General features: G+C 46.1%; 54 protein-coding genes. 16 read left to right on the plus strand and 38 right to left on the minus strand.

Features of this window, described 5'->3' with window-relative positions; all coding sequences use genetic code 11:
• Positions 1-56: 56 nt before the first annotated feature.
• The 3 genes from JHD44_RS12740 to tcdA form a co-directional block, all read right to left on the minus strand.
• Positions 57-647: a LysE family translocator gene (locus JHD44_RS12740; RefSeq protein ID WP_199463162.1), complete on the minus strand. Its 591-nt coding sequence runs from the start codon at positions 645-647 to the stop codon at positions 57-59.
• 51 nt (positions 648-698) lie between these two features.
• Positions 699-1,523: an AraC family transcriptional regulator gene (locus JHD44_RS12745; RefSeq protein WP_199463163.1), complete on the minus strand. Its 825-nt coding sequence runs from the start codon at positions 1,521-1,523 to the stop codon at positions 699-701.
• 72 nt (positions 1,524-1,595) lie between these two features.
• Complete coding sequence (gene tcdA, locus JHD44_RS12750; RefSeq protein WP_199463164.1) at positions 1,596-2,381, minus strand: tRNA cyclic N6-threonylcarbamoyladenosine(37) synthase TcdA; 786 nt, start codon at positions 2,379-2,381, stop codon at positions 1,596-1,598.
• A gap of 220 nt (positions 2,382-2,601) precedes the next feature.
• On the opposite strand from tcdA, the gene JHD44_RS12755 reads away from it, so the two are divergent.
• Positions 2,602-3,342, plus strand: a complete 741-nt coding sequence (locus JHD44_RS12755) for a TrmB family transcriptional regulator (protein WP_199463165.1) — start codon at positions 2,602-2,604, stop codon at positions 3,340-3,342.
• Between the two features lie 90 nt (positions 3,343-3,432).
• Here the strand turns inward: JHD44_RS12755 and JHD44_RS12760 are convergent, their stop codons facing one another.
• From JHD44_RS12760 to mnmG, 15 genes are all read right to left on the minus strand, one after another.
• Positions 3,433-5,370 carry a propionyl-CoA synthetase gene (locus JHD44_RS12760; RefSeq protein WP_267905839.1) on the minus strand — a complete coding sequence of 646 codons (1,938 nt, stop codon included), beginning with the start codon at positions 5,368-5,370 and terminating at the stop codon, positions 3,433-3,435.
• A 76-nt stretch (positions 5,371-5,446) separates the two neighbouring features.
• Positions 5,447-5,902: a F0F1 ATP synthase subunit epsilon gene (locus JHD44_RS12765; RefSeq protein ID WP_199463167.1), complete on the minus strand. Its 456-nt coding sequence runs from the start codon at positions 5,900-5,902 to the stop codon at positions 5,447-5,449.
• Between the two features lie 174 nt (positions 5,903-6,076).
• Complete coding sequence (locus JHD44_RS12770) at positions 6,077-6,496, minus strand: F0F1 ATP synthase subunit epsilon (protein WP_133561581.1); 420 nt, start codon at positions 6,494-6,496, stop codon at positions 6,077-6,079.
• A 60-nt stretch (positions 6,497-6,556) separates the two neighbouring features.
• Positions 6,557-7,933, minus strand: coding sequence for a F0F1 ATP synthase subunit beta (gene atpD / locus JHD44_RS12775; RefSeq protein WP_199463168.1), 1,377 nt, complete (start codon positions 7,931-7,933; stop codon positions 6,557-6,559).
• A gap of 28 nt (positions 7,934-7,961) precedes the next feature.
• The gene (atpG, locus tag JHD44_RS12780; RefSeq protein ID WP_199463169.1) at positions 7,962-8,822 is read right to left on the minus strand and encodes a F0F1 ATP synthase subunit gamma; all 861 of its coding nucleotides are present in this window, start codon (positions 8,820-8,822) and stop codon (positions 7,962-7,964) included.
• Positions 8,823-8,900: 78 nt separating this feature from the next.
• Positions 8,901-10,445, minus strand: coding sequence for a F0F1 ATP synthase subunit alpha (gene atpA, locus JHD44_RS12785; protein WP_199463170.1), 1,545 nt, complete (start codon positions 10,443-10,445; stop codon positions 8,901-8,903).
• A 36-nt stretch (positions 10,446-10,481) separates the two neighbouring features.
• Positions 10,482-11,018, minus strand: a complete 537-nt coding sequence (locus tag JHD44_RS12790) for a F0F1 ATP synthase subunit delta (RefSeq protein WP_199463171.1) — start codon at positions 11,016-11,018, stop codon at positions 10,482-10,484.
• Between the two features lie 11 nt (positions 11,019-11,029).
• Positions 11,030-11,500 (minus strand): F0F1 ATP synthase subunit B, encoded by a 471-nt coding sequence (locus JHD44_RS12795; RefSeq protein ID WP_199463172.1) that lies wholly within the window; start codon positions 11,498-11,500, stop codon positions 11,030-11,032.
• A 60-nt stretch (positions 11,501-11,560) separates the two neighbouring features.
• Positions 11,561-11,818 (minus strand): F0F1 ATP synthase subunit C, encoded by a 258-nt coding sequence (gene atpE / locus JHD44_RS12800; protein WP_055462623.1) that lies wholly within the window; start codon positions 11,816-11,818, stop codon positions 11,561-11,563.
• 67 nt (positions 11,819-11,885) lie between these two features.
• Positions 11,886-12,707: a F0F1 ATP synthase subunit A gene (gene atpB / locus JHD44_RS12805; protein WP_199463173.1), complete on the minus strand. Its 822-nt coding sequence runs from the start codon at positions 12,705-12,707 to the stop codon at positions 11,886-11,888.
• Between the two features lie 49 nt (positions 12,708-12,756).
• Positions 12,757-13,161: an ATP synthase subunit I gene (locus tag JHD44_RS12810; protein WP_199463174.1), complete on the minus strand. Its 405-nt coding sequence runs from the start codon at positions 13,159-13,161 to the stop codon at positions 12,757-12,759.
• 182 nt (positions 13,162-13,343) lie between these two features.
• Complete coding sequence (locus JHD44_RS12815) at positions 13,344-14,225, minus strand: ParB/RepB/Spo0J family partition protein (RefSeq protein ID WP_199463175.1); 882 nt, start codon at positions 14,223-14,225, stop codon at positions 13,344-13,346.
• Between the two features lie 28 nt (positions 14,226-14,253).
• Positions 14,254-15,027, minus strand: a complete 774-nt coding sequence (locus JHD44_RS12820; RefSeq protein WP_199463176.1) for a ParA family protein — start codon at positions 15,025-15,027, stop codon at positions 14,254-14,256.
• Positions 15,028-15,033: 6 nt separating this feature from the next.
• Complete coding sequence (gene rsmG / locus JHD44_RS12825; protein ID WP_199463177.1) at positions 15,034-15,660, minus strand: 16S rRNA (guanine(527)-N(7))-methyltransferase RsmG; 627 nt, start codon at positions 15,658-15,660, stop codon at positions 15,034-15,036.
• A gap of 37 nt (positions 15,661-15,697) precedes the next feature.
• Positions 15,698-17,587 carry a tRNA uridine-5-carboxymethylaminomethyl(34) synthesis enzyme MnmG gene (gene mnmG, locus JHD44_RS12830; protein WP_199463178.1) on the minus strand — a complete coding sequence of 630 codons (1,890 nt, stop codon included), beginning with the start codon at positions 17,585-17,587 and terminating at the stop codon, positions 15,698-15,700.
• Between the two features lie 697 nt (positions 17,588-18,284).
• On the opposite strand from mnmG, the gene JHD44_RS12835 reads away from it, so the two are divergent.
• Both JHD44_RS12835 and JHD44_RS12840 read left to right on the plus strand, forming a co-directional pair.
• Positions 18,285-18,911, plus strand: coding sequence for a TetR family transcriptional regulator C-terminal domain-containing protein (locus JHD44_RS12835; protein WP_199463179.1), 627 nt, complete (start codon positions 18,285-18,287; stop codon positions 18,909-18,911).
• Positions 18,912-18,956: 45 nt separating this feature from the next.
• Positions 18,957-19,934 (plus strand): MDR family oxidoreductase, encoded by a 978-nt coding sequence (locus JHD44_RS12840; protein ID WP_199463180.1) that lies wholly within the window; start codon positions 18,957-18,959, stop codon positions 19,932-19,934.
• Positions 19,935-20,012: 78 nt separating this feature from the next.
• Here the strand turns inward: JHD44_RS12840 and mnmE are convergent, their stop codons facing one another.
• The 4 genes from mnmE to rpmH form a co-directional block, all read right to left on the minus strand.
• The gene (gene mnmE, locus JHD44_RS12845) at positions 20,013-21,392 is read right to left on the minus strand and encodes a tRNA uridine-5-carboxymethylaminomethyl(34) synthesis GTPase MnmE (RefSeq protein ID WP_199463181.1); all 1,380 of its coding nucleotides are present in this window, start codon (positions 21,390-21,392) and stop codon (positions 20,013-20,015) included.
• A 101-nt stretch (positions 21,393-21,493) separates the two neighbouring features.
• On the minus strand, positions 21,494-23,149 hold the full coding sequence (gene yidC, locus JHD44_RS12850) for a membrane protein insertase YidC (RefSeq protein WP_199463182.1): 1,656 nt from the start codon (positions 23,147-23,149) through the stop codon (positions 21,494-21,496).
• 95 nt (positions 23,150-23,244) lie between these two features.
• A complete protein-coding gene (gene rnpA / locus JHD44_RS12855; RefSeq protein ID WP_325097100.1) occupies positions 23,245-23,628 on the minus strand; it encodes a ribonuclease P protein component in 384 nt (127 codons plus the stop codon).
• Positions 23,629-23,646: 18 nt separating this feature from the next.
• On the minus strand, positions 23,647-23,781 hold the full coding sequence (gene rpmH, locus JHD44_RS12860) for a 50S ribosomal protein L34 (protein ID WP_133561550.1): 135 nt from the start codon (positions 23,779-23,781) through the stop codon (positions 23,647-23,649).
• 529 nt (positions 23,782-24,310) lie between these two features.
• On the opposite strand from rpmH, the gene dnaA reads away from it, so the two are divergent.
• The 4 genes from dnaA to gyrB are packed head-to-tail and all read left to right on the plus strand — an operon-like array spanning position 24,311 to position 30,562.
• Entirely contained in the window at positions 24,311-25,861 is a 1,551-nt protein-coding gene (dnaA, locus tag JHD44_RS12865; RefSeq protein ID WP_199463184.1) for a chromosomal replication initiator protein DnaA, read from the plus strand.
• A gap of 33 nt (positions 25,862-25,894) precedes the next feature.
• Positions 25,895-26,992, plus strand: a complete 1,098-nt coding sequence (gene dnaN / locus JHD44_RS12870) for a DNA polymerase III subunit beta (RefSeq protein ID WP_199463185.1) — start codon at positions 25,895-25,897, stop codon at positions 26,990-26,992.
• 51 nt (positions 26,993-27,043) lie between these two features.
• Positions 27,044-28,138, plus strand: a complete 1,095-nt coding sequence (gene recF, locus JHD44_RS12875; RefSeq protein WP_199463186.1) for a DNA replication/repair protein RecF — start codon at positions 27,044-27,046, stop codon at positions 28,136-28,138.
• Complete coding sequence (gyrB, locus tag JHD44_RS12880) at positions 28,139-30,562, plus strand: DNA topoisomerase (ATP-hydrolyzing) subunit B (protein ID WP_199463187.1); 2,424 nt, start codon at positions 28,139-28,141, stop codon at positions 30,560-30,562.
• A 211-nt stretch (positions 30,563-30,773) separates the two neighbouring features.
• On the opposite strand, the gene JHD44_RS12885 is transcribed toward gyrB, so the two are convergent.
• Positions 30,774-31,628 (minus strand): SDR family oxidoreductase, encoded by an 855-nt coding sequence (locus tag JHD44_RS12885; protein WP_199463188.1) that lies wholly within the window; start codon positions 31,626-31,628, stop codon positions 30,774-30,776.
• A gap of 86 nt (positions 31,629-31,714) precedes the next feature.
• Here JHD44_RS12885 and JHD44_RS12890 point away from each other — a divergent pair, with 86 nt between their 5' ends.
• Positions 31,715-32,122 (plus strand): winged helix-turn-helix transcriptional regulator, encoded by a 408-nt coding sequence (locus JHD44_RS12890; protein ID WP_199463189.1) that lies wholly within the window; start codon positions 31,715-31,717, stop codon positions 32,120-32,122.
• A 48-nt stretch (positions 32,123-32,170) separates the two neighbouring features.
• On the opposite strand, the gene gmhB is transcribed toward JHD44_RS12890, so the two are convergent.
• On the minus strand, positions 32,171-32,728 hold the full coding sequence (gmhB, locus tag JHD44_RS12895) for a D-glycero-beta-D-manno-heptose 1,7-bisphosphate 7-phosphatase (RefSeq protein WP_199463190.1): 558 nt from the start codon (positions 32,726-32,728) through the stop codon (positions 32,171-32,173).
• Between the two features lie 152 nt (positions 32,729-32,880).
• Here gmhB and JHD44_RS12900 point away from each other — a divergent pair, with 152 nt between their 5' ends.
• The gene (locus JHD44_RS12900) at positions 32,881-33,783 is read left to right on the plus strand and encodes a lysophospholipid acyltransferase family protein (RefSeq protein WP_199463191.1); all 903 of its coding nucleotides are present in this window, start codon (positions 32,881-32,883) and stop codon (positions 33,781-33,783) included.
• A gap of 92 nt (positions 33,784-33,875) precedes the next feature.
• On the opposite strand, the gene ybaK is transcribed toward JHD44_RS12900, so the two are convergent.
• The 6 genes from ybaK to def form a co-directional block, all read right to left on the minus strand.
• Positions 33,876-34,346, minus strand: a complete 471-nt coding sequence (ybaK, locus tag JHD44_RS12905; RefSeq protein ID WP_199463192.1) for a Cys-tRNA(Pro) deacylase — start codon at positions 34,344-34,346, stop codon at positions 33,876-33,878.
• Positions 34,347-34,360: 14 nt separating this feature from the next.
• Complete coding sequence (locus JHD44_RS12910; RefSeq protein ID WP_199463193.1) at positions 34,361-35,809, minus strand: TrkH family potassium uptake protein; 1,449 nt, start codon at positions 35,807-35,809, stop codon at positions 34,361-34,363.
• Between the two features lie 70 nt (positions 35,810-35,879).
• Entirely contained in the window at positions 35,880-37,253 is a 1,374-nt protein-coding gene (gene trkA / locus JHD44_RS12915) for a Trk system potassium transporter TrkA (RefSeq protein ID WP_199463194.1), read from the minus strand.
• Positions 37,254-37,433: 180 nt separating this feature from the next.
• Positions 37,434-38,753 carry a 16S rRNA (cytosine(967)-C(5))-methyltransferase RsmB gene (gene rsmB, locus JHD44_RS12920; RefSeq protein WP_199463195.1) on the minus strand — a complete coding sequence of 440 codons (1,320 nt, stop codon included), beginning with the start codon at positions 38,751-38,753 and terminating at the stop codon, positions 37,434-37,436.
• The gene (gene fmt, locus JHD44_RS12925) at positions 38,750-39,736 is read right to left on the minus strand and encodes a methionyl-tRNA formyltransferase (protein WP_199463196.1); all 987 of its coding nucleotides are present in this window, start codon (positions 39,734-39,736) and stop codon (positions 38,750-38,752) included. Before fmt ends, rsmB begins: the two co-directional genes overlap by 4 nt.
• Before the next feature lie 140 nt (positions 39,737-39,876).
• Entirely contained in the window at positions 39,877-40,383 is a 507-nt protein-coding gene (gene def / locus JHD44_RS12930; protein ID WP_133561515.1) for a peptide deformylase, read from the minus strand.
• Positions 40,384-40,603: 220 nt separating this feature from the next.
• Here def and dprA point away from each other — a divergent pair, with 220 nt between their 5' ends.
• Complete coding sequence (dprA, locus tag JHD44_RS12935; protein WP_199463197.1) at positions 40,604-41,872, plus strand: DNA-processing protein DprA; 1,269 nt, start codon at positions 40,604-40,606, stop codon at positions 41,870-41,872.
• Between the two features lie 19 nt (positions 41,873-41,891).
• On the opposite strand, the gene JHD44_RS12940 is transcribed toward dprA, so the two are convergent.
• Complete coding sequence (locus JHD44_RS12940) at positions 41,892-42,308, minus strand: RNA-binding S4 domain-containing protein (RefSeq protein ID WP_199463198.1); 417 nt, start codon at positions 42,306-42,308, stop codon at positions 41,892-41,894.
• Between the two features lie 45 nt (positions 42,309-42,353).
• Here JHD44_RS12940 and cysQ point away from each other — a divergent pair, with 45 nt between their 5' ends.
• The gene (gene cysQ, locus JHD44_RS12945) at positions 42,354-43,199 is read left to right on the plus strand and encodes a 3'(2'),5'-bisphosphate nucleotidase CysQ (RefSeq protein WP_199463199.1); all 846 of its coding nucleotides are present in this window, start codon (positions 42,354-42,356) and stop codon (positions 43,197-43,199) included.
• Here cysQ and JHD44_RS12950 read toward each other — a convergent pair.
• A complete protein-coding gene (locus JHD44_RS12950; RefSeq protein ID WP_199463200.1) occupies positions 43,196-43,804 on the minus strand; it encodes a TetR/AcrR family transcriptional regulator in 609 nt (202 codons plus the stop codon). The genes cysQ and JHD44_RS12950 overlap by 4 nt on opposite strands.
• 91 nt (positions 43,805-43,895) lie before the next feature.
• Here JHD44_RS12950 and fabF point away from each other — a divergent pair, with 91 nt between their 5' ends.
• Entirely contained in the window at positions 43,896-45,170 is a 1,275-nt protein-coding gene (fabF, locus tag JHD44_RS12955; RefSeq protein ID WP_199463201.1) for a beta-ketoacyl-ACP synthase II, read from the plus strand.
• 32 nt (positions 45,171-45,202) lie between these two features.
• Here fabF and JHD44_RS12960 read toward each other — a convergent pair whose 3' ends face one another.
• Positions 45,203-46,000, minus strand: coding sequence for an AraC family transcriptional regulator (locus tag JHD44_RS12960; RefSeq protein WP_199463202.1), 798 nt, complete (start codon positions 45,998-46,000; stop codon positions 45,203-45,205).
• 145 nt (positions 46,001-46,145) lie between these two features.
• Here JHD44_RS12960 and JHD44_RS12965 point away from each other — a divergent pair, with 145 nt between their 5' ends.
• Genes JHD44_RS12965 through JHD44_RS12975 form a run of 3 tightly spaced genes read left to right on the plus strand, consistent with a single transcriptional unit; the run spans position 46,146 to position 49,572 of the window.
• Positions 46,146-46,910 carry a tRNA-dependent cyclodipeptide synthase gene (locus tag JHD44_RS12965; protein ID WP_233402114.1) on the plus strand — a complete coding sequence of 255 codons (765 nt, stop codon included), beginning with the start codon at positions 46,146-46,148 and terminating at the stop codon, positions 46,908-46,910.
• A gap of 14 nt (positions 46,911-46,924) precedes the next feature.
• A complete protein-coding gene (locus tag JHD44_RS12970) occupies positions 46,925-48,184 on the plus strand; it encodes a cytochrome P450, cyclodipeptide synthase-associated (RefSeq protein WP_199463204.1) in 1,260 nt (419 codons plus the stop codon).
• On the plus strand, positions 48,181-49,572 hold the full coding sequence (locus JHD44_RS12975; protein ID WP_199463205.1) for a DHA2 family efflux MFS transporter permease subunit: 1,392 nt from the start codon (positions 48,181-48,183) through the stop codon (positions 49,570-49,572). The genes JHD44_RS12970 and JHD44_RS12975 overlap by 4 nt, the downstream gene beginning before the upstream one ends.
• A gap of 66 nt (positions 49,573-49,638) precedes the next feature.
• Here the strand turns inward: JHD44_RS12975 and JHD44_RS12980 are convergent, their stop codons facing one another.
• The 4 genes from JHD44_RS12980 to JHD44_RS19150 form a co-directional block, all read right to left on the minus strand.
• Entirely contained in the window at positions 49,639-50,958 is a 1,320-nt protein-coding gene (locus JHD44_RS12980) for a TRAP transporter large permease (protein ID WP_199463206.1), read from the minus strand.
• A complete protein-coding gene (locus tag JHD44_RS12985; RefSeq protein ID WP_133561503.1) occupies positions 50,958-51,509 on the minus strand; it encodes a TRAP transporter small permease subunit in 552 nt (183 codons plus the stop codon). The genes JHD44_RS12980 and JHD44_RS12985 overlap by 1 nt, the downstream gene beginning before the upstream one ends.
• A gap of 68 nt (positions 51,510-51,577) precedes the next feature.
• Positions 51,578-52,603 (minus strand): TRAP transporter substrate-binding protein, encoded by a 1,026-nt coding sequence (locus tag JHD44_RS12990; protein WP_199463207.1) that lies wholly within the window; start codon positions 52,601-52,603, stop codon positions 51,578-51,580.
• 427 nt (positions 52,604-53,030) lie between these two features.
• Positions 53,031-54,917: a methyl-accepting chemotaxis protein gene (locus JHD44_RS19150; protein ID WP_199463208.1), complete on the minus strand. Its 1,887-nt coding sequence runs from the start codon at positions 54,915-54,917 to the stop codon at positions 53,031-53,033.
• A 377-nt stretch (positions 54,918-55,294) separates the two neighbouring features.
• On the opposite strand from JHD44_RS19150, the gene JHD44_RS13000 reads away from it, so the two are divergent.
• A complete protein-coding gene (locus tag JHD44_RS13000) occupies positions 55,295-56,245 on the plus strand; it encodes a LysR family transcriptional regulator (protein ID WP_199463209.1) in 951 nt (316 codons plus the stop codon).
• Positions 56,246-56,388: 143 nt separating this feature from the next.
• Here JHD44_RS13000 and gabT read toward each other — a convergent pair whose 3' ends face one another.
• The gene (gene gabT / locus JHD44_RS13005) at positions 56,389-57,666 is read right to left on the minus strand and encodes a 4-aminobutyrate--2-oxoglutarate transaminase (protein WP_199463210.1); all 1,278 of its coding nucleotides are present in this window, start codon (positions 57,664-57,666) and stop codon (positions 56,389-56,391) included.
• Positions 57,667-57,671: the final 5 nt, after the last annotated feature.

The following is a 57,671-nucleotide window of genomic DNA, read 5'->3' on the forward strand; positions in this document are numbered from 1 at the left end:
ATACTTTAATCGTTAATTTTATTACTTCTCTTTTTTATATTTAAATTTCTATTATTTTATTTCTGAAGCAGAAAACCACTGATTCCAAGTCCGATAAATAACAATCCGGTAATGCGGTTAATCAGTACGATATGGTGTTTCAATAGATGAGACACCTTATCAATCGCCAATGATATCAATACATGAATAATCAAGGTTATCGCTACCAGCTCGATGGTGAGCATAACCGCATATGCCGCGAAATGCTCATTTGAGGGAATAAACATTGGAAAGAGAGCCCCGAAGAATACTAAGGTTTTCGGGTTCAATAATGAAATCAGTACGCCATTTTTAAAGCTGTAACCCTGTGCGGCAATGGTTATTTCACTTTTGGCGTAATACAGCGCCTTACATCCTAAATAAGCAATATAACCACTGCATAACCATGTCATGATTTGAAAGGCCCACTCACTCGAGTGAATCACCGCCAGTAACCAAGTATTCGCCAATACCGAAGCCAATATTAACCCTGTCGCAATACCAAAGATCACAGGCAGGGTACGACGCAAATTATGATTAATGCTGTTGCTCACCACCGCCAAACCACCTGGACCAGGGGAGGCAGCAGACGCCAAACAAACGGCTAAAAAGGCTAACTGACTTTCCATAACGCTCTCATTGATCGATTAAGATCATTAGGTTAAGCCGATTGCACACTCTTATCTTGTAAAAAATTGCTGTTGGTAAGCACTTGGCGAAATGCCCATGGCACTGACAAAGGCTTTGCTGAAGTGACTTTGATCGTGAAAGCCGCAATTCAGCGCCACATCAACCGCACTGATACCACGTTTAAGTTGTGCTCTGGCATGGTTTAAGCGTTGTTGGATTTGGTATTGATGAGGCGTTAGCTGATAGCAGCGTTTGAACTCTTTGATTAGATGAAACTTACTGATACCAGCCTGCTCTGCAACAGCCTCTAGAGAAAGCTTTTGCTGGTAGCAATCTGCTAAAAGGTCTCGCACGGACTCGATATTCGATTGTGCTTTGCTGAATGTCGGCATACTGCTGTGTTGGCTTTCTTGTAATAACAAGTTCACCAGTAGCAACTCCCATTGCTCTTCGATCTCTAATGCGCTCGCATTATGACGGATCTTATCTAGCAAGCCCTGCATTTGCAGACTTAAACGCCCATCGTTGATGACACTTTGACGAAAGTGCGGCGCTTTATAAACACCGAACAAGGATTGGTTTAGCGAACTCACACGCTCTTCAGAAGGATACAACGCACGATAGCGCCAGCCTTCACCTTTGCCCTTAGAGCCGGTATGCAATTCGTCTGGGGCAACGATTGAAAGCTGCCCCGGCAAGGCATTATGGCTCGCGCCACGATGACTAAAATGCATCACGCCTGCATCCACCACAGAAATAACAAAGCCTGCGTGGGCATGTTTACCGAAGACCGTCTCGGTAAACTGCGCTTCAATCATTTCCAATCCGCCTAAAGTTTGGCTAGTAGAAACATTGCAGTATTCGTTGGTGTGCATCCAGCCTCCAAGATAGCGTGGTGTTAGTACCACACTACCAGCTTAGTAGAGAACACTCTTGTAAAAAATTGCTTAGGCTTGGTTAGCCTTTAGCGCCAGCTTCTCAAGCACTCGCCCTACTGCCACAAAACCAAAGGTAGCCGTGACCACGGTGCTGGAGCCGAAGCCAGTTTCGCAGTTCATCTTGGTTTCTGTATCCCCTTTCTCACGAGTTTCGCACACTGTACCATCTGTCTGTGGGTATTTCAGTTGCTCCAATGAGTACACACATTCAATTTCGAAGCGTTTTTTGGTATCGCGAGGGAAGTTATAGTTTCGACGCAAGAAGTTACGCAGCTTAGCCGCCAGCGGGTCTTGCTCGGTACGAGACAAGTCAGCGATCTGCACTTTAGTTGGATCGATCTGACCACCAGCGCCGCCTACAGTAATCAGCTTACGTTTATTGCGCTTACACCACGCGATCATGGCCGCTTTTGGCTTTAGGCTATCAATCGCATCAATGATGTAGTCAAACGGCTGATCCAGCAGCTCAGGCACGTTATCAGTGGTGATGAAGTCTTCCACGCAGTTTACTTGGCAGTTTGGGTTGATCAACTTAATGCGCTCGGCCATGGCATCGACTTTGGCTTTGCCAATGGTGCCATCTAGGGCGTGAATTTGGCGGTTGATGTTGGTGACACAGACATCGTCCATATCGATCAAGGTGATCTGACCAATGCCCGAGCGCGCTAACGCTTCCGCGCACCATGAGCCAACCCCACCAATACCAATCACACAAACGTGGGCTTGCTGGAAAAACTCATAGGCTGTTTGGCCGTAAAGGCGGCTAATACCGCCAAAACGCTGATCATCACTCACTCTTGAACTCCTTGCAGAATCTCACCAATAAGGCAAAATGTTGGCTTAGTTAGGCAGAGTCTAGATATGGCAAGCCAACGCCCAAGGATGGGCGTGTCCGCCCTTCGCGGACATGGACGTCCGTAGGGCGGTGCTGTCATATCTAGGCGAGCACACACTGAGGTCTACACTTCACCACTCTTTTGGGTGGGTTCTACATCTATACGATTAATTAGGGTTTATGCTGCATCAAGTCTTAGAACAACTTGGCCTTACCGAACGTGAGACCATTCTTTATCAAACCTTGCTGAAATTAGGGCCTGCTTCGATTCGCGATATCGCCGAGCAATCCGGGGTCAACCGGGGTTCTGCCTACGAGTCATTGAAGCAGCTGCAAAGCAAAGGAGTCGTCAGCTATTTCCCGAAGGGTAAACGCCGTTTCTTTATGGCGGAGAACCCTGAGATTTTGCTAAATCTCGCCGAAGAGCGTAAGCAAAACATCGAAAAAACCATCGACTCGCTCAAGCACACTATTATTCCAAGCTTGGTACAGTCCCAGCCGACTTTCCATCATACCGATGTACGTTACTATGAAGGCGATGATGGCATCGAATGGGTATTGCGCGATATTTTAAACGTGGTGTCTCAGCAAGACCATAAGGAATACAGCGTATTTTCCTCGAAACCGATCCGCCCTTATCTATATCGACCGTTTCCGACCTACACTAAGCAACGCATTAAGCTGGGCATCAAAGTAAATGTCATTGCGCTTGGGGACGGTGGTGAAGATGCGGAGCTATCGGAACGTAAATGGATCAAAACCGAAGACAGTGTCGACGCCAGCTACATTGCTATCTATCCACCTAAGTGTGCCATTATTTCTCTTGCGCGAGATAACTTCCCTTCAGCTGTCGTACTCGAGTCAAACGATATCGCCAAGGCCCAGCAGATCATTTTTGATACTCTATGGCGCTTGCTGTAATAAGCCATAAAAAAGCCCGAGCATTCACTCGGGCAACAGTGGAATAACATGGCTAGGCCATGTTGGCTTGCTTAAAAAGCGCTTTGTTTTTCAGCCAGCGAGCTGTTCGACAATTAAACCCCGTTCAGCCATCAGCTCTTGGATATCGTAGATGCTGTTGGGATCGTCAATAGTCGATGGGATAGTAAACTCTTCACCGGAGGCGATCTGACGCAGTAGCTTACGTAGAATTTTACCCGAGCGGGTTTTCGGTAAACGCGGCACCACCATGGCAATCTTAAAGCACGCTAAAGCACCGATTTCTTGGCGCACCAAGGCAACCAGTTCTTCTTGGACACTGTCTGCTTGGTCTTCGTAGCCGTTTTTTAATAACACCAAACCTAGTGGTAACTGACCTTTGAGATCGTCGTTAATCCCAATAACACAGCACTCCGCCACGGCATCGTGCATGGCGACTACTTCTTCCATTTCACCAGTTGATAAGCGGTGACCCGCGACGTTAATCACATCGTCAGTACGCCCCATAATAAAGACATAACCGTCTTCATCGATGTAACCGCCATCGCCCGAAGTGTAGTAACCTGGGTAAACTTCTAAGTAGCCAGATTTAAAACGCTCCATATCGCCCCAAATGGTTGGTAAACAGCTTGGTGGCAGTGGTCGCTTGAGTGCAATACTGCCCTGCTCCATGGGCGGTAACGACTCCCCCTGATCATCCAGTACCTGAACTTGGAAACCAGGAGAAGGCACTGTAGAAGAACCTGGTTTAGCGATTTTCATTTCAAGGCCTATTGGATTCGCGCAGATTGCCCAGCCGGTTTCTGTTTGCCACCAGTGATCAACAATGCACTTACCAGTCACCGCTTTAGTCCACTCGTAAGTTGGCGGGTCTAAGCGCTCACCCGCCATAAAGATCACTCGAAGACCAGCAAGGTCTTCTTTATTAAGCAACTCGGCATCAGGATCTTCTTTACGAATGGCACGGAAGGCGGTTGGCGCTGCGAAAAGTGTTTTCACATCGTACTCTTTGCAGACACGCCAGAACTCACCCGCATTCGGTGTCATGATTGGCTTGCCTTCGTACATCACTGTCGTGCAGCCATAGATCAATGGGCCATAAACAATGTATGAGTGACCCACTACCCAGCCCACATCCGACGCAGCCCAGAACACTTCGCCTGGGCTCATATTGTAGATCGCTTGCATAGAATAATTGAGTGCTACGGCATGGCCGCCGTTATCACGCACCACACCTTTTGGCTTACCTGTCGTACCAGAGGTATAGAGGATATAAAGCGGATCTGTAGCTTTAACAGGGGTACAGTCTGCAGGATAGGCTTGTTCGACGGCACTGCTCCAATCAACATCTCGGCCTTGTTGTAACTCTGCAAGTTGTTGTTCTCGCTGATAAACAATACAGGCATTGGGTGAGTGCTTTGCCTGTTTTAAGGCTTCATCGAGCAGCGGTTTATAAGCAATGATACGGCAGATTTCAATGCCACATGAAGCGGTGACAATCACTTTGGGTTTGGCATCATCAATGCGCACTGCCAGTTCGTGGGCGGCAAAGCCCCCAAATACCACGGAATGAATGGCCCCAAGACGCGCCACCGCTAGCATGGCTATTAAGGCTTGCGGGATCATGGGCATGTAGATAACAACGGTATCGCCCTTCTCTACCCCTTGCTGCTCTAAGGCACCCGCAAATAGAGACACTGCGTCGAGCAGTTCTCGATAGCTGTAAGTTTGCTTAGTCCCCGTGACAGGAGAGTCGTAGATCAAGGCTGCCTGATCAGCTCGACCATTGGCCACATGATGATCTAGAGCAAGATAACAGGTGTTAAGCTCACCATCGGCAAACCATCGGTCCATCCCATGTTCATCCTGAGACAATATGGTTTTCGGGAATTTGAACCATTCTAAAGCTTGTGCTTTTTCACGCCAAAACGTCTCAGGCTCGATACAGGCGTTTTGATATTCTATTTGATATGACATGCAGGCAGACCTTTTATGCTTATTCTTTGCCAAGCCCAGATTGTTGACAATCCGGAACGTCAAAATCAAATATAGACTAATATTTAGCCAAAAAATCTAATACTAAAGGCTAATATTGTGTATTTTTTATTTTTTTGTCGACAAAATGGCCAATTTTTCGACTTTGCTCAATGACTTTAATACGTGCAGTTGCTTCGTTTAATTCTTTCAAGGCACGGGTATGGTCCAAGTCATTACTCGAAGCTCCTAGATGCTCTTCTGCATGCTGCTTAGCAGCAAGTGCTTCTTCCATGTCTAGCTCGCCAGCACGTTCAGCGAAGTCGGCTAATAGAATTACTTTGTGAGGCTGCACTTCCATAAAGCCACCAGAAATAAACATCATTTCTTCAGAGCCGTCTTCTTTCATTAATCGAGCGCTTCCGGCTTTTAGTAAGGTTAATAATGGTGCGTGACCAGGGAAAATCCCCACCTCCCCTTGATCAGCTTGCACTACGATATATTTAACGGGGCTTGAAAATAATGTGCGCTCTACACTGACGATGTCACATAAAATAGTACGGTTCATAAAAATTCCCTTTAATTGGGTTTACTGAGGCTAAATTGGAATGCACAAACCCTTCCAAGTTTGGTCAATGTACTCCAAATTCGAAGAAAAATTGTGATCATTAAAAGGATTATAAAATGTGTGGGTATAAAAAAAGCAGCCAATGGCTGCTTTTTTAGGACTGAAGCGTCGCGATTATTTTACGTGACGGTATTGTTGGATAGTACGTAGACGAGCTACGGCTTCCGCCAATTCAGCCGTTGCACGACTGTAGTCCAAATCAGATTGTTGCTGATTCAACAGATCTTGAGCGTGTTTCTGTGCTTCAAGTGCTGCTGCCTCATCAAGATCGTCCGCGCGAATAGCGGTATCTGCTAAGACAGTTACACGGTGTGGCTGAACTTCTAGGAAGCCGCCAGAAACGAAGATAACTTCTTGTTCACCGTTTTGCTTAATCACACGAACAGGGCCTGGTTGCAACGTAGTCAACAAAGGCGCGTGACCTGGGTAGATACCTAGGTCGCCATAACTACCTGCAGCCACAAGAGTCTCAACAGAACCTGAGAAGATCTCTTGTTCAGCGCTTACGATATCGCATTGTACCGTGATAGCCATAAGTTGCCTCTTTCAAGTCAGGCGTTGCCAGCGAGTCGTAACTCGCTGGCACTGCGTGGATTAAAGTTTCTTAGCTTTCTCAACCGCTTCTTCGATGCTACCGATCATGTAGAACGCTTGCTCTGGAAGCTCGTCGAATTCGCCGTTTAGGATGCCTTGGAAGCCACGGATAGTGTCTTTCAAAGAAACGTATTTACCTGGAGCACCAGTGAATACTTCTGCTACGAAGAAAGGCTGAGACAAGAAACGCTGGATCTTACGAGCACGGTTTACTGTCTGCTTATCTTCTTCAGATAGCTCGTCCATACCTAGGATCGCGATGATGTCTTTCAGCTCTTTGTAACGCTGAAGAACCATCTGAACGCCACGCGCTACGTCGTAGTGTTCTTGACCAATTACTAGTGGATCAAGCTGACGAGAAGTAGAGTCTAGTGGGTCAATCGCTGGGTAGATACCCAAAGAAGCGATGTCACGAGACAATACAACTGTTGCATCCAAGTGCGAGAACGTTGTCGCTGGAGATGGGTCAGTCAAGTCATCCGCAGGTACGTATACCGCTTGTACAGACGTGATAGAACCCGTCTTAGTAGACGTGATACGCTCTTGAAGTACACCCATCTCTTCTGCAAGAGTTGGCTGGTAACCTACCGCAGAAGGCATACGGCCTAGTAGGGCTGATACTTCAGTACCCGCTAGTGTGTAACGGTAGATGTTGTCGACGAAGAATAGTACGTCACGGCCTTCATCACGGAATTTTTCCGCCATAGTAAGACCTGTTAGTGCTACACGTAGACGGTTGCCTGGTGGCTCGTTCATCTGACCGTATACTAGAGATACTTTGTCGATTACGTTCGACTCAGTCATCTCGTGGTAGAAGTCGTTACCCTCACGAGTACGCTCACCTACACCTGCGAATACAGAGTAACCGCTGTGCTCGATCGCGATGTTACGGATAAGCTCCATCATGTTTACGGTTTTACCTACACCGGCACCACCAAACAGACCAACTTTACCACCCTTCGCGAACGGACATACAAGGTCGATTACCTTGATACCTGTTTCTAGCAATTCACTGCTGTTTGACTGATCAGCGTAAGATGGAGCTGAACGGTGGATAGACCAACGCTCTTCTTCACCGATTGCGCCTTTCTCGTCAATTGGGTTACCTAGAACGTCCATGATACGACCTAGAGTTTGAGTACCAACTGGTACAGATACTGGCTTACCAGTATTTTGAACTTCTAGGTGACGTTTTAGACCTTCAGTAGAACCCATGGCGATAGTACGTACGATACCGTCGCCTAGCTGTTGTTGAACTTCCAACACTAGCTCTTTACCCTCGATAGTGAGGGCGTCGTATACTTTTGGCACGTTATCACGTGGGAATTCCACATCGATAACCGCACCGATAATCTGTACGATTTGTCCGCTACTCATGTTCGGATCCTCTTAATACCTAAATACCTTAAACCGCTGCCGCGCCGCCAACAATCTCAGAAATTTCCTGAGTAATGGCTGCCTGACGTGCCTTGTTGTACACCAACTGCAATTCATTAATGATTTCGCCCGCGTTGTCCGTTGCGTTCTTCATAGCCAGCATTCGAGCGGCTTGTTCACACGCAATGTTTTCAACAACGGCTTGGTATACCTGAGACTCAATGTAACGAACCAAAAGATCGTTTAAGATCTCGACTGCGTCAGGCTCGTAGATGTAGTCCCAGTGGTGCTTCAGTTCTGCATTTTCTTCTGCTTGTAGCGGCAAAAGTTGCTCGACACCTGGTTTCTGAGTCATGGTGTTAACAAATTCGTTAGACACCAAAACTAGACGGTCGATGCGACCTTCATCAAACGCATCCAACATAACTTTAACACTACCAACCAAACGTGATGCTTCTGGTGCATCACCTAGGCCAGTTACTGCCGCAGTTACATTACCACCGTAGTTTTTGAAGAAAGATACAGCTTTTGAGCCAACTGCACAGATCTCAACTTCGACCCCTGCTTCAGCATACTGTTTCATATCTTTAATCGCGGCTTTGAACACGTTTACGTTCAAGCCACCACACAAACCACGATCACTGGATACGATGACGTAACCAACTCGCTTGATTTCACGCTCGGTTAGGTAACGGTGCTTATACTCAGGATTCGCGTTTGCCAAGTGACCAATCACTTGACGAATGCGATCTGCATACGGACGAGAAGAGGCCATACGATCCTGAGCTTTACGCGTTTTACTTGCCGCAACTTTTTCCATTGCGCGAGTAATTTTTCGCGTATTGTTAATGCTCCCAATCTGAGCGCGTATCTCTTTTCCGACTGCCATATTAGACCTGCCCTTGTGAGAATGTTAATTCACAAACTGCAGAGATGATTGGTGGCTGGCGAACCAGCCACCAAGTCATTACCAAGTTTGTGTCGCTTTAAACTTCTCAATCGCTGACTTAAATGTACCAGCGATTTCGTCGTTGTAATTACCAGACTTGTTGATGTCTTGCATCATCGCACTGTGTTCGCTGTTCATGTAGCTCAACAATGCATTTTCAAAGCTAGCAATTTTGCTTGTTTCAACATCCGCAAGGTAGCCTTCGTTGGCAGCGTAAAGGATTACGCCCATGTCACCTACAGCCATCGGACTGAACTGTGCTTGTTTCATTAGTTCAGTTACTTGCTTACCGTGCTCAAGTTGCTTACGAGTCGCATCATCAAGGTCAGAAGCGAACTGAGCAAATGCTGCCAATTCACGGTACTGAGCAAGAGCAAGACGGATACCACCACCTAGCTTCTTGATGATTTTCGTTTGTGCTGCACCACCTACACGAGATACCGAGATACCAGCGTTCATTGCAGGACGGATACCCGCGTTGAAAGCACTCGTTTCAAGGAAGATCTGACCGTCAGTGATAGAGATTACGTTCGTTGGTACGAACGCAGATACGTCACCACCTTGGGTTTCGATGATAGGTAGAGCAGTCAAAGAGCCTGTTTGACCTTTTACTTCACCGTTAGTGAACTTCTCTACGTATTCTGCGCTTACGCGAGACGCACGCTCTAGAAGACGAGAGTGCAAGTAGAAAACGTCACCTGGGTAAGCTTCACGACCTGGTGGACGACGTAGTAGCAATGAGATTTGACGGTAAGCCCAAGCTTGTTTCGTCAAGTCATCGAATACGATCAATGCGTCTTCACCGCGGTCACGGAAGTATTCGCCCATAGTACAGCCAGAGTAAGGAGCCAAGAACTGCATTGCTGCAGGATCAGCGGCACCCGCTACGACAACAGTGGTGTATTCCATTGCGCCGTTTTCTTCAAGCTTACGTACTACGTTTGCGATAGTAGATTGCTTCTGACCGATCGCAACGTACACACACTTAATGCCAGAGCTTTTCTGAGCAATGATAGTGTCGATTGCTAGAGCGGTTTTACCGATCTGACGGTCACCGATGATCAACTCACGCTGACCACGACCGATTGGCACCATTGAGTCAATCGCTTTGTAACCAGTTTGAACTGGCTGATCAACGCCTTGACGAGCGATTACGCCTGGTGCAACTTTTTCAACTGCATCAGTCATTTTCGCTTCTACTGGGCCTTTACCGTCAACTGGGTTACCTAGTGCGTCAACAACGCGACCTAGTAGCTCAGGACCGACTGGTACTTCAAGGATACGACCAGTACATTTTGCTTTTTGACCTTCTACAAGGTCTTGGTAGTTACCTAGTACTACGGCACCTACAGAGTCACGCTCTAGGTTCAATGCCATACCATAGACACCACCAGGGAATTCAATCATTTCCCCGTACATTACGTCAGCTAGACCGTGGATCAATACGATACCGTCTGCAACGCTGACAATTGTGCCCTCATTCTGGGCATCTGAAGACACATCAAGTGATTCGATGCGCTTCTTAATGATCTCGCTGATCTCAGATGGATTCAGTTGCTGCATGCTAAATTCCTCAACCCTGGTTTCACAGATGAAACCTTAGGAGTTTATCGCTTCGGCCAGTTTCGCCAGTTTTCCGCGTACTGAACCGTCGATGATTAAATCACCGGTACGGATTACCACGCCACCAATAAGGCTTGCGTCTGTTTCACTGGTTAAATTGACGTTACGGTCCAATTTTTTACCAAGTGAAGCGGCCAGTGTTTGCTCTTGTTCTGCTGATAACGCAAAAGCTGAAGTGACTACAACGTCAACCGCTTTTTCGTAATTCAGTTTGAACTGTTCAAATAACTCAGAAATCGCTGGAATAAGCGTTAGACGCTTATTCTCTGCAAGGCTTAGCAAATATGCTTTACCTGCATCAGTGACTACTTCGTTGCACACTTCCGCTAGAGCTGTTGCCTTCTCTTGCGCACTAAAAGCTGGGTTCTGAAGCGCTACGTTTAGCTTTGCCTCTTCTGTAGCAGTAGCCAATATGCTTAGCATATTGGCCCACTCAGCTACTTGGCCTTGCTCACGAGCGACTTCAAAAGCGGCTTTGGCGTATGGTCGCGCGACTGTTTTTAATTCAGCCATAGGACCCTCGCTTATAGCTCTTTGGCGAGTTGTTCAACGATCTCGCTGTGTGCTTTTTCGTCAACGCTGGCGCCCAAAATCTTCTCTGCACCGGTAAGAGCTAGAGCTGAAACTTGAGTACGTAGTGCTTCTTTAGCACGTACAACATCTTGTTCAATCTCTGCTTGAGCCGCATCACGTAGGCGTTTGCCGTCTGCTAGCGCTTGCTCTTTCGCTTCATCAATGATTTGGTTAGCACGTTTGTTGGCTTGTTCAATAATCTCGGCCGCTTGTTCCTTGCTTTCACGTAGCGTTTGAGTAGCTTTTTCTTGAGCTAGCTCTAGGTCACGTGAAGCACGGTTAGCTGCTTCCAAACCGTCCGCGATTTTCTTGCTACGCTCATCGAGCGCAGCAATCACTGGTGGCCATACATACTTCATGCAGAACCACACAAAAATCGCAAACGAGATAGCTTGGCCTATTAGTGTGAGATTAATATTCACGCAAATATCCTCGCTCTAGTCGTTCAAAATTAATAATTCACTTTTCGTCAAAGCGAAATATTAGCCAGCAACCTGAGCAATGAATGGGTTTGCGAAAGTGAAGAACAATGCAATACCAACACCGATCATTGTTACGGCGTCAAGAAGACCCGCTACGATGAACATTTTAACTTGAAGCATTGGAACCATTTCTGGTTGACGCGCAGCGCCTTCCAAGAATTTACCACCAAGTAGACCGAAACCAATCGCAGTACCTAGGGCACCTAGACCGATAAGAAGGGCTACAGCAACAGCGGTTAGACCAACTACAGTTTCCATTTTAACTCCTAATTTTCACAGTTTTTTAAGATTACAAGGTTTAAAAAAATCGTTATTTAACGCGATCTTAGTGATCTTCGTGCGCCATACTCAAGTACACGATTGTTAGCATCATGAAGATGAATGCTTGCAATACGATTACTAGAATGTGGAAGATCGCCCAAGGCACAGACAGAGCCCATTGAATGCCCCAAGGCAAGATCGCGATCAAGATGAAGATCAATTCACCAGCATACAAGTTACCGAAAAGTCGTAATGCTAGAGAAACTGGCTTAGCAAGAAGACCTACACCTTCCAACAATAAGTTGAAAGGAATCATCCACTTACCGAAAGGCTGTAGCGTTAACTCGCCAACAAAACCGCTTACACCTTTTACTTTGATGCTGTAGTAAATGATCAAAGCAAAAACAGAAATAGACATACCAAGCGTTGCGTTTAGATCTGTAGTAGGCACCACTCGGAAATATGGCACACCCAATAAAGACGCTAGATGAGGCAAGAAGTCTACAGGCACTAAGTCCATTGTGTTCATCAAGAACACCCAAACAAAGATCGTCAACGCCAATGGCGCAATCACCTTGTTTTTGCCATGGAAAGTTTCTTTGACGCTCTTGTCAACGAATTCCACCATTAGCTCAACGAAGTTCTGTAAGCCTGAAGGCGTGTCTACAGACACTTTCTTCGCCGCTTTACGGAATAACCATAGGAACAGGATACCTAGGCCGATTGAGAACAACATTGTGTCCAGGTGAATCGCCCAGAACCCCATTGCCGCAGCTTCTTCAGCACCGTGAGCAATACCCCACGAACCATCAGGATGTTGACCAAAGGTCAAATTCTGAAGGTGGTGCTGTATGTAGCTTGACGCTGTGAGATTTTCACTTGCCATATTTACATCCACACTCTTTCAATGATTAAAACCGTTTTCCTGCCTGTTGTTAGTACTTTAACAACAGGGGACTGAGCCAATGGCTCAAAATTGCGATACCGAAGCCGGCAAACAATGCGCCAGGGGCAATGGGCTGAATAAAAATAAACACGGCAGATAACAGTATTGCCGTGAGCACCAACTTGCCTGCTTCACCTCGATAAAATGACTTCACCACATCTTTGGCTGGGCGAGTCCCGGAGTGGCCAAACACACGCCACGCCATATATAAACTTGGAATTATGCTAGCCAAAGCACCCGCTAAAAATGAGTACGCGTGTAGACCACCATAAATCGTAAAAATTCCAACACTAAGACAAAAAACTAGCACGATCTGAGTTGCAATAAAGCGAAACACAGCTCGTTTTTTAGCGGCTAATAAAGCACTCGCCTTAAGCGGCTTGTTATGAGCCATTATTTTTTCCCTAGCTCGATGCACCATTGTAATGCACTGAAATAAGCACACAATGTGATCAATTTTAAAATCCGACGCATTATATGGGTTATATTCAGGCGGTTCAATACAAACACGGCACAGAAAGTGCACTATTAGCCTAATGTCTACCATATTGATGCGTTCTCGCACCAAAGTTGTGTTTAAAGGCCGAAAAGTTCGCTCATCATGGACTCTAAATGTGCTTGGTCGCGGTACTCAATCACCAACTTTCCTTTACCTTTAGCATTGGCTTGAATTTTTACTTGAGAATGAATTTTATCTGCGATGCGCGCTGCGTGCTCGCTGTAGTCCGGTAAGGACGGTTTTTCATGTTCATCCTTAGGCTGCTGGAATGATTTGACCAACTTTTCCGTTTCGCGAACCGACAAAGATTTCGTAATAACAATTGAAGCAGCCTGAGCTTGATATTCGGTTTCAAGGCCTAGTAAGGCTCTAGCATGCCCCATTTCAATATCACCGTGCTCAACCAAACGACGTACATCAGGGGTTAAGTTAAGTAAGCGCAGTAAGTTGGCCACGGCAGAACGTGATTTACCAACCGTATCAGCCACTTGCTGTTGAGTTAGACTAAACTCTTCAACCAAACGTTGTAATGCGACGGCTTCTTCAATGGGATTCAGGTCTTCGCGCTGGATGTTTTCAATCAGCGCCAGCACCACTGCATCCGAATCTTCTACATGACGAATAATAACTGGCACTTTATCAAGTCCAGCAATCTTAGCCGCACGCCAGCGACGCTCACCTGCAATGATTTCGTAGCGCTGTTCTTCTAAAGGGCGAACGACGATCGGCTGCATGATACCTTGATTGCGAATCGAGTTAGCCAGCTCATCAAGCTGATTAGGATTCATGTCTCGGCGCGGCTGAAATTTACCTTTGCTCAGCCACTCAACAGGTAAGTAAGTCAAACCTTGAATGGTTTGATCATTTGTTGCTGTGGTATTTTCATCTTGAGCAGGAGCCGCTTTGGGTGCTAACAGAGCATCTAAGCCACGACCTAAGCCGCGTTTTTTCATCGTCATTCTAATCAACCTTTATTAAGAATGGTGACTATGCAGCCACTGCGCGTTTGCGAATAAACTCTCCCGCCAAAGCGAGGTAAGCAACCGCGCCACGGGACTGTTTTTCATAATGTAGGACAGGCAAACCGTAACTTGGCGCTTCGGCGAGTCGAATATTTCTTGGAATCACCGTATCGAACACTTTATCGCCAAAGTACTCCACCAGTTGCGTCGAGACATCATGGGTCAAACTTGGACGAGGATCGTACATGGTTCTTAGGATTCCCTCGATAGCCAAAGCTGGATTTAATGCTGTCGAGATCGTTTCAATGGTTTGCAACAAAGCTGTTAAGCCTTCCAATGCGTAATATTCACATTGTACCGGAATCAACACTCCTTGGGCGGCCGCTAGCGCATTCACCGTCAACATATTCAACGATGGAGGACAATCCAGTAGCACATAATCAAAGTCGTTTTCAACTTCGTATAAGCTAGCCCGCAAGCGAGTCTCTTTACTTGGCAAATCCAACAGCACAACTTCTGCACCCGTTAAATCACCGTTTGCAGGCAAAACGGTATAACCAGCCGTTTCGCTATAGGTCATCGCCTCTTTTACACCATGAGTACCCACCAAGACATCGAATACAGTTTTTTCAAGATCGTCTTTCTGCAAGCCGCTGCCAGTGGTGGCATTGCCCTGAGGATCTAAGTCAATCAGCAATACTCGTCGTTTCATGGCACTCAAGGAAGCGGCCAAGTTGACACAAGTTGTCGTTTTGCCAACACCACCTTTTTGATTGGTCACTGCGATGATACGCGCCATAGCTAACTATCCTTTGCGAGTCATAATCACCATATGACGCTCAGCATCAATGGTAGGAACGCTCAATGGTTTGATCTCTTGTACTACCACGGTGTCTGGCAGTTGGGCCAGTTCATCATCTGGGTAGACACCTTTCATAGCTAAGAAATTACCATTTGCGGACGGTAATGGTAAGCACCAATTAATCATGTCTTCAAGTGAAGCAAAGGCACGGGATGTCACATGATCGTATATGCCTTGGTGAACGTGCTTTTCCACTCGTTCATTGGCAACGGTAACATTGTCCAGCCCCATCTCCATCTTCACTTGTGTAAGAAAACGCGTCTTCTTGCCATTACTGTCTAATAAAGTGAAATCATGATCAGGTAAGCAGATGGCTAAAATCATCCCAGGTAAACCAGGACCAGTGCCCACATCAATGACTTTTTTACCCGTAATAAATGGCAAGGTCGCCAAACTGTCTAGAAGGTGCAGCGACACCATTTTGTCAGCATCACGAATAGCCGTCAGGTTGTAGGCTTTGTTCCACTTTTGCAGTAAGCCTAAGTATTGAACAAGACGCTCAACGGTCTCATCAGAAAGCGAGATGCCCATGTCGTTGGCACCTCGCTTGAGGGTATCAAAATAACTCACAATCGTTCCTAGAGTGCAATTCTATTGGTTGCTGATTCTAGGCACTTTTGCTGCTTATGGCACGTTTTTTCAAGTGAACCAATAGTAAAGACACCGCAGCAGGTGTTACACCTTGGATACGAGAAGCGGCCGCAAGAGTTGCAGGACGAGCTTCTGAAAGCTTTTGTTTTACCTCATTCGACAAACCGTCAATCACCGAATAATCCATATTCTCTGGCAGTGGCGTGTTTTCTTGTCGACGCAAACGTTCAATGTCTTCAGCTTGACGAGAAATGTAGCCTGCATATTTCACCGAAATTTGTACCTGCTCGGAAACTTGCTCTGACACAGGATGCTCAGGGGCGTTCTTCAAATTCGCCACGTCTGCATATTCAACACCAGGACGTTTTAATAGATCTAATAAGCTGTACTCGTGAGAAATCGGTGTTTCTAGCTTCGGATTAATCAGTTCCGCTTCAGGTGTATTAGGCACAATCCATGAAGACTTCATGCGTTGGGTTTCTTGTTCGATCGCTTCACGTTTTTCACAGAATGCAGCCCAACGTTCTTCGCTGACTAAACCAAGCTCATGGCCCTTTTCAGTCAAACGCATATCGGCATTGTCTTCACGCAAGATCAAGCGGTATTCCGCTCGGCTAGTAAACATACGATATGGCTCTTTCGTTCCCATCGTAATTAAGTCATCTACCAAGACGCCAAGATAAGCCTCATCACGACGAGGAGCCCAAGCGTCTTTGCCTTGCGCTTGTAGTGCAGCGTTCATCCCCGCTAACAAGCCTTGGGCACCGGCTTCTTCATAGCCTGTGGTACCGTTAATTTGCCCAGCGAAGAACAGACTTTCCATATGTTTGGTTTCTAAAGAGTGCTTCAAATCCTGAGGGTTGAAGTAATCGTATTCAATAGCATATCCCGGACGCGTGATGTGCGCATTCTCCAGACCTTTCATAGAGCGAATCAAATTCAACTGAACATCAAATGGCAAAGAAGTGGAGACACCATTTGGATACAGTTCATGGGTTGTTAAGCCCTCAGGCTCAATAAACACCTGATGCGAATTTTTGTCTGCAAAACGCACAATTTTATCTTCGATAGAAGGACAGTAACGCGGACCAACCCCTTCAATCACTCCAGAGTACATTGGAGAACGATCCATCCCCGCACGAATAATGTCGTGGGTTTTTTCATTAGTATGAGTGATAAAGCAATTAATTTGCTCAGGATGTAGTGCTCGGCTGCCCATATAAGACATCACAGGTGTGATGTCATCACCAGGTTGCGCTTGCATCATAGAAAAGTCTACTGATCGTGCATCAATACGTGGTGGTGTGCCTGTTTTTAGACGATCAATACGAAATGGCAAAGCACGAAGCTTCTGTGCTAAACCAATTGAAGCAGGATCTCCAGCTCGTCCACCCGAGTAGTTTTGCATGCCAACATGAATAACACCGCCTAAAAATGTACCTGTCGTTAAGACAACCGTTTTACTTAAGAAGCGGATACCACTTTGCGTGACAACACCACGTGCAGCACCTTCTTCAACAATCAAATCTTCACAAGATTGTTGGAACAACCAAAGGTTTTCTTGGTTTTCCAGCATATGACGGACAGCAGCCTTGTATAAGATACGGTCAGCTTGAGCACGTGTTGCTCTGACTGCAGGGCCTTTACGACTATTTAATGTTCGAAACTGAATACCCGCCATATCCGTTGCCAATGCCATGGCACCGTCTAAAGCATCAATTTCCTTAACAAGGTGGGACTTCCCGATACCACCAATCGCTGGGTTACAAGACATCTGCCCTAGCGTTTCAATGTTATGAGTTAAAAGAAGGGTTTTTACACCCATACGTGCTGCTGCAAGTGCGGCTTCTGTACCCGCATGGCCACCACCAACAACAATCACATCAAAGCGAGTTGGGAAATCCACACAAACCTCGGTAATGAATAAAAAACGAACAGTAGAATTAACAGGGCGCTAAGTATATCTGTTAAATCACAAATTGAAAGAGAACACCGCAGACTTTCCCGGTCATCAAAAATAATATAAAAGAAGTATATATAGTGTTTTCTTATGTTTAATGTATTTATATAGAAGCCATATTTCTGTTAACAACTTAATTAAATTCTTTTAATTCATATATTTACATGGTTTAAAACTTGTTAAGGTTCCGTGATCAACCCTGTGATGTGGATAAAAGAATGCTGTTGATAAAAGTGTGAGTTATACAAGCTGCTTTTTTAGCAGTGGATTAGTACCAACCTGTGCAAAACTTCTTATCCACTTACCCCCTTTTTTATTAACAACCATTGTATTCACAATTTATGTTAGTAAGTATCTGTTTTAAATGAGCTTTTTTATATTTTTTGGTGATATATACAGTCTTTTTTTATGAAAAGTATCCACAGGTGATATGACTAGAAAAATTTTCATCTAGCCGCTTTTCTCTTTAAAAAAATTGTGAATAAAACTTCTTGACAGTGATTTCTCAAAAACATAACCGAATGTGAACAAATCTAGACATTCAATTTTATGGCTACTGTGGATAGTTTAATTGATTACTACACTTGCGAATCTGTGAGTAAGATTCTATTTTTAGACGGTTAGTCTAAATTTTGGAGATAGAATGGACAGCGTAAAAAACCGCAGAGGAAGGCCTAAAGCGACAGATCTCAGTTATCAAGACACTCAAGAAGCACTGTTACAGGCAGGCGTGGTTTGGCTAACTCAGTCAGGTTTTCAAGGCACTGGACTTGAGCCGATGTTGCGTTCTGTGCAAGTGCCGAAAGGCTCTTTTTACCATTACTTTGAGAGTAAGGAGTTATTTGCCTTAGCTGTTCTACAGCGATATCGGTCGTTTTTTGAGGCGAAGCTTGATTGCTATTTACTGGATGAAACACTTCCGCCGTTAACGCGTCTACGTAATTTTATTGAATCAGCGAAAGCTGGAATGGAAAAGTATGCCTTTAAGCGAGGCTGCTTAGTGGGCAACTTAGAACAGGAAGCAACCGTTCTACCTGAATCGATTCGCCAAGCGGTATTAGACACGTACCAAAGTTGGCAAAGCAAAGTTGCGGATTGCTTAACACTGGCGCAAGAGCAAGGTTTGATTGATGAACATGCTGATGTAAACGCCCTCGCTCACGTGTTTTGGGTAGGTTGGGAAGGCGCCGTGGCGCGGGCTCGATTAACCAGATCGAGTAGCCCATTGCTACAGTTTGAAAAATTTTACTTAGCGGGCTTACCCCGCTAACGCATTTGTCTATTTCTAGACACTTGGTCTAATTAGGAGAGGTCAATGTTTAACGCAATACTGATTAATAAAAGCGAACAGAACTATCAAGCTACCTTGAGCAAGGTGTCGGAGCAGGATTTGCCGGAAGGTGATGTACAAATTGCTGTCACTGCAAGCACTCTAAACTATAAAGACGCGCTTGCTATTACAGGTAAGTCACCAGTGGTTCGACAATTTCCGATGGTGCCAGGTATCGACTTAGTTGGAGAAGTGTTGTCCTCGGACAGTGATCGCTTCCAAGCGGGTGATCAAGTCTTGCTAAATGGATTTGGCGTAGGTGAAACCCATTGGGGCGGTTTGGCGGAGCGTGCCAGCTTAAAAAGCGATTGGCTGATTGCTTTACCGACCGCATTTACACCGGAACAAGCGATGGCCATTGGTACCGCGGGTTACACGGCTATGCTAAGCGTATTAGCACTGGAAAAGCATGGCTTAACCCCTGCTCGCGGCCCTATTTTAGTGACGGGGGCGAATGGCGGCGTGGGTAGCTATGCAGTGCGTATCCTAAGTAAATTAGGCTTTGATGTGGTGGCGAGCACGGGGCGTCCAGAAGAGTCTGATTATCTTAAAAGTCTTGGCGCGAGTGACATCATTGATCGGTCTGAACTTAGTGAGTCTGGTCGTCCATTACAGAAAGAGCGTTGGGCTGGCGTGGTGGACTGTGTTGGCAGTCATACCTTGGTGAATGCTTGCGCTAGCACTCGTTACGGTGGTGCTGTGACGAGCTGTGGTCTCGCCCAAGGCATGGACTTCCCTGCTACCGTGATGCCCTTCATTCTTCGCGGTATTACCTTGTATGGCATTGACAGTGTCATGCGCCCACTTGCAGACCGAGAAACGGCGTGGCAACGCTTAGCAGAACTGTTGTCGTCGGAAGACTTAGACCAAATTGGCGCGACGATTAGCCTTGCAGACAGTTTAGATTATGCAGAAAAGCTACTGGATGGTTCTGTACGTGGTCGTGTGATTGTAAAGATCTAGTCGCTTTTTACGTCATTCATTTGCTACAAAAACGCCCGCGTTATGCGGGCGTTTTGCAGATATTTTGCTGATTATCGATTATTTACCGATACAGAACGATCCAAAGATGCGTCCAAGCAAATCATCACTGGTAAACGCACCTGTGATTTCACTCAAGGCTTCTTGGGCTTCTTTCAAATCTTCGGCCAGTAGCTCCCCTGCGCCATAACCATGAAGTTGCTCAAAGCCTGCGTCCAAGAAACGGTTGGCTTTTTGCAACGCTTCAATATGACGACGACGAGCGATAAAGCCCCCTTCTGTGGTGCTGTCAAAGCCCATGATGCTTTTTAGGTGGGTTTTTAATGCTTCAACGCCATCATTGGTTTTAGCGGAAAGTGAAATGACAGGTAGGCCGTTGATATCTTCATAGCCTGTGTTTTCTTGCGTCAGATCGACTTTGTTACGCACCAAGGTTAAGTGATCACGTGACTTCAGCTGCCCCATAAATTCAGGCCAGATTTCGTTCGGGTCATTGGAGTCGACAGATTGACTATCAACCATCAATAGAATGCGATCTGCTTTATGAATTTCTTCCCAAGCACGCTGAATACCAATGCGTTCTACTTCGTCTGGGCTATCACGCAAACCTGCAGTATCGATGATATGCAGTGGCATGCCATCGATATGAATGTGCTCACGCAAGACATCTCGTGTGGTGCCTTCAATGGAGGTAACAATGGCGGACTCTTTACCTGACAAAGCGTTCAAAAGGCTGGATTTACCGGCATTGGGGCGCCCTGCAATCACCACACTCATACCTTCGCGAAGCAAAGCCCCTTGGTTGGCTTCTTTCATCACGCCATGCAGTTTATGGCGAATGTCTTCAAGGTCTGCGGCCACTTTACCATCACCGATAAAGTCGATTTCTTCTTCCGGAAAGTCGATGGCGGCTTCCACATAAATACGCAGATGAATCAACGCTTCCACCAGCTCATCTATGCGTTTTGAGAAAGCACCTTGCAAGGAACGCAGCGCGCATTTAGCGGCTTGCTCTGACGATGAGTCGATCAAATCGGCAATGGCTTCGGCTTGGGTAAGGTCCATCTTATCGTTTAAGAAAGCACGTTCTGAGAACTCACCAGGACGTGCTAGACGTGCGCCGAGCGCCATACAGCGGCTTAGCAGCATATCGATGATAACTGGGCCACCGTGGCCTTGTAGTTCGAATACATCCTCACCCGTAAAGGAGTTCGGGCCTGGGAAGTACAACGCGATCCCCATATCCAGCTGCTCTCCTTCGGTATCCTTAAAAGGGACATAGTGAGCATGACGCGGTGTGGGTTCAAAACCGATAATAGCCTTGGCTATCTCAAGACTTTTTGCGCCGGAAAGACGCACGATGCCAACGCCGCCGCGACCGGGCGCAGTGGCTTGAGCAACGATGGTATCTTGGTCAATGAGCTGTTGAAAATCTGACATGGTGACCTGTGCAATCAATTAAGAATTAAGCTAAGTGTAAGACGTTCATAGCAAAAAGGCCTCCCGTAGGAAGCCTTTTTCGAACCAGAGAGTAGGCTGTATTAACCTTCGCCTTTCTCGATGTTCTTCGTAATGACGTACTGCTGGATGATCGACAATGTGTTGTTCACTACCCAGTAAAGTACTAGACCTGCAGGGAACCACAAGAAGAAGAAGGTAAATGCGATTGGCATAATCTTCATAATGCGGGCTTGCATTGGGTCTGGCGGAGTTGGGTTCAACGCTTGCTGACCTAGCATACTTAGACCCATTAGGATCGGTAGTACAAAGTAAGGGTCCATCGCTGAAAGGTCGTTGATCCATAGCATAAATGGCGCATGACGCAATTCAACAGATTCCATCAATACCCAGTACAGCGATAGGAACACTGGCATTTGTACCAAGATTGGAAGACAGCCACCCAATGGGTTGATCTTCTCTTTCTTGTAAAGGCTCATCATCGCTTGTGACATGGCTTGACGGTCATCGCCGTGTTGCTCACGAAGACGTGCTAACTCTGGTGCGAACTTACGCATTTTCGCCATTGAACGGTAGCTTGCTGCAGACAGTTTGAAGAATAGCGCCTTCACACAGACTACGATCAAGATAATGGCAACACCCCAGTTCACGACAAACGATTGGATCGCTGTTAGCAACCAGAACAGAGGCTTCGCTAACCACCATAACCAGCCGTAGTCTACGGTTAGGTCTAAGTTTTCAGCGGTTGCTTCAAGTTTGTCTTGTAGCTTTGGACCCACGTAGAACGTAGAGCTCAAAGTGCCTTGTTGACCTGCTGGGATTTCAACCGCTTGGCCTGTGAAGCCAATTAGGTTAAAGCCGTTATTCGTACGTGCTTGTAGGGTTACTTTCTGGCCCTGCTCTGGGATCCAAGCCGACACGAAATAGTGTTGTAGTAACGCTACCCAACCTCTAGTTGAGGTTTCTTTAACTGGCTCTTCTTCCATGTCGTCAAACGACACCTTACGGTATTTGTTGTTTTCATCAGACACCGCACCGCCTAGGTAAGGCTGTAAGCCCATGTTAGTCGCTGTGCTTGGGTCTTCTGAACTGTCACGTTTGATCTGCGCAAACAAGTTACCACGCCAAGTATCGTTGCTCGCGTTGTTTACGGTGATCAACTGACGAATACTGTACTCACCTTTAGTGAATTGGAACGTTTTCGTGTAGCTCACACCCTTAGCATCGGTGAAGTATAAGTTTACATCTAGCGTGTCTTGACCTTCTGTCATGGTGTATGACGTCTGTTCAGTACTGTAGACTGGACGTTCGCCACTCGCATCTGGGCCGTCACGGCCAATCAAACCACTTTGAGTCACGTAGATACGTTCGCCACCATTATCCAAAATCACAAAAGGCTCTTTGCCTTCTAGCGTTTTGTAATATTGCAGCAAAGAAGCTTCCACTAAATCACCGCCAACAGGGTTGATGGCAACATCAAGCGTATCTGTTTTAACGTGGATCAGCTGACCTTTGGCAACTTTTGTTGCTTGATCTGGAATATCGGCGTCGCTCGACGCTAGAGTCGTAGAGCTAGCGCTTGGAAGATCGGAATCTGCATTGGTAACAACTGAGCTTTCGCTGGTTGTGCTGGCAGTTTGAGCTGTTGCAGCTGTGCCGTAGTCTTGGTTCCACTGCAGGAACAGCAGGTAGCCACTGACAAACAGCGCTCCCCATAAAAAGTAACGTCTGAAATCCATGGTATTCAACTAGTTTGTTTGGTTGGACAATGGAGGTGAAAACACCCTTTTAAAAATCACGCCGTATTAAACCAGCCTTTAGCTGATTTTTCAGCCTATTTCTGCTTTGACTTGCGTTGTTTTTGTTCAAAAATTGGCTTTTGGGCCTTCTTCGCGAGTTGTTTCCAAGCTTTTTCTAAGCGTTTGTGCAGCTCAGGGTTTTCCACATCGCGAATACCTTGACGGGCAAGGAAGACGATATCGAGACCATTTAATAACTCTTGATGATGACGGAACGAATCACGAACAACACGTTTAATGCGATTACGGCCTACTGCTCGTTTGTCTGTTTTCTTTGAGACAATTAGCCCAAGACGTCCACTATCAGCATGTTTGCGCGCTAATAGAAGAAATTCGCCTGCGAAGACTTTAGTAGAGGTGTCGTTAAAGACGGATTGGTAGTCCCCGGCATTCAGGAGTCTGACCTGCCGGGGAAACATAAAGCGTGACATCAAAGATTACGCGCTTAGAACCTTACGACCGCGAGCACGGCGAGCCGCCAATACTTTACGACCGTTTTTAGTTGCCATGCGAGCACGGAAACCGTGAACGCGTTTACGTTTAAGTACGCTAGGTTGGAAAGTTCTTTTCATTTCTATATCTCACTGAATCAGTGTCTGAGTGTGAGGGTTAGCGTTCGCCAAGCCTCTTGGTTTTGATTACAAAATCAGGGCGCGGATTTTAGAGGGTTTGCTGCAACAATTCAATCTGCCTGTGGTGCTTTTCTGTGAAAAATTTAACCAACAAATCCCTCCATAATTTATTAACAGACTTCTACAACTAATGTGAATAACAAAAATATTATGCCTTGAAAGTTATTCACATTAGGTTGTGTAAAGTCTAAAAAATCTTTTATCAACAAATGCTTGATGTAATATTTATCTGTGCATAATATATTTCCAATTAGCTTGTTAATATGTTGATAACCTAGCTTTTTATGCACATCGGTTGTCATTCATTCACCGCTGTGGGTAACTCTGTCTGTTATTAACAAAATTTCTTTTCAAACAAAATAACGTGGATAACCCATATTTTTGTGGATAACTGTCAACCCTCACGTTAGAATCCCCCTCTTGCTTAAAATTTACTGAATTAGAAACTTAATCAGGGAGAGCGTTTATCGTGTCTTTGCAGTATTGGGAACGCTGTCTTGTTACTTTGCAGGAAGAGTTTTCCTCATCGCAATTCAATACATGGATTCGTCCGCTGCAAGCGGAGATCGGGTCCAATGGCGATCTGTGCCTCTATGCTCCCAATCGTTTCGTTCTTGATTGGGTCACCAATAAATATCAAGTACGTATTAAAGAGCTGTTATCAGAATTTGCAGGAGATGAGCCTGCTCCAAATTTAGTGCTTGCTGTGCGCCAAGCGGGCTTCTCAAAGCCCACTCCTCCGCCTCCACCACCGCCAGTGCAAAAAGCACCTGAGCCGACGCCTCGTACGACACCTGCCGCTGAGCCTAAGTTCGAATCGGGCTATAGCCCAGGCTTTAGCTTAATGGACGATGATAGAGACGGACCTGAAATAGAGTTCGAAGCACCATTAAGTTTAGGTGATCACTATGTGCGCCCTGAGCCAGAGCCTTATGAACAAGGTCAGTTACCGCTTACACCGCCAAACCGTAAGGTCGAAGTAGAAGGTGGTATCAACCATGGCGCCAATCTGAATAATTCCTTTACCTTCGAAAACTTTGTCGAAGGTAAATCGAACCAATTGGCCCATGCGGCTGCGCAACAAGTAGCGGAAAACCCAGGTGGTGCTTACAACCCACTGTTTATCTATGGTGGGGTTGGCCTTGGTAAAACCCACTTAATGCAAGCTGTTGGTACCGAGTTAATGCGCCATAACCCAAATGCTAAGGTGGTATACCTGCACTCGGAGCGTTTTGTAGCAGATATGGTCAAAGCTTTGCAGCTGAACGCGATTAACGATTTTAAACGTTACTATCGTTCTGTGGATGCCTTGCTGATTGATGATATTCAATTCTTTGCTGGGAAAGATCGAACTCAAGAAGAGTTCTTCCACACCTTTAACGCCCTGTTAGAGGGTGGCCAGCAGATGATTTTGACCTGTGATCGCTATCCAAAAGAGATTCAAGGTTTGGAAGATCGCCTTAAGTCACGATTTGGTTGGGGTTTAACTGTTGCCATTGAGCCACCTGAATTGGAAACTCGTGTCGCCATCTTGATGCGCAAAGCTGAAGAAAGCGGTGTGAAATTGTCTTATGATTCGGCATTCTTTATCGCACAAAAGATTCGTTCTAATGTTCGTGAGTTAGAAGGAGCATTAAAACGAGTCATCGCCAACTCTCACTTTACAGGTCGTTCTATCACACCTGATTTTGTCAGAGAGTCATTAAAAGACTTATTGGCCTTGCAGGACAAGTTGGTGAACATTGATAATATCCAGCGAATAGTTGCTGAATATTACAAGATTAAGATCAGTGATTTACTATCGAAGCGCCGCAGTCGCTCGGTCGCACGTCCACGTCAGGTGGCCATGTCACTGGCGAAAGAGTTGACCAACCATAGCTTGCCGGAGATTGGTGATGCCTTTGGTGGTCGAGACCATACCACGGCGTTGCACGCGATTCGTAAAATCAAAGAGTTGCAGGATACCGATTCGGATATCCGAGAAGACTACAAACAACTGATGCGCATATTGACCACCTAATTGGTCTAAGACATTGAATTAACGAGGAAAAGAATGAAATTTTCAGTCGTCCGCGAAACGTTACTAAAGCCACTGCAACTGGTTGCCGGTGTCGTTGAGCGTAAACAAACGATGCCAGTGTTGGCCAATGTTTTGGTAGAAGTAAAAGACCAAACTCTCACTTTGACAGGTTCTGATCTAGAAGTGGAATTGGTGGGTCGTGCGCCACTCGATGAATGCCAAGAAGGCCGTATTACTGTGCCTGCTCGTAAGCTAATGGACATCTGCAAAAGCTTACCGGATAGCGCAGTGATTGAGTTCTCATTAGACGATCAAAAAGCCGTGATTCGCTCAGGTCGTTCACGTTTCACTTTATCGACGTTGCCGGCCGAAGAGTTCCCGAACATTCAGGACATGCAAGGCGACTTGGTTGTGAACATTGCTCAAGGCAGTGTGCGTAAACTGATTGACCGTACCGGCTTTGCCATGGCCAACCAAGACGTACGTTACTACCTAAACGGTATGCTGTTTGAAGTGGCGGATGGTCAATTACGTGTGGTGGCAACCGATGGTCACCGTCTGGCGACGGCTATCGAAGACGCGCACGTCAAAGGCGATCTAACGCAAGTGATCGTACCACGTAAAGGTGTGTTAGAGCTGAACCGTTTATTGAATGACTCTGAAGATGAAGTAGAGCTAACCATTGGCTCGAACCACATTCGTGCCAAAGTAGCGGACTACACTTTCACTTCTAAGCTAGTGGACGGCAAATTCCCAGATTATCACCGCGTCATCCCTCGTAATAACGAAAAAGTGGTTGCAGCGGATCGTTTGGAACTACGCCAAGTTTTCCTTCGTGCATCGATTCTATCGAACGAGAAGTACCGCGGTGTGCGCCTAATCTTGTCGAACGGTATGTTGCAAGTATTTGCTAACAACCCAGAACAAGAAGAAGCGGAAGAATCGGTATTGGTTCAGTACCAAGGCGACAATCTAGAAGTTGGCTTCAACGTAGGCTACCTACTAGATGTGTTGGGTGTAATCGACTCACAAGAAGTTCGTATTTCTTTGAACGATTCCAACAGCAGTGCCTTGATCGAAGAAGGCCAAGGCCACGCGTCTCAGTACGTTGTGATGCCAATGCGCCTGTAATTGTGTCTAAGAGGGTGTTTCGGCACCCTCTTGCCCTTATAAGCCTTATATATGCCACTGGCTCGCCTCGACATTTCCCGTCTGCGCAACCTCACCCATGTCCGTTTTGAACCCTCGCCTCAGGTCAACATCATCGTTGGCGAAAATGGCAGCGGTAAGACCTCGGTGTTGGAAGCTATCTATTTGCTGTCGTTTGGTCGTTCGTTCCGAAGTCACAAACACAAAACCTATATCCAATATGAACAGCCTGAATGTGTCGTGTTCTCGCAAGTGGACCAAGGCACTCAGCAACTCCCGATAGGCATCAAACGTACCCGCGATGGCGCGGTAGAAGTGCGTATACAAGGCCGTGCCGCTCAGTCTGCGGTCGAGCTTGCCGAATGCTTACCGGTGCAGCTGATCAACCCTGATGCGTTTCGATTATTAGAAGGTTCGCCAAAGATTCGCCGCCAATTTGTTGACTGGGGCGTATTCCACTATGACGAACAATTTATTAGTGCGTGGCGAGGTTGGCAAAAAGCATTAAAACAGCGGAATAGCTTGCTCAGACGTGGTAAAATATTGCCCAATTTACTGGCGGCGTTTGATCAAGAGTTGATCCGCTTAGGCGAGCAAGTTAATCAAGCTCGAAAAGCCTATGTGGCAGCCTTAACGCCGCACTTTGAATCCGTGTTACAGCAGTTGGCGCCGGGCCTTGAGGTACAACTTGGTTTTTTCCAAGGTTGGGATGCTCAGAGAACGTTAAGCGAAGCCATTGAGCACAGTTATCAGCGCGACATTGATGTAGGTTACACCAATACTGGCCCACAGCGGGCCGATTTGCGCGTTAAAACTCCAACTGGGGATGCTCTGGATACCTTATCTCGCGGGCAGCAGAAGCTTGTCGTGTCGGCTCTGAAAATTGCTCAAGGGCAATTACTGATTGAACGTGGTCGACAATTGGTGTTCTTGGTGGACGATTTACCTGCCGAACTGGACGCCAATCATCGCCGCAAGTTGTGTCAGCTGTTGGAATCATTGGACAGCCAAATTTTTATTACTAGCGTTGGGCCAGATAGTATGGACTTTACTTGGTCTGATCAGATAGATGTTCGTCACTTTTCCATGAAACAAGGCGAATTGTCCCTAAACGCACAGGAGAGTTAAATGAGTGAAAATAGTTATGATTCGTCCAGTATCAAGGTGCTCAAGGGGCTAGACGCTGTTCGTAAGCGCCCTGGTATGTACATTGGTGATACAGACGATGGTACCGGTCTACACCACATGGTCTTTGAGGTGGTGGACAACTCCATTGATGAAGCATTGGCCGGTCACTGTGACACCATCAAAGTCATCATTCACCCTGACGAATCCATTTCCGTGTCGGACAATGGTCGTGGTATTCCGGTTGAAATGCACCCAGAAGAAGGTGTGTCAGCAGCCGAAGTTATCATGACGGTATTGCACGCCGGTGGTAAGTTCGACGATAACTCATACAAAGTTTCTGGTGGTTTGCACGGTGTAGGTGTTTCGGTAGTAAACGCCCTTTCTGAAACCGTGACTTTGACAATTCGTAAGAATGGCAAAGTGTATGAGCAGAACTACGCTCATGGTGTGCCACAGGCGCCTTTGGCGGTTGTCGGTGAATCTGATGGTGCCGGTACAACGGTACACTTCAAACCGTCGGCGGAAACCTTCTCTAACATCCTATTTGTCTACGATATCCTAGCGAAACGTCTTCGTGAGCTATCGTTCCTAAACTCTGGTGTCGCGATTCACCTTAAAGACGAGCGTTCTGGTAAAGAAGAATTCTTTAACTACGAAGGCGGTTTGAAGTCGTTCGTAGAGCACTTGAACACCAACAAGCAGCCAATCAACGATATCTTCCATTTCATTTGCCAACGTGATGACCTTGAAGACGGCATCGCGGTTGAAGTGGCATTGCAGTGGAACGAAGGCTTCCAAGAAAACATCTACTGTTACACCAACAACATCCCACAGCGCGATGGCGGTACCCACTTAGCAGGCTTCCGTGGTGCGTTGACTCGTACGCTTAACAACTTCATCGAGGCTGAAGGCCTAGCGAAGAAGCAAAAAGTGGCGACTACGGGCGATGACTGCCGTGAAGGTTTAACCGCGATCGTTTCGGTAAAAGTACCTGATCCAAAGTTCTCTTCTCAGACCAAAGACAAACTGGTGTCTTCAGAAGTAAAAACTGCGGTTGAGCAAGAGATGAGTAAGCGCTTCTCTGAATTCCTATTGGAAAAACCAAACGAAGCGAAAACCATCGTTAACAAGATGCTAGACGCGGCCCGTGCCCGTGAAGCGGCTCGTCGTGCCCGTGATATGACCCGCCGTAAAGGTGCTCTAGACATCGCCGGTCTGCCAGGTAAATTGGCGGACTGTCAGGAGAAAGATCCAGCGCTTTCTGAAATCTACCTAGTGGAGGGTGACTCTGCGGGTGGTTCTGCAAAGCAAGGTCGTGACCGTCGTACGCAAGCGATCCTACCGCTTAAAGGTAAGATCCTGAACGTTGAAAAAGCACGTTTCGACAAAATGCTGTCGTCAGCTGAAGTCGGCACCCTAATCACAGCGCTTGGCTGTGGTATCGGTCGTGACGAATTCAACGCGGACAAATTGCGCTATCACAGCATCGTTATCATGACCGATGCCGACGTGGACGGTTCGCACATTCGTACGCTGTTATTAACGTTCTTCTTCCGTCAAATGCCGGAAATTATCGAGCGTGGTCACATCTTTATCGCTCAGCCACCACTGTTTAAGATCAAACGCGGTAAGCAAGAGCAGTACATTAAAGACGAAGCGGCACTGGATCAGCACTTGATCGAAGTGGCTCTAGATGGCGCGCAATTTTTCGTCAACGAAGACGTACCAGGCATCCAAGGCGAAGCGTTATCGAAGCTGATTCGTGATTACATCCGTATCGAAGAAGACATCGATCGTATGTCTCGTGTGTACCCGAAAGATGTAATGAACAAGCTTCTGTACTGCAAAGAGCTAACGGTTGAGCAGCTTTCTGACGAAGCAACGGTCAATACTTGGGTTGAAAGTCTAAGCGCACAAATGCCAGTAGACGTTCGTACCGGTTTCCGTTTTGACTTTGGTGTTGAGAAAGACGCTGAGCGTAACCAGTTCCTACCAGTCGTAGACATCATGTCTCACGGTGTGAGCACCCGTTACCGCTTCGAGTCTGCGTTCTTCACCTCTGCGGATTACAAACGCATTGTCGCGATGGCGCAAACCATCGATGAATTGTTTGAAGAATGTTCATTCATCCAGCGTGGCGAGCGTCGTGAACCTGTGACAACCATCGAAGGTATGAAAGCTTGGTTGATGAAGGAAGCATCTCGCGGCCTTACGATCCAGCGATACAAAGGTCTAGGTGAGATGAACCCTGAGCAACTTTGGGAAACCACCATGGACCCAGATGCGCGTCGTATGTTGCGCGTGACCATCGATGACGCTGTTGCAGCGGATCAGATGTTCACCACATTGATGGGCGACGAGGTAGAACCACGTCGTAACTTTATCCAAGACAACGCTCTATCGGTAGCTAACTTAGACGTATAAGCCTTAAGCTTATTTAGCGTATCAAAACTATCAAAAGCCAGTGTCTCGACACTGGCTTTTTTTATGGGGTTATCATTACTTAGCTACTGAGCATTCATCTGAATGATCAGTAGAAAGTATTTAAAAATAGACTCTGTAAAGTTAGTGAGTACTTGCATTAATATAATATATTTTTTCGTTACAGTGTGTATTTTGAGTGATAAGAGTTATCCTACGATAAGGCCACTTTGATGCTATCTTGAATTGGCGTAGTTGGGCGGCCAATTAGTTTCGAGAGCGTATGGCCATCATCGAATAAACCTCCTTTTGATGCACCGACATCGGAGTCCGCTAGTACGGCTGCAAAGCCTTCAGGTAAACCCATTTCCACTAATACTTTAGCGTACTCGGCTTCTGGAAGGTCTTGGTAAACTACTTCTTTGCCGCTGATGTTTGCAATGTAGGCCGCGTATTGCGTTAGGGTGAACGCTTCATCTCCGGCAAGCTCGTATACCTTCCCTGCTTGATCCTCTGAAGTGATCACGGTCGCTGCTGCATCGGCGTAGTCTGCTCTGGCTGCGGTTGAGTATTTACCTTCGCCTGCGCTGCCCAGTACCGCACCGTGTTCCACTGCCATGCTTGCACTCATGGTGTAGTTCTCTGAATACCAGCCGTTGCGTAGCACTACATGTGGCACGTTGGAGGCTTTTAACGCTGCTTCGGTGGTTACGTGCTCTTCTGCTAGAGCAAGTGGTGATGTGTCTGCGTGTAGGATGCTGGTGTAAGCCAGTAGCTCTACGCCTGTTGCTTGAGCTGCGTCGATCACGTTTTGATGCTGAGCGGCACGTTGGCCGACTTCGCTTGAAGATACTAAGACGACGCGCTTAACGCCGTTCATGGCTGCTTTAAGAGAGGCTGGGTCTGTGTAGTCGGCTTCGCGCACAACAACGCCTCGCTCTTGCAGTGCAGTCGCTTTTTCTGGACTACGAACGGCTGCGACGATTTGGTCTGCTGCGACCCCTTTTGCTAAAAGGCTGTTAATGACTAAATTACCTAGCTGGCCTGATGCACCGGTGACTAAAATCATACTGTTCTCCTATAAGGATGGTGAGTGAATAAGAGATAGGCTAGACTATTAGCTAACTTTTAGTAAGTACGTACAAAAAGGTAAGTATGAAAAAACATGAATTAAATGCTCCTGAGGGCACTGAGTTGTCATTTGATCGAGGAGATGTATTCTCTGATAAGTGTCCCTCGCGGGAGATTTTGCGCCACGTCACGGGGCGATGGGGCATGTTGGTGTTCTTTGCGTTGCAGGACGGTAAAGCCAAGCGTTTTAGTGAGTTGCGTCGCACTATCAAAGGCGTTAGTGAAAAAATGCTTGCGCAAACATTGCAGCATTTAGAAGGCGACGGGTTTGTTAAGCGTATTGTGTATCCGGTTGTGCCACCTCATGTGGAATATCAATTAACGCCACTTGGGATCGAGTTTGGTCAACGGGTGATGAGTTTAATCGGTTGGTTGGAAGATAACTTGCACGAGATTCTCGATCAACAGCAAGATTCTGCGTTAGCACTATGATTTTGCTATATAAGTCAGCAGCAAAATCATAGTGAGTTGAGCTTTGCCTTACTGATATTTATGCAGCGTTGCGATCGCAAAGGCAGCTAGATCAGTGTAGATATCAAAGTAGAAATCGATTTCTTTGTATTGGGTATCACGGCCTTTCCCAGTTAATACCAATACAGGTGAACAGCCTCGAGCGTGGCCGGCTTGAAGATCACGCAATGAATCCCCCACCATGATGGCAGGTGTTTTGGTAAAGTCTACGCCTAGCTGCGCTTCGATGGCTTCGATCATACCGCTCTTAGGCTTACGGCAGTGACACGCATCATCGGGCCCGTGTGGGCAATATTCGATGCCTTCCACATGACCGCCCTCTGCTTCTAAAAGCCTGAGCATCTTTTCATGCATGCCATGCAAGGTGGCTTCATTGTAGTAGCCCCTTGCGATGCCTGATTGGTTCGTTGCTATGAAGATCTGAAAACCAGCTTTGCTTAATGCTGCCATGGCTTTAATACTACCTGGTAGCGGAATCCATTCATCAACGGATTTAACGTACGCATCGGAATCTTGGTTGATGACGCCATCACGGTCGAGAATGATGACGGGCTTGTTATTCGCCATAAATGTGCCTACCTCAGATTAATGAATTGCATTAAGTGGTAGTATAATGGTTTCAGATTGGCTTGGGTGAGAGTTTTCACGTGAAACAATTTTTAGTGAAGAGCTTCAGTCCTTCGACCAAAGTTATAGATTGATCAAATTAAGTGGGTGTTATGTCCGAGCAAATTACCTCCTCTCCAATGACAAAGCTGATAAAAGCCATGGGGAAGTTACCGTTTCCATTTGTTCGTCGTATTGGGCGTATGGTGGGGTTGTTAGTGCTTCGCTTTGATCGTCGCACTCGCCGAGCGATTGATCGTAACCTTGAGCTTTGCTTACCGCATTTGGATAAAGAACAGCGTATTCGACTGCGTAACAGCCGCCTACAGCACATGGGACAGACCTTTGCTGAAATGGGCCATCTATGGACCCGTGATGTATCATACATCCTTGATCGTTGCTATGAAGGTGATGGCGCAGCTGAGCTAAAACAAGCGGTGGAAGGCGAAGGTGGCGTGATTGTTTTAGCGCCTCATATTGGTAACTGGGAAGCAGTGAATGTCTTTGTCAGTGCCATTCGTCCTATGACAGCGATGTATCGCCCTAACAAAGATGAAAGCTTAGATGCCTTTATTCTCGAAGCTCGTAACCGAGTGGGTGGTGAATTGGTTCCCACCAATCGACGCGGGGTGATGCAGATTGTGAAAGCGCTTAATGCTGATGGTGTGGTGGGTATGTTACCTGACCAGGTACCACAACAAGGCAGCGGTGACTTTGCTCCATTTTATGGCCATCAAGCTTACACCATGACGTTAGCGGGTCAGCTAGCGCAAAAGACCGGTGCCAAAGCATTTGTAGTTGGATGTATTCAAACGGATAAAGGGTTTGAAGTAAATGCATTCGAAGTGGACAGCCGTTTTTACGATGAGGACACAGTGACCTCTTTAACGGGGTTGAATGCTTCGATTGAAAAGCTGGTGGAACGTGCTCCGAGTCAATATCAATGGGAATACAAGCGCTTCAAATTACAGCCTCATGGCGCGTTAAATCCATATAAGGAACATCAACACGTTTAACGAACATGTGACCAGTAAACAAAAAGAAGGGGCTAATTATTAGCCCCTTCTTTTTAAGATCATATCTTTGTCACTGACAATAACTTATCGTATCAATGCTCAGCGATATCTGAGAAAACGGTTTGTCGACAAACACTGGCTAGGTCTTTGGGGGCCAAACCAATATCAAAGCCACGCTTACCACCACTCACATAGATTTTATCAAATGCTTCAGAACTACTGTCGATGACGGTGACTAATGCTTTCTTTTGCCCTACTGGACTGATCCCCCCGACGATATATCCCGTTAAGCGTTCTGCGTCTTTTGGCTCAGTCATGCGCAGTTTTTTGACTTTCAGCGCTGCCGCAGTGCGTTTTAAATTCAACTTACCAGTCACCGGTACAATGGCCACGAAAACGTCTCTGTCATCCGTAACCAGTAACGTCTTAAAGACCTGTTCTGGAGCCAAGCCAAGTTTGTCTGCGGCTTCCTGACCGAAGTTTTGGCAGCTAGGATCATGCTCATATTCGTGTTGGGTAAAAGGGATCTTACGCTTTTTTAGCATTTGCGTTGCGGGTGTCATGGGTTATTCCTTTGCTACTTCTGCCAAAACATCGGGGTAAACAAGACCAGTAAAGTGAAGACTTCTAAACGACCAAGCAGCATGGCGAAACACAGCATCCATTTCGACGGATCATTAATGGACGCAAAGTTTGCAGCCACTTCCCCTAAACCTGGGCCTAGGTTGTTTAGCGTCGCCGCCACGGCGGACCAGGCGGTGACTTGGTCTATGCCTGTGGCCATCAAACCAATCATTAGAATGACATACACAAGCAAGTAGGCAGAGAAGAACCCCCATACCGCTGAAACCACTCGCTCTTGAATTGCTTTACCGCCTACCTTAACGGGGATGACGGCGTTTGGGTGTACCAGACGTTGAATTTCACGGAAGCCCTGTTTCAAGATCAGTAGGATACGAATCACTTTCATACCACCACCGGTTGAGCTAGCACAGCCGCCAGCGAAGGACGTGACGATCAACAGGAACGGTAAGAAGTGTGGCCATACTGAGAAATCAGAAGTACCAAATCCTGCTGTTGTGGCAATAGAAACACTTTCAAAAACCGCATAGCGTAATGACGTTTGCCAATCGAATGTGGATGTTAAAATCAGCACCAAGGTAGATAAAGAAATGGCAGAACCCAATAGAAAGAAAAAGAAGCGCGCCTCAGGGTCTTTGAAGTAATGCCAAACACTGCGCGTACGCCAAGCGTAAAAGTGCAAGCCAAAGTTCAGTGCGGCGATCACCATAAATACCGTACAAATGATCTCAATGGTGACGCTGTTAAAGTAGCCAATACTGGCATCGTGGGTCGAGAAACCACCAATCGCTACAGTGGAGAAACTATGACACAAGGCATCAAAGAAGCTCATCCCCGCCACCCAATAGCTTAGCGTACAGACGATGGTTAAAGACGCATAAATATACCAAAGCGCTTTAGCCGTCTCTGCAATACGTGGCGTCAATTTTGAGTCTTTTACCGGTCCAGGTGTTTCGGCTCGATAAAGCTGCATGCCTCCAACGCCCAGCATCGGCATGATGGCAACGGCCAATACTATGATACCCATACCACCTAACCATTGTAGCCACTGACGGTAAAATAAGATGGACTGCGGCAAATCATCGATGGCCGTTAAAATGGTGGCACCGGTAGTCGTTAGCCCAGACAGGGACTCAAACAAAGAGTCAGTGAAGCTTAGATGTGGATCGGTTGCGAGAAAGAATGGTACCGAACCGAACAGCCCTAGAGTCGTCCAGAACAAGACGGTTACTAAGAACCCGTCGCGAATTTTTAAATCACCACGATGGTTTCGAAACGGAAACCAAATGACCAAACCACTTGCTAAGTTGATAAGCAAGGCATACAGAAATGCCTGCAGTGCGCCGTCCTGATAGATCAATGAAACGATGATCGGTGGTAACAGCGTCAAACTGAAGATCATAATAAGCAAACCGATAACGCGCAGGATTACCTGAATGTGCATGTCTTGGCCTTATGAAAAAAATGTCCCAGCCGAAGCGTGGGACGTTAGTAAAAAGAAGTTAGTTTGCATGTTAAAAGAAGCTTAAGCCAACTTGGAACAGTTGCTCTACTGCCGGGATCTGCTTCTTATTCGAGACAAAAATAATCACATGGTCTTCTGCCTGAACGACGACTTCACCAGTGGCTAAGATTACTTCGTCTTCTCGCACGATGGCGCCGATGGTGGCTCCTTCCGGTAGTGGAATATTGGCAATCGAACGCCCTACTACTTTAGAAGAACGATGGTCACCGTGAGCGACCGCCTCGAGTGCTTCCGCTGCACCTTTACGCATGGTGTGTACATTGACCACGTCACCACGACGGATAAAACTCAATAGCGAACTGATCGTCGTGTGCTGCGGAGAAATGGCGATATCAATCATGCCTTCTTGAACAATGTCGACATAGGCTGGGTTATTGATGATGGTCATTACCGTGCGTACACCAAGCACTTTGGCCAACATCGATGACATAATGTTGGCTTCATCGTTATTGGTGATGGCACAAAACACATCTGTGGACTCAATGTTTTCTTCCAGCAGTAGCTCTTGTTTTGAAGCATCGCCATTTAACACAATGGTGTTATCTAGGGTTTCGGAAAGTACGCGACAACGTTCTGGGTCACGCTCAATGATTTTCACCCTGTACTCTTTCTCAAGACTTTGTGCCAGACGCTCACCAATATTACCGCCTCCGGCAATAATGATACGACGATAAGGTGTATCCAGTGGACGCAGCTCACTCATCACATCCATTACATCGCGCTGCGCGGCCAAGAAAAACACTTCATCGTTAGCATGAATATGGGTATTGCCATCCGGCTTGATGGACTGGCCATTTCGATAAATAGCCGCAATACGAGTTTGAATGGACGGCATGTGTTCGCGCAAAAAGCTAATTGGACGATCAATCAGAGGACCGCCCTTTTCCGCTTTGACCACCACTAATTGAACTTTACCTTCAGCAAACTCCATCACTTGTAATGCACCAGGATAACGAATCAAACGAGTCAAATGTTTCGTTACTTCCTTCTCCGGACTGATACGAACGTCCATTGGCAAAGCCGTGTCGGCGAAAATCTTCGGGTATTTAGAGTAAGCATTAGAACGAATACGGCCAATTTTCGTCGGGGTCTTAAATAACGTGTAGGCGACCTGACAGGCAATCATATTGGTTTCGTCTTGGTTGCTGACGGCGATTAACAAATCGGCATCGTTACAACCTGCTTGGTCCAATACGTCTGGGTGGGAACCGCTGCCATGAACTGTTTGAATGTCTAGGCGGTCTTGTAGCTCGCGCAAACGATTATGATCGGTATCGATGACTGTAATGTCGTTGTCTTCGTTTGCCAAGTTCTCCGCCAGCGTTGCGCCAACTTGGCCCGCGCCAATAATTATGATCTTCATGGTCAGCCTTAGAGCGTATTGCTCATCGCATGTGAAAGAGCGTCTTAAAATAAGAGTCCATTGCGTACACATTTTAAACGCGATTGAAGAAATATTTAACGTTGTTTAGATGAATAATCTATATATTTTGAGCAATGCGCCCCTTCTTATTTCATGAGAAGGGGCGCATTGAGGAGAGGGTTAGCCTTTTTTGATCAGACAGTAGTAAAAGCCGTCTTGGCCATCCAAAGTTGGAAAGACCTGCACCCCATGGGTAACAGCCTTACCAAAGCCAAGTGCTAACTTGTCATTAAGTAGATTCAGAGGACATTCTTTTGCGTCTTCGGTACGAGCCAAAAAGCTTGTGATTTGCTGCTCGTTTTCTTCTGGCATCAAAGAGCACGTCGCATAAAGCAAGTAACCACCCTGCTTCAAGGTTTGCCAAGTGGCATCCAAAATACTGGCTTGGATGTCGCAGAGCGCAGCAATATCATCTGGCTTGCGGTTGATCTTAATATCTGGGTTACGGCGGATGACACCTGTTGCAGAACAAGGAGCATCCAATAGGATTTTGTCGAACGGGGTCTTATCCCACCACTGGTCTGGCTGACTGGCATCGCCACAGATTAACGCCGCCGATCCACCTATCCGTTCTAGGTTTGATTCAATGCGGGCTAATCGCCAAGGCTCTAATTCGACTGCCGTTAAATCTAAGTCAGGTGCGAGTTCCAGTAAGTGACCTGTTTTACCTCCTGGCGCTGCGCAAGCATCGAGCACTCGCTCGCCTGTTTGGGGAGCCAATAAGCTTGCTGCCAATTGAGCAGATTCATCTTGGATGCTGACATGACCGTTTTCAAAATCAGGTAACATAGTGACCGGTACAGCGGATTCTAGGTACAAACCTGATACTGAAAAGGACGTTTCACGTGAAACAATGCCCTGTTCTGCTAATTTTTGTTTGTACGTTTCACGTGAAACATGTGCTTCGTTGACTCGGATACACATCGGTGGATGAGCATTGGTGGCTTCAATAATTGAGTCCAGCTCCGCATCCCAATGCTTCTTAAATCGCTTCACTAGCCACTTAGGCAAGTTGTGTGCCATGGAAGGTTGAGAAGATAAGTTCTCAAGAATGTCCTCACGCTCTCGCTGATAGCGACGCAAGACGGCATTCATCAACTTTGTGGCCCACTCTTTATCTAACTGACGACAGAGCTCAACTGACTCATGTACCGCAGCATGATCAGGGGTACTCATATGTTCAATTTGATAGAGCCCCATCAGCAATGCGGCATACAGATCAAAGTCTTTTTCTTCAAACGGTTTGCTTAACAAACTCAGAGCGACGGTGTTCAGCTGCGGATAGAAGCGACACACACCAAAGCACAGTTCTTTAGCTAACCCTTGTTCGTCGTATTCGACATGGCTGATTTGCTTATTAATCTGTGTGGACAAAGAGCCGCGCTGTAGAAGCACTTGCTCGAGAATTTTCGCACTGACTAAGCGAGCGGATTGGCTCATGCTTGGCTCCCAAGTCGTTTGCCTAATTGCAGTTGATCCTTAAATTTGCCATTCAGTGCATCTTGCACTGCCATACGTTTACCGCCAGGGAATTGTAGTTCAGTAATAAGAATAGAGCCTTTGCCTGTGTTCACAACGATCCCTTCTTTGCTGACCATGGTAATTTCACCGCATTCGAAGTCTTGGTCTTCGGTGTTAAGCAGCTTTGCTGCATGGATCTTCATTACTCCTGCTGGGGTTTGAGTATAAGCGCCTGGCCATGGTAATAAACCACGAATGCGAAGACTGATCACCGAAGCGTCTTGAGTCCAATCCACTTCCCCTTCTTGTTTCGTCAATTTATCTGCATAGCAAGTCAGTGAGTCATCCTGTTTTTCAGGTGTCACTTGTCCTGATTTAATAGCTTCTAAACCTTCGATCAGGGCTTCGCCACCTAACACTGCCAGACGGTCATGTAATGAACCTGATGTGTCCTCCGGTTTGATATCGCATTCTTTCTTATGCAACATGTCGCCTGTATCAAGCCCTACGTCCATTTGCATAATGGTAATACCGGTTAATGTATCGCCTGCAATGACAGCACGATGGATCGGCGCGGCACCTCGCCAACGGGGTAGCAATGACGCATGTACGTTAATGCATCCAAGCTTAGGTGTGTTCAAAACGGCTTTCGGCAAAATCAGACCGTAAGCGGCGACAATCATAATGTCAGCATTCAAATCTGCTAGCGCTTGGCGATCGGCTTCGTCTTTAAAGTTCAGCGGCTGATAAACGGGAATATCGTGCGTCAGGGCAAGCTGCTTTACTGGACTTGCCACCAATTTCTGACCACGACCCGCTGGGCGATCTGGCTGAGTGTAAACCGCGATGACTTCGTATTGGTTCTGTGCGGTGTGATCAAGTACAGCTTGTAGACTGGCAGCAGCAAAATCCGGTGTGCCAGCGAAAACAATACGTAGAGGCGTTTGAGTAGTATCTGTCATGGTGCGTCTAATGCCCTCATGTAACGAAACAGTTTCATGTAACGAAAAATCAGGCCGTAGCCTGATTTTTAAAAAGAAGATGGTTGTAACTATTCAATACAAGTTAGTCGCAAGCGTTCACGACGCTATACGATATGCCTTTAGGCACGTTTCTTCTGTGCTTTTTGCAGCTTAGTTTTGATACGGTTGCGCTTCAGTGGTGATAAGTAATCCACCATGAGCTTGCCGTCTAGGTGGTCAATCTCGTGTTGTACACACACTGCCATCAACTCATCCGTGTCCATTTCAAACGGCTTACCATGTCGGTCTAGTGCTTTCACTCTTACTTTTGCTGCACGGTAAATATGTTCGTAGAAACCTGGTACGGATAAGCAGCCTTCTTGGAATTCGTTTGGCTCTTCGTCTAGCACGTCGAACTCTGGGTTAATGAACACGATAGGTTCATTGCGTTCTTCAGAGAAGTCCATAACAACGATGCGGTAGTGGTAGTCTACCTGTGTTGCAGCAAGGCCAACGCCTTGCTCGTCATACATGGTATCAATCATGTCGTCGATCTTTGTCTGCAAGGCGTCGGTAAATTCTGTGACCGGCTCTGCTACTTTGCGCAAACGTGGATCTGGATATTCTAAAATGGGTAGTACAGCCATAAGGATTTCCAATAATGTGTTCGTTTAGTGCCCATTACAATTAAGTTCTGTAGGGCTGATTTCATTATTTCTATTGTAACGCATTCAGACCAAAATGCCTGCATATGAACTGGCCAAATTTTATGCAATGTGATTAAATACGTCGCAATTTTTAGCGCCCCTACGCTAATGGAATAAGTACAAACATTCGTTTGTATACTGTGTCTGCAAGGATTGCCGCATGAATACCCTACACCATGGATTTAGCCAGAGAGATTGGCTGGCATTGAGCTTATTACCTAGTATTGGCGCAAATCGCCTTGCTAGCTTATGGACTTATCTATCTGCTTGGAGTTCGTCTGATCAAGACACTGAAAGTCTCATACTAGAGGCTTGTTCTAGTGATTCAAGTTTTGAATGCGCAGCTCAGTCAGTGGATTTCCAAGTACTGAGAGCGTTAGGCTGGTCTGAGCATGTTGCGAAAGCCGCTGATGTGTATCTCCAAAACGGTAGGTTGCCATACGAGGTCGAAGAGCGTTTAGAACAGACTGAGCGCTGGCTCAGTGATATTGGCCAGTCAATCGTATTTCGTGACGAAGCCAATTACCCTGAATTACTCAAACAAATTGCCGTTCCTCCCCTATGCTTGTTTGTCAAGGGAACCTCTAATGCTTGGGCTCGGCCATGTATAGGGGTAGTCGGCTCGCGTAATGCATCAGGCTATGGACGCAGCTTAGCGCAAGAATGGAGTGAGAGGTTAGCAAGTCATGGTTACGCTGTTTGTAGTGGTGGTGCAAAAGGTATTGATACCTATGCTCACCAAGGTGCTTTAACAGCTCAGTCAAGCACTGTTGCCGTTATGGGAGCGGGTCTTTTGAATTGGTATCCACGTCAGAACTATGGCCTATTCGAGCGTATTATCGAACAAGAAGGTGCGTTGATAAGTGAGTACCCATTAACGACACAGCCAAGGCCTAATCTATTCCCCCCTCGAAATCGTATTATCAGTGGTATGAGCCATGGTGTATTGGTTGTTGAAGCGTCTGAAAAAAGTGGATCTTTGATCAGTGCGCGCTATGCGTTGGAAGAAAACCGCGAGGTGTTTGCCATTCCAGGACGCGTTGGTGATCCGCAGTCTAGTGGTACCAATCACTTAATTCGGCAAGGGGCAACTTTAGTCCGTTCTATAGATGAGATGATTGAAGAGCTTCCTCGGGAATCTCGTCTGATGTCGAGTCTGTCTAAAGAGACGACGACACCCTCCCGTAAAAAAGTCCCCCTAACCGATCGTCAAACTCGTCAATCTACATTACAAACAGGCGGTTTATCTGGACAAGCCTCTTCCCTGCTACAGATTTTTTGGCAAGAGCGAATTAGTTTGGACTTTGATGCCTTGATTCGTAAAACAGGAATGGGGGCGTCGGAGTTAGCACAGATATTGATGGAGCTTGAATTGTCTGGCCAAGTGATTAATGCGCAGGGGCACTATCAATATACCCCCACCACGTAATCAGTATTTGTATTCGATATTAAAATGAGTCAAAAATATCGCGCTTGAGTTGTTTGATATCACGACGTTCTTTCTTGTTTGGCTTGTGATCTGCCATGATGCGACCACCAAACGACTTGTGCTCAAGAGCACGTCGTTCTCGCTTCTCGACGGACTCGGATGTTTCGCTGTAAAGCTTTTGGGCTTCTGGTGCGCCTTTGCGCTGCTCACTTAGGCCCTTCACTTCTACTGTGACTTCGTCCCAGCCTTTACGAATGGTAATTAGTGCGCCAAGCTCAACATTACGAGCGGCTTTGCCTTTGGCGCCGTTGTACATTACCTTGCCACCGTCGATGGCTTCTTTGCAAAGTGTACGGGTTTTGAAAAAACGGGCCGCCCAGAGCCATTTATCTAATCTTACTGCTTGTGAATCTGGCTGTTTTTCTGCTTTACTCATAAATTGAACACACGAAAAAATGAAACGAAAGAAAACAGTACTATTATGATGGATGTAAGTCGCCACCCTACTTTTCTAGCACTGCAACAAATCATACACGATGCATCCGATGCGATCATGGAGATTTATCAGAAAGCTGACTTAGGCGTAGAGCATAAGTCGGATGACAGTCCTGTAACCGCTGCGGACATTGCTGCTAATCGCATTATCATGGCTGGTCTGAAAGCCCTGACACCGGATATTCCGATTTTATCGGAAGAAGCGGTTGTGGACTTCGAAGAACGCAAAGACTGGCAGCAGCTTTGGGTTGTTGATCCTCTGGATGGTACGAAAGAGTTTATTAAACGGAATGGTGAATTTAGTATCAACATTGCCCTTGTGGAAGATGGAGCCCCGATTCTTGGTATCGTCTTTTTGCCAACTACGCGAGAAGGCTATTTTGGCGTAACGACTGAGTGGCAAGGCATTGAGCCTTGTGCCATCAAGTGGCATGACGATGACATCGAGAATATTTCTGTACGTGAGCCCCGTGAGCCGCTCGTGGCGATGACCAGTCGAAGTCATGGTCCTGCCTTGCCACAAGACTTGAAAGACACTCTCAAAGAAGCCTATGAGCAGGTACGTGAATTACCTAAGGGGAGTTCGATCAAAGGTTGTCGTATTGCCGAGGGGATTGCAGACCTGCACCTGCGTCGTGGCCCAACAAGCGAATGGGACACTGCTGCCCAGCAAGCCATTATCGAAGCCGCTGGTGGGATGTTAGTAGCGCCGAGTGGCAAGCCATTCCGTTATAACCAACGGGATACACTGCTAAATGGTCACTTTATCGTGGCGGGACCTGAAGTCGCGCCCGTGATTCTTGATTGGTACCAACAACGAGAAGATGACTAAGTAACGTCACTGACCATCGTCCTGCAGGCTAAGCCCTGATTCAAACGCGTCAGAATCCTACCTTGGGCGCGTTTGATAAAATCCTGTCGTAGCGGTTGGGTAACTGAACGTGCGATCGATACAGTCCCCACCAAAGATACTACCGTCTCTTCAGCGAGGCATTTGGCTTGCTTCACACCACGCTTTTCTAAAATGTTTGCCAATCGATCGACAAGACTGTCAAAGCATTCCTGATAAGTTTGACGTACCGTTTCATCTTGATGCGCTGCATCGGTGACTAAGAACTCTAATGGAGAGGGTGAATCAGGGTTAGGATCGCTCCAGCTAAGGTAGCGCGCTATCAGCGCTTTTAAATGCGTTTCTTTGTCTTCGGTTTGCTTCGCAGCACGCGCCCAAAATCCTTTCGCCGTAGCAAACTTTAGCGCCGCCTCGTATAAAGAGCTCTTACCGGAAAAGTGCGCGTAAAAAGCCCCATGGGTCATATTGGCCTGTTTCATGATTTGATTCAGTGTGACCCGATCAAACCCTTTTGAACAAAATAACTTTGCCGCAGCCTGCAAAATACGCTGACGAGTCTGTTCTTTATGTTTCGGCGAATAAGGCATATTGCCCCCTGCAAAATATTATCTTGATCATAAATAGCTCAACTTTAGCATACGAGTTTATATAAATTCGCAAACAAATGTGGAGAACTCGATGTTAGCAAGCCAACGTTATGTCATCACCGGAATGGGTATGGTGTCGCCTTTGGGCATAGGTGTCGAAGCTGTATGGGAACGTTTGATTCGAGGTGAGTCGGGCATACGTCCGTTACCTGCCAACTTATGCGAAGGCGTTACGACACAGATTGCTGGTCAAGTTCCAAGCCATCAGGAGCTGGAAAACGGCTTAAATGAAGCGGACTATCTGTCACCAAAAGATCGTAAGCGCATTGATCTGTTTACCTTATTTGCCATCGCAGCCGCTGAAGAAGCGCTGCAGCAGGCAAATTGGCATCCTGAGTCTGAAGCAGACAAACAGGCGACGGCAACCATCATCGCCACAGGCATTGGCGGCTTACCCGTTATCACTCATGCTGAAGAGGTACGAAAAGCACAAGGCGCAAGGCGTGTGTCGCCGTTTACGGTACCGGCTTTTTTAGCTAATTTGGCTGCTGGTAACCTTTCGATTCGCTTTGGTTTTAAAGGGCCGTTAGGCACACCTGTTACTGCCTGTGCGGCGGGCGTTCAAGCCATTGGCGATGCCCTTCGCTTGCTTAAAACTGGTGAAGCCAAGGTCGCTTTAGCAGGCGGTACAGAAGCCTGTATCGATCCTTTATCGTTAGCGGGCTTTGGCGCATTGAAAGCGCTCTCTACTCGAAATGATGCACCAGAGAAAGCTTCGCGTCCGTTTGACCAAGACCGTGAAGGGTTTGTGATGGGAGAAGGTGCAGGCTTAGTAGTGTTAGAAACCTTAGAGCATGCATTAGAGCGTGGAGCGACGCCGTTGGTAGAAATTGTCGGCTACGGTACCAGCAGCGATGCTTACCATCTCACTGCTGGCCCTGAGTCAGGTGAAGGTGCCGCCAGAGCCATGCAACAAGCGATCAACATGGCGGGTGTTAAAGCCTCGGATATTGGTTATGTGAATGCCCACGCAACGTCGACGCCTGTTGGCGATCGAGGGGAAATTAACGCCCTACGCTCAGTATTTGCTGAGGCGATCAACACCGTTGCGATTTCCTCGACGAAGTCTTCGACAGGTCATTTGCTAGGAGCCGCTGGCGGTGTAGAAACGATCTTCAGTGCGCAAGCGTTACGTACGTCTACCCTACCCGCGACCTTGAACCTAGAGCAACCGGATGAAAGCATGGGAGACCTTGACCTTATCCCTAAGCATGCTCGCCAACAATCAGTCGACTATGTGCTGTGTAACGGCTTTGGTTTCGGAGGTGTTAATGCAGCGTTGATTTTAAAACGTTACTCGGAGTAATAGAAAAGAAGATAGCCAACCTATTATCTCGCTTATCGATCAGTCTGTTGGTATAAAAATTGTTTGGGCGGAATACCAACAGCATTGGTCACCATCGCGGTAAAGGCACTAGGAGAAGTGTACCCTAGTTCATAGGCAATTTGCTGGATAGGCATTTTCTGGGCGGCTAATGCTACGGCTTGGGATAAAAGCACTTGCTGCCTCCATTGGTTAAAATTCATACCAAGATGTTTGTCAAAAAGCCGAGTTGCCGTACTTAAACTGGCCCCTGAGCGCGAGCATAAATATTTGAGTGTAGTCGCCTGTTTTGGCGCTTCTAAAAATGCTTCACATATGGCTTTTAGACGTCGCTCCTTTGGCATGACAATTCCTATTGAAAGCGCTTTTAAATGCTCAAACTCACTGCAAATAACCTCACATAATGCATGATATCTCGGTGTTTTTTCATGTCCATGCAACAGTCCTAAAGCAACCACTAATTCATGTAGAAGTGAACTTACTTTGAAAACTTGGCATTGATGCCAATTTGCTAAATGTTTGATCGAAACATCTATATAGACAGATAACAGTTGAGCATTTTCCAGTAAGGTTGCCGCATGCTCAACATTGGGCGGAATCCAGACAGCGTGTCTAGGTGGCACAATATGAATCCCGTTGGTACTGCTAACTTTAACAACGCCCGTATTTGAAAAAACCACTTGAGCCCAGTGATGATGATGGGAGATTACCTTAGTTGTTGTCGTCATATGTCGTGATATCGCCCTAATTGGCATTAACTGACTGGGCTGCAAACTTCTTTCTTCAATGGAAGAAACAACTCTTGTATCCATACTTGATGGCTTCCCGATAGTTTTTGACATTCCTTCGTAATTCGCTCATTTCGAAATTTGGTACAAATATACTTGAGAATGACGACTATTCATAGTTTCTAACTCATTCATATTAATCTCAAATACTGTAAGGGAAATAATGCTAATGGAAAGTGTATATGCAAGTAATAATACGTATGTTAACCACTCTGGCTGGAAAGTGAATATAAACGATTTATTTTCAATTGAAGGTGAAACCGTTCGATGTGATGAAATTATTAAAGCGGGAGAGCATGTTTTTGTTGGAATAAGCCCATTTAACTCTAGATTTTCAAAAGAATATGTTGGCGCTTTAATCAACTGGTCATTAACTAAATTTAATCAAGTGGATGTCCTCATTCCTTGTGAAAAAGAGGCCTCTAGACTATTAATTGCAAGTGGATACTCCGAACATAAAGCGTTAAAAAAAACCAACAGAGAGATAAAAAGGCATCTTAAAAATTTAGATGAGATTTTATCGTCATCTCCTATTAAATATCATTCCATAAGGGTTATTAAATTTTCTGATTTCTATGAATCAGAAGATTATATAAATGTAAGAAAAGAGGTTGAAGAGGCTTACCAAAATGACGCTTTATTTAGAAGATCATGTTTAGATATGTCCCGCCAAGCGATTCTTGGCCGTTTAAGAGGTGTTGGTCAAGATGAAAACCATTTAGAAGAAGACAACATAGATTTAGCACTGCCTTATATTTTTGCCGAACTACCTTTTTATCTTAATACCCCATCAATTCTTGATGTGAGTAAATCTACTCTTATTTATCATAGATCATGGCCTATTGGCGAAGGGTTATTCTCAGGCAGTTATTTATTAAAAGTAAGTGATAAACAAAGCTACGGCCTAGTCACTCCCACTTCTAATTTATTTTGATAGGGAGAAATAACATGTCTAAATTATGTTTCTTTGATGTTCTTGATCCTATTTTTCAAAAGAACCCATATCCTTTTTACCAAGCACTTCATAATGAAGATCTTATATATTGTGACAAGGCAACAGGCGCATATTTTGTTGGCGAATATGCAGAAGTGGAGCGTATTTTAAAAGATCCCTCATTTACCACTGCGCCTTTATCCGTAAGGGCTCAACCAGTCATGAGAGATCGAGTACTCGCTCAGATGGAAGGTAAAGAGCATTCGGAAAAGCGTAGAGCGGTATTACATGGACTAAGTGGCCAATATTTTAAAAAACAGTACCACCCGTTAATTAAAAATATCAGTCAAGAGTTAATTAACCCTTATTTATATAAAGGCTCTTTTGACTTGGTAAATGAGTTTGGGAAGGATTATGCTATATTAGTCACCTTGGGAATATTAGGCTTACCAAAAGATAACTATAAGGAAATAGCCCTATGGCATAAAGGTGTTGCTGATTATATTACAAAATTAAATCTTTCCGAAGAAGAAAAAAATACAAGTTTACAATATAGTAAAAATCTAAGTGATTTTCTCTTGCCTATAATAGATCTAAGAAAAATAGATCCAAGAGACGATTTAATTTCACTATTATGCAACCTTAATAACAGCGAAAATATTATGACAGATAGTGAGATTATCGCTTTATGTTTAAATATATTATTAGCTGCAACTGAGCCAGCAGATAAAAGTCTGGCTATGCTTTTTAAAAATCTGCTAGAACAGCCTGAAGTTTTTGATGATGTTTATAATGATAGAACAAAAATAAGAGCCGCTATTGAGGAGACATTAAGGCTTAATTCCCCTGTTCAACTCATTCCTAGAGAAGCTTCTGAGGATTGTATTGTTGGCGGTATTTCTATAAAGAAAGGCTCTATTATTTTCAATATGATTGGAGCAGCTAACCGTGATCCTAAAGTATTTCATGATCCTAACTTATTTATCTTAGATAGAAGAGCCAAGAATAAAGAAGGTTTCTGCAAAAAACGTCATCTGGCATTTGGTACTGGTATGCATGCTTGTTTGGGAGCAGAATTCTCTCTTCGACAAATAGAAATAACAGCTAATGTCATATTAGACTCGCTTAAAAATTTAAAAATATCAGAAGAATATCACTTTTCTGAAAGCGGTTTATATACAAGAGGACCTAATTCTCTTTTGCTAACATTTGATGCTTTACCCAAATTTAATGAAAACAGTATTGGGAATACTAGGGTAAAGGAGTTGATATGAATGTAACTCATGAGTTAATAAATGATACTGGCTTAACAAGGCAGCACTATCATCGAGTCATTTTGTGTTTAATTGTTGGCAGTGTCTTACCCTTGTTAGATGCGACGGTTGTCGGAGTGATGCTACCAGTATTAGCACAAGAGTTTTCGACTTCGCTTAGTGAATTACAATGGGTAGCAACATTATATGCATTGGCCGCGGCCTGTACCATTCCGCTAACAGCTTGGCTAACAAGATGTTTTGGCAGTAAAAATATCTGGCTCTTAGGGCTCAGCGTTTTTCTTTTAGGGTCTTTACTATGTGGTATATCAGACTCTCCTACAACATTAATTTTATCTCGAATTATTCAAGGCGTAGGTGCAGGAATTCTTACCCCTGTGATGCAGTCTGTATTGCTATTTGAAGTTGGACGCGGTCACTTTAAAGCAGCAATGGCTGCCGTGGCGGTTCCGGCAGTCATTGCTCCAATATTAGGGCCTGTTTTAGCTGGCTGGTTAATGGAATTTGGCAGTTGGCGTTGGGTTTTTCTCATCAATCTGCCCATCGCGACACTTGCGTTAGTGCTGGCAAAGGTTTTGTTAACCCAAGGAACCAAGACAACAAAAGAAGCGTTGGACTGGCAAGGCTGGTTACTGTTTTCCATTAGCATTGGTTTAATATTGTATCTGCTGTCTAATGTTAGTCAGGCTGCTTCTAGTGCGTCCTCTCTCGAATTCAGCGTCATAATGCTGGTAGTTTGTTTAATGGCATCTATAGCCTTTATTAGACATGCGTTATCGAGTAAGTCTGCCCCCATTGTAGATATTCGGCTCTTTTCTATCTCAAGCTTCTTTTCGTCGTGTGGGTTGCTCTTAATATCAAGCAGTGTGTTTTATGGCAGCTTGTTTATTTTGCCCCTGTTTCTTATTGAAAAAGTGGCACTGTCCCCTTTTTTAGCAAGCGTTATGATTAGTGTTAGTGGTATCGGTGCACTTTTTTCTCGTTCTTATATCGCTAAACTCGTGAGTAAATTAGGCACTTCTTGGACGGCCTATTTAGGCATTACCCTTGCTATTGTGGGTACTATTCCTTTGTTATTTCCGCTCACAACGTTTAACACTCTCATTGTATTGGCAGTTTGTATGTTTATTCGAGGAGGTGGACTTGGCATTTTGACACTTTTAGCCATGACCCATGCTTATCACGATGTACCAACAGAGAAGGTTGCTGATGCCAGTTCACTTTCCCGCACCATGACAATGCTTGGTGCGGCTTTTGGTGCTGCTGCTGTTGTTTTGCTAGAAAGATGCGCCATGTACGGCGGACAGAATGGGTATGAGTGGGTGATTTATGGGTTATTGGCAGGTACTTTATGTTGTGTATTTCCTGCTTGGAAGTTAAGAGTATAGCAATCAAAAAAACCGCCTAAGGGTTACCTTAGGCGGTTTTTTTGTTTGCAGCTGTGCTGAGAGTCGCTAATTCATTAGCTTGTTAGGCAACCAAGTCACGAGCTCTGGGTTGAACATTACTATGATCAATACCAATAGCTTGATCAATACGAACGGTGTCACCGAACGGTAGATGTCCAACATGGTGATGCCTGGAGGCGCGATACCTTTTAGGTAGAACAGTGCGAAACCGTATGGTGGTGTTTGTACCGCGATTTCGATGTTCAGGATCATCAAGATACCAAACCAGATCGGGTCAAAGCCAAGTGATACAGCAATCGGTGTGAAGATCGGTGCACACATCAAAACGATGATGAACTCGTCGATGATGAACCCTAGCAATAGCATGATTACCTGGAACAGCACGATGACCATCATTGGTGGCAAACCAAGGTCTTCAGTAAAGCCTGCCACCATGTTCTGAACGCCCATCAATAGGTGGAAGTTACTGAACACTGTAGCACCGAAGATGATCCACATTGCCACACTCACAAGGACGGCAGCGCGAAGGCCTGCGCTTTGTACCATTTTAGGCTTAAAGCGTTTGAAGAAGATCGCTAGGATGATCGCACCCACAACCCCGATAGCGCCGGATTCTGTTGGTGTGGCAATACCCATGATGATACTGCCCAGTACCGCAACAATTAGTAGCAATGACAAGCCACCGTCACGCATCGTTAGCAGCTTCTGCTTCGGTGTTTGAGGTACTTCTGGCACTTTATCCAGCGGTGCTTTCTTTGGGTTTAGCTTACAAGAAATCACTACGTATGCGATCAGTAGGATAATCGTGATCAAAGCAGGTACCAAAGCACCAATGAACATACGACCCACGGAGTTTTGTGTAGACGATGCAAACATGATCATTGGGATACTTGGTGGGATCAAGATACCTAGACCACCACCGGCCATGATGACACCTAGGGCCAGGCGCTTATCGTAACCACGTTCAAGCATTGGACGCAGCGCGATACTACCTGAAGTCATGATGCCGGCACCGATGATACCGACCATGGCACCGATCATTGAACAAACGATGATAACGCTAATGGCTAGGGAGCCACGTACTTTACCGATGATCAACTGGCTGGCACTGAACATGGCATCACCGATACCGGAACGTGTCAGTAATTGCCCCATGTAGATGTACAGTGGAATGGCCAATAGGATAAAGCTGAAGTAAGTGCCTTCTAACGTGGTTGGAATCACGTTAAACAGTGCATCACCCCATGTGATGTAACCCACACCCATGGCAATGCCGCCTAGCGCAAGACCAACAGGAGCGCCAAGTGCGAAGCTTACTAATATACAGACCAGCAAAACGCCGGTTAACACTTCGATACTCATCATTACGCGTCGTCCTCGTCGTCAAAATTACGCTCTGGCAATAGACGTTTACCAGTAAATAAATGCACCGCATCATCTAACCAGTCGCTTGATAGCTGAGCGATGAGTAGTGTGCTGGCGATGGCAATCATGACCCAGAAGTGGTGCATGTGTGGTGCCCATTCGCTTTGACGGCGGTAGTTAAATTCAAGTGCTTCTTCGAACTTGCCGATGCTCATTTTGCAAACGATCACCAAGAAGAAAATCCCCAATGCAAACGAGAACATGTTGAACAAGCTACGTACGCGTGGTGACACTTTGTTATAAAGAATATCTACGTTGATATGGCCGCGGCGCTGTTGTGCGTAGGCACCGCCTAGTGCGGCAATGTAGCCAAACATAAACAACGATAAGTCATAAGCCCAAATAGTTGGCTTATTTAGGAAGTAGCGAGAAAATACTTCGAAAGCTACGACAAACGCCAAGGCTGGCATGACATAAGAAACAGATTTGCCGACGAATTCCACCACTCGGTGAACCACGGCGCAATATAGCCTCATCGCAGTCAATAACATGGAAATGTACCTCGATTAGAAACGAAAAAGGCGAGCGCATAAGCGCTCGCCTCTAGAGGGAGTATCGATTACTTCTGTTCAGCGCGAAGTACGTCGATTAGACGCTTGCTGTACTCATCAGAGGCAGCGTATTCGTCCCATAGACCTGCACCTGCTGCAGCCCAAGCTTTTTTGTCTGCTTCAGATGGCTCTGGAGACCATTTCAGACCTTTCGCTTCCATTTCTGCAACGGCTTCAGATTCCCATTTCTTAGACTTAGTCAGCTGCTCTTCTGCGTGAGTTTTAGTCGCCGCACGAACTTCTTCTTTCTGTTCGTCAGTCAGCTTGTTCCAAGCGTTGCGGTTAACAACGATTGGCAGTACTTGTGCGCCTGCAAGAGGTAGACGGTACATGTATTTCGCTACTTCAACGTGGTTACCGTCACGGTGGTCGATCATGTTAGAACCGATAGAACCGTCGATTACGCCAGTTGATAGAGACGTGTAGATCTCAGACCAAGCTAGAGAAACTGGAGAAGCGCCTAGGTTACGTAGGAACTTACCGTATGCGCCTGGCGCACGGATCTTCAAGCCTTTGAAATCTTCAACAGAGTTGATTGGCTCTTTTGTGATGATGTAAACCGGTGGTTGGATGTACGGGTCAAGCCATACTAGACCTTGTGAACCGTAAGCTTCTGTTAGGATTTCACCCCAGCCTTTGTCATAGAACAACTCATGTAGCTCGTCAGTGTCATCCGTACCACCTGGTAGACCGATTTCCACTACACCCGCTGGAAGTTCACCAGCATGCATAGATTGGAATGGTGCGCCCATGGTTACTAGACCAGATTTTACTGCGCCAAGGATACCCGTTGTACCAACACCTTCACCAGAGTAAAGAACTTGTACTTTCACTGCACCATCAGTGTTTGTTTCGATGTTCTTCGCTAGGTTTTCGTAGATTTCGCCGAAAGCGGTACCACGACCGTAAAGGTTTGCAAATCGCCAGTTTTGGTCAGCTGCGTGAGCGGAAGTTGCTACTGCGCCAGCGCCCAATGCGACAGCAAGAGAACTCGCAACTAACTGTTTTTTTACTTTTAGTAGTGTCTTTAACATGAGTAACCTCTTAATGAGAGTTGCTAATTTAGCCATGTCCTCCCCGACAATGGCGGCTTAATTCGATACTTTCAAAAAGCTTGCACAAATTAAACCGTGCAAAATCACCCTAAAGTTTTGTTTTGACCAAACAATAGGCATGTTTTTAAAAGCCCTTATAAATCAGTCGTATAGTTATTCGTACAGCACACAAATGCTCCAAAATGGTGCTCCTGAACCCCTTATGCTTAACGACTAGTCCCCTAATCTAGTGGTTTGATAATTAAAGCATTTTCTAAATTATATTAGATGGAAGTTCGATTGAAATGCAGATGACATAAAATTGACATAATTTAGCACTAAAATGGTGCGTTTGTTTTCGTTTCGGCATAAAAAAAGAGGAGCTTAGCTCCCCTTTCTTTTTTTTACGATTCTAAAAAATGAATATCTAATTTAGATCGAAATGCTGCATTTGCCCACTTAAGCTTGCAACATGCTGATTGATTTCTTTGCCAGAAGCATTGATATTTTGCGTTGCTTGGTAGTTGTGTTCGATGCTTTGAGCAATGTCATCCATGTCTTTTGCCATAGTTTGTGTGGTTAAAACGACTTCTTGAATTGCTGAAGCAATGGTATGGGTTTGTTGTGCGGCAGCCATTGTTAACGTTTCCACTTCTTTTATGGTAGTTACGGCGCTTTCACCTTTTTCTCGTCCTGCTGCCACTTGCTGTAGACTGATCTGCATGGCCTGAATCACTTGTTGTGTTTCTTGCTGGATACCTTCAATTTTACCTGTGATATTCGTTGTTGCTTGAACAGTTTGTTCGGCAAGGGTGCGTACCTCATCGGCAACTACGGCAAATCCACGACCAGCCTCCCCTGCACGAGCAGCCTCAATCGCGGCATTCAGTGCGAGCAGGTTTGTTTGTTCAGCTACGCCGACGATCAGATCAATCACAGAGTCTATTTCTTTCGAGCGTTCGCCTAATTTGGCCACAATGCTGTGGGTATGTTCGATGGAGCCAGCCACAGATTGAATCGAGTGAATCGCATCTCCGATGACTTGGGCACCAGTCTGTGCCGACTGGTGCGCATGGTTCGCTGCATCATTGACATGCTGAGTCATATTGCTTACGTCTGCCGCCGTTTGAGAGATCTCTTCTGTTGCTGTCGCCAAAGTGTTGCTTCGATCACGAATTTGCTCACTGCCAGACACAATAGTCAGCGCATTGTCACTTAAATGGTCCGCCGTCTGTTCCAGTGCTCTATTACTTTGCTGAAGTTGCTCTACCAATTGGCTTAAGTTATCAGTCATCACATTTGATGTGATTAATATTTGATCGAGTTCGTCATGCTGGTTGAGCGACTGAGACTGATGACGTTTCAGCTTACCAGCGGCGACTTCTTGAAGGCGTTTTAAGATCAGCTGAATCTTACGGTTTAGAGTAAAGATAACGGTTGAGATTAACGCTCCAATTAGAAGTGTTAGCACAATGCTGCCAATAATTAGATCGCGACGTGCTTCATTGGCTGTTGTATGTGCTTGGGATTGAGCGCTTTCTAAAAGAGGGCTTTTTAAGTACTCTGTTGTTTGACCAAGCGTTGCAGAGTTTTGTTCACGTGCGGCATCCAAGCGTTGAGTTAATGATTTCAATGACATCGCTAATTCTGCGACGTGTTTACCAGCGTCTCGGTATGACTCAATCAGCGGATTAAAATCATCGCCAAAGCCTATATCGTTTACTTGCTTCATTAAGCGATCAATACTGTCTTGCCATACTGTTAGGTTATCGGACGTTGAGTAGGCGAGAAAGTCTTTTTCTTTGGCTCGAACTTCTTTAAAGGTGGCGGCAAACTGAGCCAACATCGCTAGCTGCTGTTCTGCTTGGCTCGCTTTTTCATTTAATGTGAGCAGTGCACCGCTTTGATTATCCGTACCTAACATTTGTACCGTGTTTAGAGACTGTTTGAGCCCAGAAAAGTACTCTGGAAGGCTGTTTGCTAGGGCTGCGATATTCTGTTTCGCTTGTGTGTCTAAGAAAGGGTTAGCTTGTGCTTCTTCAAGCACTGTTTGTTCTGCTAAGTGATCCAGCTCTTCGTACAAACTGTCCATTGTAGAAGCAGAAGGGCTTGCGGCATGACGCTCAAACTTAAGCAACGTAATTTCAAGATTACTCAAGTTAGCGTAACTGTCAGCGATTTTATTGGCTTTTAAGCCGGCTTGTTGCATTTGCTGAAAGTTGATGACGGCATAAAAGCCAAAGCCAGCAAACCCCAAGCAAACTAGAACTAAGGTGGCGATCAATTTTTGTCGCACAGAAAGTGATATCGACACGAACAACTCCTGAAATAGTGTAGTGCTATTAGCGTGAGGCTGAACTACTGACTCAGCGCGTCTTAAAAAAAAGCCCGAGCGGGTGCGCGGGCTAAAAAGTAAGTACGAAGATTCTCAATTAAAGAAGTGTGAAGACACTTCTATAGAGCCACTGGCAACGATCAATAAGGGTGATTTAATTCATCTAAGCCAGTCATTCCACCTTAGAGAAGCTTGAGGTTGATTGAAACGCTCTTCTTTAAATCTAAAGTTAGGCGTTGACCAAACAATGCACTTAGGCACAATGGGTAGCTTCAGGAAGCTTAATATAGCCATGTCGTAAGGGTTGGTATCGGATATACTGGTCAAAACATCTGACGCTGCAGTTAGGAGGTGTGATGAGTGCAAACAATTATTCGCTGGGCCAAGTTGGCGATTATGAGATCAAACAGCTAAAAGTATTTAAGACCGTGGTGGATTGTGGTGGCTTCTCAGCTGCTGAAACCATGCTGAATATCGGGCGTTCGACCATTAGTTTGCATATCTCTAACCTGGAGTCTCGCCTGAATCTAACGTTGTGTAAGCGTGGCCGTGGAGGCTTTTCCCTGACTGAAGAAGGGGAAATTATCTACCGCATGACCGAGACCTTGTTGGAGTCATTGGACGCTTTTCGGATTACGGTCAACAACCTGAATGCCAGTTTAACCGGGCGACTGCGTATTACCTTATCGGATTCGGTGAGCTTGGACTCTCGCTGTCGTATGCCTGAGCTGATTAGGCATTTCACCGATCGCGCTCCCGAAGTCACTTTGTATACTAATGTGGCGTCTATGGCCAAAATAGAACGCACCATTCTCAACGATGAAGCCGATGTGGGCTTTATCCCCTATCACCGTAAATTGGATGGCTTAGAGTACATCCATCTATACAGTGACAACTGCTATATCTATGTTGCCAAAGATCACCCGATTGCCAAACTCAGTGAAACTGAGCAAGTAGCCGAAGTGGACAGCTACCCTGCTTCCCACGCGGGCTTGAAACCACACGAAGGCGTCAGTGAGCAGATTTCTAACATGAACTTGTCGGCGATTTCGTACTTCTACGATACGCGTCTAGCCTTGATTTTATCTGGTCGCTACATCGGTTTCTTACCCGAAGAATACGCATCAGAGCACGTTGATCGAGGTGATATTGTCGCCGTGGCAACCAAACAGCGCCATTACACATTGGGCATGGCCGTTATCTACAAGAAAACCGCTCAGCCTAATAAGCCTCGAGAACTGTTCCTGCAGGTGTTACGCGAGCAGCTTGCTGTCGCCCATGACAAAGCTGAAGCTGCACCGTATTAAAACCACGTCTGATTATTTTTGTTAAGCCCATTAAAAAAGCCCCCATCCATGAGGATGAGGGCTCAAACAACAAGACAGACTTTCTGGAGGACTTGTCTTGTGAACGGAAGTCTTAGGTGGACTAGGCCGTTAAAACTGGAATCTTAAACAAGCTCTTTGAAGATGCGCTTGAAGATTTCCATACCTTCATCGATGATTTCCATTTCAATCGTCAATGCTGGTAGGAAGCGGATAACGTTACCGCGGATACCACAAGACAGTAGCACTAGACCGTTTTCTGCCGCTTTTGCAGATAGGTTTTTCGCTAGTTCTGGGTATGGCTTGCTTACGTCACCGTCGTGTACAAATTCAACCGCGATCATGGCACCAGCATTACGCACGTCGCCAATGATTTGTGGGTATTCAGCTTGCAGACCTTTTAGGTGCTCAACGAAACGCGCGCCAACTTGCTTAGCACGTTCGCATAGGTTTTCTTCTTCGATAACGTCGAATACTGCAAGACCTGCTGCACAACCTACTGGAGAACCACCGTAAGTACCGCCTAGACCACCAGGGATGGGTGCGTCCATGATCTCTGCTTTACCAACCACAGCTGCGATTGGGAAACCACCCGCGATACCTTTTGCTGCGGTCATAAGGTCAGCTTCGATACCAGCTTGCTCGTGGCAGAACATGGTACCGGTACGTGCGAAACCTGCTTGGATTTCGTCAGCGATCAATAGGATGCCGTGCTCGTCACATAGCTTACGTAGTTTCTGTAGGAAGCTTGCAGAAGCCATGTAGAAACCACCCTCACCTTGTACAGGCTCGATGATGATTGCCGCAACGCGAGATGGCTCGATGTCACAAGTGAAGCGCATTTGAAGGTCAGCAAGCGCTTGCTCTTCAGTGATACCTAGGTATTCATTTGGGTATGGCACGTGGAAAATGTCGCTTGGGAACGGACCAAAACCGATCTTGTAAGGGTTTACTTTACCCGTTAGACCCATAGTCATGTTCGTACGACCGTGGAAGCCACCGTTGAATGCGATGATACCTGGACGGCCAGTGTAAGCACGTGCGATTTTCACACAGTTCTCAACCGCTTCTGCACCTGTTGTGACGAAGATAGATTTCTTCGGCGTGTTACCAGGTGCCGCAGCGTTTAGTTTTTCCGCTAGTGCAACAGCAGACTCATAAGGGCTAACCATGACACAAGTGTGTGTGAAACGCTCAAGTTGTGCCTGTACAGCCGCTTTAACTTTTGGGTGGTTGTGGCCCGTGTTCACCACGGCAATACCTGCACCGAAGTCGATGTGACGGTTGCCTTCAACGTCCCAAATCTCAGCGTTCTGAGCACGGTCTACGTACACAGGAGCCATGTTACCTTGGCCACGTGCAATGGCGTTTACTTTGCGTTCTTGTAAGCTAGCGTTGTTCATTTGTC

The organism is Marinomonas ostreistagni (assembly GCF_016461785.1).
Lineage (GTDB): Bacteria > Pseudomonadota > Gammaproteobacteria > Pseudomonadales > Marinomonadaceae > Marinomonas > Marinomonas ostreistagni_A.

Bases quoted from the DNA above. Each gene is read 5' to 3' on its own strand.
- def (WP_133561515.1), bottom strand. From the start codon at position 40,383: ATGGCTGTACTACCCATTTTAGAATATCCAGATCCACGTTTGCGCAAA.
- rpmH (WP_133561550.1), bottom strand. From the start codon at position 23,781: ATGAAAAGAACTTTCCAACCTAGCGTACTTAAACGTAAACGCGTTCAC.
- JHD44_RS12755 (WP_199463165.1), top strand. From the start codon at position 2,602: ATGCTGCATCAAGTCTTAGAACAACTTGGCCTTACCGAACGTGAGACC.
- JHD44_RS12960 (WP_199463202.1), bottom strand. From the start codon at position 46,000: ATGGATACAAGAGTTGTTTCTTCCATTGAAGAAAGAAGTTTGCAGCCC.
- JHD44_RS12890 (WP_199463189.1), top strand. From the start codon at position 31,715: ATGAAAAAACATGAATTAAATGCTCCTGAGGGCACTGAGTTGTCATTT.
- rnpA (WP_325097100.1), bottom strand. From the start codon at position 23,628: ATGTTTCCCCGGCAGGTCAGACTCCTGAATGCCGGGGACTACCAATCC.
- JHD44_RS12910 (WP_199463193.1), bottom strand. From the start codon at position 35,809: ATGCACATTCAGGTAATCCTGCGCGTTATCGGTTTGCTTATTATGATC.
- fmt (WP_199463196.1), bottom strand. From the start codon at position 39,736: ATGACAGATACTACTCAAACGCCTCTACGTATTGTTTTCGCTGGCACA.
- JHD44_RS12815 (WP_199463175.1), bottom strand. From the start codon at position 14,225: ATGACGATGAAAAAACGCGGCTTAGGTCGTGGCTTAGATGCTCTGTTA.
- JHD44_RS12940 (WP_199463198.1), bottom strand. From the start codon at position 42,308: ATGAGTAAAGCAGAAAAACAGCCAGATTCACAAGCAGTAAGATTAGAT.
- trkA (WP_199463194.1), bottom strand. From the start codon at position 37,253: ATGAAGATCATAATTATTGGCGCGGGCCAAGTTGGCGCAACGCTGGCG.
- mnmE (WP_199463181.1), bottom strand. From the start codon at position 21,392: ATGTCAGATTTTCAACAGCTCATTGACCAAGATACCATCGTTGCTCAA.
- rsmB (WP_199463195.1), bottom strand. From the start codon at position 38,753: ATGAGCCAATCCGCTCGCTTAGTCAGTGCGAAAATTCTCGAGCAAGTG.
- atpG (WP_199463169.1), bottom strand. From the start codon at position 8,822: ATGGCAGTCGGAAAAGAGATACGCGCTCAGATTGGGAGCATTAACAAT.
- JHD44_RS12980 (WP_199463206.1), bottom strand. From the start codon at position 50,958: ATGATGAGTATCGAAGTGTTAACCGGCGTTTTGCTGGTCTGTATATTA.
- JHD44_RS12740 (WP_199463162.1), bottom strand. From the start codon at position 647: ATGGAAAGTCAGTTAGCCTTTTTAGCCGTTTGTTTGGCGTCTGCTGCC.
- dnaN (WP_199463185.1), top strand. From the start codon at position 25,895: ATGAAATTTTCAGTCGTCCGCGAAACGTTACTAAAGCCACTGCAACTG.
- JHD44_RS12965 (WP_233402114.1), top strand. From the start codon at position 46,146: ATGGAAAGTGTATATGCAAGTAATAATACGTATGTTAACCACTCTGGC.
- JHD44_RS12970 (WP_199463204.1), top strand. From the start codon at position 46,925: ATGTCTAAATTATGTTTCTTTGATGTTCTTGATCCTATTTTTCAAAAG.
- atpD (WP_199463168.1), bottom strand. From the start codon at position 7,933: ATGAGTAGCGGACAAATCGTACAGATTATCGGTGCGGTTATCGATGTG.
- JHD44_RS12985 (WP_133561503.1), bottom strand. From the start codon at position 51,509: ATGTTATTGACTGCGATGAGGCTATATTGCGCCGTGGTTCACCGAGTG.
- recF (WP_199463186.1), top strand. From the start codon at position 27,044: ATGCCACTGGCTCGCCTCGACATTTCCCGTCTGCGCAACCTCACCCAT.
- JHD44_RS12770 (WP_133561581.1), bottom strand. From the start codon at position 6,496: ATGGCTATCACGGTACAATGCGATATCGTAAGCGCTGAACAAGAGATC.
- atpB (WP_199463173.1), bottom strand. From the start codon at position 12,707: ATGGCAAGTGAAAATCTCACAGCGTCAAGCTACATACAGCACCACCTT.
- JHD44_RS12745 (WP_199463163.1), bottom strand. From the start codon at position 1,523: ATGCACACCAACGAATACTGCAATGTTTCTACTAGCCAAACTTTAGGC.
- gyrB (WP_199463187.1), top strand. From the start codon at position 28,139: ATGAGTGAAAATAGTTATGATTCGTCCAGTATCAAGGTGCTCAAGGGG.
- JHD44_RS12765 (WP_199463167.1), bottom strand. From the start codon at position 5,902: ATGAACCGTACTATTTTATGTGACATCGTCAGTGTAGAGCGCACATTA.
- JHD44_RS12820 (WP_199463176.1), bottom strand. From the start codon at position 15,027: ATGGCGCGTATCATCGCAGTGACCAATCAAAAAGGTGGTGTTGGCAAA.
- gmhB (WP_199463190.1), bottom strand. From the start codon at position 32,728: ATGGCGAATAACAAGCCCGTCATCATTCTCGACCGTGATGGCGTCATC.
- gabT (WP_199463210.1), bottom strand. From the start codon at position 57,666: ATGAACAACGCTAGCTTACAAGAACGCAAAGTAAACGCCATTGCACGT.
- ybaK (WP_199463192.1), bottom strand. From the start codon at position 34,346: ATGACACCCGCAACGCAAATGCTAAAAAAGCGTAAGATCCCTTTTACC.
- JHD44_RS12810 (WP_199463174.1), bottom strand. From the start codon at position 13,161: ATGGCTCATAACAAGCCGCTTAAGGCGAGTGCTTTATTAGCCGCTAAA.
- JHD44_RS12840 (WP_199463180.1), top strand. From the start codon at position 18,957: ATGTTTAACGCAATACTGATTAATAAAAGCGAACAGAACTATCAAGCT.
- JHD44_RS12900 (WP_199463191.1), top strand. From the start codon at position 32,881: ATGTCCGAGCAAATTACCTCCTCTCCAATGACAAAGCTGATAAAAGCC.
- JHD44_RS12950 (WP_199463200.1), bottom strand. From the start codon at position 43,804: ATGCCTTATTCGCCGAAACATAAAGAACAGACTCGTCAGCGTATTTTG.
- fabF (WP_199463201.1), top strand. From the start codon at position 43,896: ATGTTAGCAAGCCAACGTTATGTCATCACCGGAATGGGTATGGTGTCG.
- JHD44_RS12885 (WP_199463188.1), bottom strand. From the start codon at position 31,628: ATGATTTTAGTCACCGGTGCATCAGGCCAGCTAGGTAATTTAGTCATT.
- JHD44_RS12990 (WP_199463207.1), bottom strand. From the start codon at position 52,603: ATGTTAAAGACACTACTAAAAGTAAAAAAACAGTTAGTTGCGAGTTCT.
- dprA (WP_199463197.1), top strand. From the start codon at position 40,604: ATGAATACCCTACACCATGGATTTAGCCAGAGAGATTGGCTGGCATTG.
- atpA (WP_199463170.1), bottom strand. From the start codon at position 10,445: ATGCAGCAACTGAATCCATCTGAGATCAGCGAGATCATTAAGAAGCGC.
- atpE (WP_055462623.1), bottom strand. From the start codon at position 11,818: ATGGAAACTGTAGTTGGTCTAACCGCTGTTGCTGTAGCCCTTCTTATC.
- JHD44_RS12975 (WP_199463205.1), top strand. From the start codon at position 48,181: ATGAATGTAACTCATGAGTTAATAAATGATACTGGCTTAACAAGGCAG.
- JHD44_RS12790 (WP_199463171.1), bottom strand. From the start codon at position 11,018: ATGGCTGAATTAAAAACAGTCGCGCGACCATACGCCAAAGCCGCTTTT.
- JHD44_RS12835 (WP_199463179.1), top strand. From the start codon at position 18,285: ATGGACAGCGTAAAAAACCGCAGAGGAAGGCCTAAAGCGACAGATCTC.
- cysQ (WP_199463199.1), top strand. From the start codon at position 42,354: ATGATGGATGTAAGTCGCCACCCTACTTTTCTAGCACTGCAACAAATC.
- yidC (WP_199463182.1), bottom strand. From the start codon at position 23,149: ATGGATTTCAGACGTTACTTTTTATGGGGAGCGCTGTTTGTCAGTGGC.
- JHD44_RS13000 (WP_199463209.1), top strand. From the start codon at position 55,295: ATGAGTGCAAACAATTATTCGCTGGGCCAAGTTGGCGATTATGAGATC.